At 62.9% G+C, this 57,671-nt stretch carries 45 protein-coding genes and 1 tRNA gene (2 of these 46 only partly in view); 17 read left to right on the top strand and 29 right to left on the bottom strand.

The window, feature by feature from the left end; genetic code table 11:
* Positions 1-492, top strand: partial view of a gamma-glutamyl-gamma-aminobutyrate hydrolase family protein gene (locus tag BL8807_RS07505; protein ID WP_420835635.1) — the 3' portion only. Its footprint begins 306 nt before the window's first position; the window shows 492 of its 798 coding nt (coding positions 307-798); its start codon lies off the left edge, out of view; its stop codon occupies positions 490-492.
* Positions 493-566: 74 nt separating this feature from the next.
* Here BL8807_RS07505 and gmk read toward each other — a convergent pair whose 3' ends face one another.
* From gmk to rpsL, 15 genes are all read right to left on the bottom strand, one after another.
* Positions 567-1,217: a guanylate kinase gene (gmk, locus tag BL8807_RS07500; RefSeq protein WP_083570256.1), complete on the bottom strand. Its 651-nt coding sequence runs from the start codon at positions 1,215-1,217 to the stop codon at positions 567-569.
* Positions 1,218-1,249: 32 nt separating this feature from the next.
* Positions 1,250-2,320, bottom strand: a complete 1,071-nt coding sequence (gene pyrF, locus BL8807_RS07495; RefSeq protein WP_083570257.1) for an orotidine-5'-phosphate decarboxylase — start codon at positions 2,318-2,320, stop codon at positions 1,250-1,252.
* 1 nt (position 2,321) lies between these two features.
* The gene (gene carB, locus BL8807_RS07490) at positions 2,322-5,705 is read right to left on the bottom strand and encodes a carbamoyl-phosphate synthase large subunit (RefSeq protein ID WP_072726474.1); all 3,384 of its coding nucleotides are present in this window, start codon (positions 5,703-5,705) and stop codon (positions 2,322-2,324) included.
* 1 nt (position 5,706) lies between these two features.
* Entirely contained in the window at positions 5,707-6,903 is a 1,197-nt protein-coding gene (carA, locus tag BL8807_RS07485; RefSeq protein ID WP_370737552.1) for a glutamine-hydrolyzing carbamoyl-phosphate synthase small subunit, read from the bottom strand.
* Positions 6,904-7,016: 113 nt separating this feature from the next.
* On the bottom strand, positions 7,017-7,574 hold the full coding sequence (gene nusB, locus BL8807_RS07480; RefSeq protein ID WP_072726477.1) for a transcription antitermination factor NusB: 558 nt from the start codon (positions 7,572-7,574) through the stop codon (positions 7,017-7,019).
* 93 nt (positions 7,575-7,667) lie between these two features.
* Positions 7,668-8,234, bottom strand: a complete 567-nt coding sequence (efp, locus tag BL8807_RS07475; protein WP_072726479.1) for an elongation factor P — start codon at positions 8,232-8,234, stop codon at positions 7,668-7,670.
* Positions 8,235-8,341: 107 nt separating this feature from the next.
* Positions 8,342-9,574 carry a hypothetical protein gene (locus tag BL8807_RS07470; RefSeq protein WP_193057464.1) on the bottom strand — a complete coding sequence of 411 codons (1,233 nt, stop codon included), beginning with the start codon at positions 9,572-9,574 and terminating at the stop codon, positions 8,342-8,344.
* A gap of 5 nt (positions 9,575-9,579) precedes the next feature.
* A complete protein-coding gene (locus BL8807_RS07465; protein ID WP_143249037.1) occupies positions 9,580-10,896 on the bottom strand; it encodes a hypothetical protein in 1,317 nt (438 codons plus the stop codon).
* A 125-nt stretch (positions 10,897-11,021) separates the two neighbouring features.
* Positions 11,022-11,885: an ABC transporter ATP-binding protein gene (locus BL8807_RS07460; protein WP_226847304.1), complete on the bottom strand. Its 864-nt coding sequence runs from the start codon at positions 11,883-11,885 to the stop codon at positions 11,022-11,024.
* The gene (locus tag BL8807_RS07455) at positions 11,882-12,823 is read right to left on the bottom strand and encodes a hypothetical protein (RefSeq protein WP_072726488.1); all 942 of its coding nucleotides are present in this window, start codon (positions 12,821-12,823) and stop codon (positions 11,882-11,884) included. The genes BL8807_RS07460 and BL8807_RS07455 overlap by 4 nt, the downstream gene beginning before the upstream one ends.
* 46 nt (positions 12,824-12,869) lie before the next feature.
* Positions 12,870-13,472: an RNA polymerase sigma factor gene (locus tag BL8807_RS07450; RefSeq protein ID WP_072726491.1), complete on the bottom strand. Its 603-nt coding sequence runs from the start codon at positions 13,470-13,472 to the stop codon at positions 12,870-12,872.
* Between the two features lie 228 nt (positions 13,473-13,700).
* The gene (tuf, locus tag BL8807_RS07445) at positions 13,701-14,900 is read right to left on the bottom strand and encodes an elongation factor Tu (RefSeq protein ID WP_072726493.1); all 1,200 of its coding nucleotides are present in this window, start codon (positions 14,898-14,900) and stop codon (positions 13,701-13,703) included.
* Positions 14,901-15,034: 134 nt separating this feature from the next.
* The gene (gene fusA / locus BL8807_RS07440; RefSeq protein WP_072726495.1) at positions 15,035-17,161 is read right to left on the bottom strand and encodes an elongation factor G; all 2,127 of its coding nucleotides are present in this window, start codon (positions 17,159-17,161) and stop codon (positions 15,035-15,037) included.
* Between the two features lie 30 nt (positions 17,162-17,191).
* The gene (gene rpsG / locus BL8807_RS07435) at positions 17,192-17,662 is read right to left on the bottom strand and encodes a 30S ribosomal protein S7 (protein ID WP_003813834.1); all 471 of its coding nucleotides are present in this window, start codon (positions 17,660-17,662) and stop codon (positions 17,192-17,194) included.
* Positions 17,663-17,667: 5 nt separating this feature from the next.
* Complete coding sequence (gene rpsL, locus BL8807_RS07430) at positions 17,668-18,039, bottom strand: 30S ribosomal protein S12 (protein ID WP_003808601.1); 372 nt, start codon at positions 18,037-18,039, stop codon at positions 17,668-17,670.
* 802 nt (positions 18,040-18,841) lie between these two features.
* On the opposite strand from rpsL, the gene BL8807_RS07425 reads away from it, so the two are divergent.
* Positions 18,842-20,008 (top strand): glycosyltransferase, encoded by a 1,167-nt coding sequence (locus tag BL8807_RS07425; protein WP_072726496.1) that lies wholly within the window; start codon positions 18,842-18,844, stop codon positions 20,006-20,008.
* Positions 20,009-20,253: 245 nt separating this feature from the next.
* Here BL8807_RS07425 and BL8807_RS07420 read toward each other — a convergent pair whose 3' ends face one another.
* The 4 genes from BL8807_RS07420 to BL8807_RS07405 all read right to left on the bottom strand — a co-directional run bounded on the left by BL8807_RS07420 (position 20,254) and on the right by BL8807_RS07405 (position 24,195).
* Positions 20,254-21,279: a threonine aldolase family protein gene (locus BL8807_RS07420; protein WP_072726498.1), complete on the bottom strand. Its 1,026-nt coding sequence runs from the start codon at positions 21,277-21,279 to the stop codon at positions 20,254-20,256.
* A gap of 104 nt (positions 21,280-21,383) precedes the next feature.
* Positions 21,384-23,273: an oleate hydratase gene (locus tag BL8807_RS07415; protein ID WP_072726500.1), complete on the bottom strand. Its 1,890-nt coding sequence runs from the start codon at positions 23,271-23,273 to the stop codon at positions 21,384-21,386.
* A 135-nt stretch (positions 23,274-23,408) separates the two neighbouring features.
* Complete coding sequence (locus BL8807_RS07410; RefSeq protein ID WP_072726502.1) at positions 23,409-23,963, bottom strand: TetR/AcrR family transcriptional regulator; 555 nt, start codon at positions 23,961-23,963, stop codon at positions 23,409-23,411.
* Between the two features lie 156 nt (positions 23,964-24,119).
* Positions 24,120-24,195 (bottom strand) — tRNA-His (locus tag BL8807_RS07405).
* Positions 24,196-24,396: 201 nt separating this feature from the next.
* On the opposite strand from BL8807_RS07405, the gene purT reads away from it, so the two are divergent.
* The 8 genes from purT to BL8807_RS07365 all read left to right on the top strand — a co-directional run bounded on the left by purT (position 24,397) and on the right by BL8807_RS07365 (position 33,205).
* The gene (gene purT, locus BL8807_RS07400; protein ID WP_072726504.1) at positions 24,397-25,650 is read left to right on the top strand and encodes a formate-dependent phosphoribosylglycinamide formyltransferase; all 1,254 of its coding nucleotides are present in this window, start codon (positions 24,397-24,399) and stop codon (positions 25,648-25,650) included.
* Positions 25,651-25,754: 104 nt separating this feature from the next.
* Positions 25,755-27,203, top strand: coding sequence for an NADP-dependent phosphogluconate dehydrogenase (gene gndA, locus BL8807_RS07395; protein WP_072726506.1), 1,449 nt, complete (start codon positions 25,755-25,757; stop codon positions 27,201-27,203).
* Between the two features lie 293 nt (positions 27,204-27,496).
* Entirely contained in the window at positions 27,497-28,156 is a 660-nt protein-coding gene (locus tag BL8807_RS07390; RefSeq protein ID WP_072726512.1) for a response regulator transcription factor, read from the top strand.
* Positions 28,157-28,458: 302 nt separating this feature from the next.
* On the top strand, positions 28,459-29,355 hold the full coding sequence (locus tag BL8807_RS07385; protein WP_143148002.1) for a sensor histidine kinase: 897 nt from the start codon (positions 28,459-28,461) through the stop codon (positions 29,353-29,355).
* Positions 29,356-29,574: 219 nt separating this feature from the next.
* Positions 29,575-30,744 carry an efflux RND transporter periplasmic adaptor subunit gene (locus BL8807_RS07380; RefSeq protein WP_143148003.1) on the top strand — a complete coding sequence of 390 codons (1,170 nt, stop codon included), beginning with the start codon at positions 29,575-29,577 and terminating at the stop codon, positions 30,742-30,744.
* Between the two features lie 18 nt (positions 30,745-30,762).
* Positions 30,763-31,440: an ABC transporter ATP-binding protein gene (locus tag BL8807_RS07375; protein ID WP_211278301.1), complete on the top strand. Its 678-nt coding sequence runs from the start codon at positions 30,763-30,765 to the stop codon at positions 31,438-31,440.
* On the top strand, positions 31,434-32,618 hold the full coding sequence (locus tag BL8807_RS07370) for an ABC transporter permease (RefSeq protein ID WP_083570259.1): 1,185 nt from the start codon (positions 31,434-31,436) through the stop codon (positions 32,616-32,618). Before BL8807_RS07375 ends, BL8807_RS07370 begins: the two co-directional genes overlap by 7 nt.
* A gap of 44 nt (positions 32,619-32,662) precedes the next feature.
* Positions 32,663-33,205, top strand: a complete 543-nt coding sequence (locus tag BL8807_RS07365) for a hypothetical protein (protein ID WP_143148004.1) — start codon at positions 32,663-32,665, stop codon at positions 33,203-33,205.
* A gap of 146 nt (positions 33,206-33,351) precedes the next feature.
* Here BL8807_RS07365 and pgl read toward each other — a convergent pair whose 3' ends face one another.
* Genes pgl through zwf form a run of 3 tightly spaced genes read right to left on the bottom strand, consistent with a single transcriptional unit; the run spans position 33,352 to position 36,786 of the window.
* Complete coding sequence (pgl, locus tag BL8807_RS07360) at positions 33,352-34,146, bottom strand: 6-phosphogluconolactonase (RefSeq protein ID WP_072726523.1); 795 nt, start codon at positions 34,144-34,146, stop codon at positions 33,352-33,354.
* Positions 34,147-34,165: 19 nt separating this feature from the next.
* A complete protein-coding gene (locus BL8807_RS07355; protein ID WP_072726525.1) occupies positions 34,166-35,227 on the bottom strand; it encodes a glucose-6-phosphate dehydrogenase assembly protein OpcA in 1,062 nt (353 codons plus the stop codon).
* Positions 35,224-36,786 (bottom strand): glucose-6-phosphate dehydrogenase, encoded by a 1,563-nt coding sequence (zwf, locus tag BL8807_RS07350; RefSeq protein WP_072726527.1) that lies wholly within the window; start codon positions 36,784-36,786, stop codon positions 35,224-35,226. The genes BL8807_RS07355 and zwf overlap by 4 nt, the downstream gene beginning before the upstream one ends.
* A 153-nt stretch (positions 36,787-36,939) precedes the next feature.
* Between zwf and purC the strand changes: the two genes are divergently transcribed.
* From purC to BL8807_RS07330, 4 genes are all read left to right on the top strand, one after another.
* Complete coding sequence (gene purC / locus BL8807_RS07345; RefSeq protein WP_072726529.1) at positions 36,940-37,692, top strand: phosphoribosylaminoimidazolesuccinocarboxamide synthase; 753 nt, start codon at positions 36,940-36,942, stop codon at positions 37,690-37,692.
* Between the two features lie 105 nt (positions 37,693-37,797).
* A complete protein-coding gene (locus BL8807_RS07340) occupies positions 37,798-41,535 on the top strand; it encodes a phosphoribosylformylglycinamidine synthase (protein WP_072726531.1) in 3,738 nt (1,245 codons plus the stop codon).
* A 272-nt stretch (positions 41,536-41,807) separates the two neighbouring features.
* The gene (locus BL8807_RS07335) at positions 41,808-42,077 is read left to right on the top strand and encodes a FitA-like ribbon-helix-helix domain-containing protein (protein WP_083570260.1); all 270 of its coding nucleotides are present in this window, start codon (positions 41,808-41,810) and stop codon (positions 42,075-42,077) included.
* Complete coding sequence (locus BL8807_RS07330; RefSeq protein WP_072726533.1) at positions 42,074-42,508, top strand: type II toxin-antitoxin system VapC family toxin; 435 nt, start codon at positions 42,074-42,076, stop codon at positions 42,506-42,508. The genes BL8807_RS07335 and BL8807_RS07330 overlap by 4 nt, the downstream gene beginning before the upstream one ends.
* Before the next feature lie 152 nt (positions 42,509-42,660).
* Here BL8807_RS07330 and BL8807_RS07325 read toward each other — a convergent pair whose 3' ends face one another.
* From BL8807_RS07325 to BL8807_RS07315, 3 genes are all read right to left on the bottom strand, one after another.
* Complete coding sequence (locus BL8807_RS07325; RefSeq protein ID WP_072726535.1) at positions 42,661-42,879, bottom strand: hypothetical protein; 219 nt, start codon at positions 42,877-42,879, stop codon at positions 42,661-42,663.
* The gene (locus tag BL8807_RS07320; protein WP_072726537.1) at positions 42,876-44,570 is read right to left on the bottom strand and encodes a Y-family DNA polymerase; all 1,695 of its coding nucleotides are present in this window, start codon (positions 44,568-44,570) and stop codon (positions 42,876-42,878) included. Before BL8807_RS07320 ends, BL8807_RS07325 begins: the two co-directional genes overlap by 4 nt.
* Before the next feature lie 239 nt (positions 44,571-44,809).
* Positions 44,810-45,754: an InlB B-repeat-containing protein gene (locus BL8807_RS07315; protein ID WP_072726539.1), complete on the bottom strand. Its 945-nt coding sequence runs from the start codon at positions 45,752-45,754 to the stop codon at positions 44,810-44,812.
* Positions 45,755-46,177: 423 nt separating this feature from the next.
* Between BL8807_RS07315 and purF the strand changes: the two genes are divergently transcribed.
* From purF to purD, 3 genes are read left to right on the top strand one after another with little or no spacing between them, the layout of a single operon-like run.
* On the top strand, positions 46,178-47,710 hold the full coding sequence (purF, locus tag BL8807_RS07310) for an amidophosphoribosyltransferase (RefSeq protein WP_072726541.1): 1,533 nt from the start codon (positions 46,178-46,180) through the stop codon (positions 47,708-47,710).
* A gap of 54 nt (positions 47,711-47,764) precedes the next feature.
* Complete coding sequence (gene purM / locus BL8807_RS07305) at positions 47,765-48,799, top strand: phosphoribosylformylglycinamidine cyclo-ligase (RefSeq protein ID WP_072726543.1); 1,035 nt, start codon at positions 47,765-47,767, stop codon at positions 48,797-48,799.
* Positions 48,800-48,823: 24 nt separating this feature from the next.
* The gene (gene purD / locus BL8807_RS07300; protein ID WP_072726544.1) at positions 48,824-50,086 is read left to right on the top strand and encodes a phosphoribosylamine--glycine ligase; all 1,263 of its coding nucleotides are present in this window, start codon (positions 48,824-48,826) and stop codon (positions 50,084-50,086) included.
* 193 nt (positions 50,087-50,279) lie between these two features.
* Here the strand turns inward: purD and BL8807_RS07295 are convergent, their stop codons facing one another.
* The 4 genes from BL8807_RS07295 to BL8807_RS07280 form a co-directional block, all read right to left on the bottom strand.
* Positions 50,280-51,659: an aldehyde dehydrogenase family protein gene (locus BL8807_RS07295; RefSeq protein ID WP_072726546.1), complete on the bottom strand. Its 1,380-nt coding sequence runs from the start codon at positions 51,657-51,659 to the stop codon at positions 50,280-50,282.
* A 33-nt stretch (positions 51,660-51,692) separates the two neighbouring features.
* Positions 51,693-52,541, bottom strand: a complete 849-nt coding sequence (locus BL8807_RS07290; protein ID WP_072726548.1) for an SDR family NAD(P)-dependent oxidoreductase — start codon at positions 52,539-52,541, stop codon at positions 51,693-51,695.
* 181 nt (positions 52,542-52,722) lie between these two features.
* The gene (locus BL8807_RS07285; protein ID WP_226847302.1) at positions 52,723-54,954 is read right to left on the bottom strand and encodes an LTA synthase family protein; all 2,232 of its coding nucleotides are present in this window, start codon (positions 54,952-54,954) and stop codon (positions 52,723-52,725) included.
* A gap of 142 nt (positions 54,955-55,096) precedes the next feature.
* Positions 55,097-57,671, bottom strand: partial view of an immunoglobulin-like domain-containing protein gene (locus BL8807_RS07280; protein WP_072726550.1) — the 3' portion only. It continues 674 nt past the right edge of the window; only the last 2,575 of its 3,249 coding nucleotides appear in the window; its start codon lies off the right edge, out of view — the gene reads right to left on this strand; the stop codon is at positions 55,097-55,099.

Raw genomic sequence — 57,671 nt, 5'->3', positions numbered from 1 at the left:
CATGCGACGCTCGAGCGGGACAAGCCGGTGCTGGGCATCTGCCGCGGCATCCAATTCCTCAACGCCGCTTTAGGCGGTACGCTGTGGCAGGATCTGCCCTCCGAACGCTCCTGCGAAATCGAACATCACGGCAAACCGCCTTATGACCGCCCCGTGCACACGGTGCGGGTCGTTCCGGAATCCCCCTTGGCCAGCGTTCTTTGGAAGGAACGGGATTCCGAACGGCAACAGGACGGGCAGAACCAGTGCGGTCCGTTCGATGAATTCCATCCGGCGCCTTACACCTTGGCCGTGAACAGCTACCACCACCAGGGCATCGACAGGCTCGCGCCGTCGCTCGTCGCCATGGCCCACGCTCCGGACGGACTCGTCGAAGCGGTGTACATGCCGGGGAAGCGATTCGTTTGGGCGGTCCAATGGCATCCGGAGTTCTCACATCGGGTCGACGCCAACGCCCGCGCGATCTTCTCCGCGTTCGTCGCAAGCTGCTGACCCGCGTACGTCACCTGCTTGTGCGACGCCCATTCGTGGTGCGCTACCTCGTGGTGCGACGCCTATTCGTGCGGTTATTCGCGCGGAATGCCGTATTCGTCGGCGATGACGTTCCATAAATCGGCGGCGGCCTTATCGACGGTCTCGTTGACGATGACGATGTCGAATTCCGGTTCGGCGGCGAGCTCCACCTTGGCGGTCTCCAAACGCTTGGCCTGCTGCTCCGGCGTTTCGGTGCCGCGTCCGATCAGACGACGCTTGAGCTCCTCGAAACTCGGCGGAGCGATGAACACGGTCACCACATCCAATCCAAGTTCGGCGGCACGTTCGCGCACACGTCGCGCGCCTTGCAGGTCGATTTCCAGAATCGTGGGCACGCCGGAGGCCAGATGCTCCTCGACGGGGCCCAGCGGAGTGCCGTAATGCGCCATGCCATGCACCACCGCGGTTTCCAGAAACTCCCCGGCCGCCTCTTTGTCCACGAATTCGGACTCGGTCATGAAATGGTAGTTCACGCCGTCCACCTCGCCGGGACGCGGATCGCGCGTGGTCGCGGACACCGACATCCAAATCTCAGGATGATCCTCGCGCAGTTTCGCCTCGACCGTGCCCTTGCCCACCGCGGTGGGACCGGACAGCACGATCAGACGGCCGCCCGTGCGACGCGACCCAGTGGTGGGAGAAAAACCTTCGGCGTCGAGAACTGGCTGGTTGTCGTTAGGCATGAATGGCATATCTCCTTGAGCGTCAAACGCGTTCAGTCGGCAAGATCGTCGGCTGAGGATCCCGAGGAACGGCCGTCGGCGGCCCCTTTATCGGAAAGGCCGGAAGAACCGGAACCGGAAGCGGAATCGGAAGAACCGGAAACGGCGGCGGAATCGGCGGAAGCGGAGGCGGAGGCATCAGCCTCGTCATCGTCGTCTCCATCCATGGCCTCCATCAGCGCCTGCCGCACGTCGAGCGCGATCGCTTCGGTGGCGGCGGCGAGGTCGGCGATGTCGGGCCCCTGCGAGGCGATTGACCGCGAAACGGTGACCAGCACATTGCCGCGGGTGCCTTTGAACACGGTTTTCAGATCCTCGGCCTCGGCACCCTGCCACCCGAATCCGGGGGAAAGGATGGGACCGGTGAACTTCGCCGGATCGATGCCGGTCTCCTTGATCCACTTGCCGATGGTCGCGCCCACGATCAGGCCGACCGAGCCCATGCCCTCAATGCCGACGTTATGCTTCTGCGCGGTGCTGGCGATGCCGAACGCCACCGTCTTGCCGTTGTATTCGCCACGCTGGCGGATCGCGCTTTGCAGGCTGCGCCCCTCCTCGTTCGAGGTCAGGGAGGCGATGAACACGCCGCGGCCGTTGTCGAGCGCGTCGTCGATCAGATTGGCCAGCGAACGCGCGCCGTAATACGGCAGCAGGGTGATCGCGTCGGCCAGCAGCGGCGCGCCCGGCTTGAAATAGGCGTCGGCGATGGCGGAGATGGTGGTGGACAGGCCGCCGTGCAGGCAGTCCACGATGGTGATCATGCCCATCTGGCGGGCCGCGTACAGCACCCGTTCGAGCGCGGCGAAGCCTTTGGCGCCGTAACGCTCGAACATGGGCATCTGGAATTTGACGGCGGCGGCGCGTCCGTTCGCGGCTTGCAGCATACGCATCGCGAACATCTCCGCGCCGTCGGCGTCGACGTTGTAGCCCCAATCGGTGAGAAGCTTCCTATGCGGGTCGATGCCGACGCATAGCGGCCCGTATTTGGCCATGGAATTGCTCAGGCGCAGTCCGAAATCGGAACGCAGCGCCCGGATCTCCTCACTGGTTGGTGCCGTGGTCATGTCAGTCTCCCTGCTCTTCCAATGCGAACAGCTGCTTCGAGTGTTCCTGAATGCTCATGATCTGATAATCATTATGCTTCACAGCCTCGATGGCCAGCAAGGCCGCTTGGAATTCGGTGAAGGTCGTGAACTGCGGCAGGTCGGCGGCGATGGCGGCCGCGCGGATGGCGTAGCCGTCGGAGCGCGAGCCGCGCGAGTTGGGCGTGTTGATGATCATGTCGATCTTGCCCTCCTCGATCAGCTCGACCACGTTCTTGCCGCTGGAGCCCTCGGCGCGTTCCACCTTCACCGGCGCTTCGGGATCGGAATCGATGCGCGTGGTGATCTTGTCGACGATATTCGACTCGATGCCGTAACGGCTGAGCACCGAAGCGGTGCCCTCCGTGGCCCACAGCGTGAAGCCAAGCTCGATCATGCGCACGGCCACCAACGGCAGCTGACGCTTGTCGGTGTCGTTCACGGAGACGAACACGTTGCCGCTGGTCGGCAGGCCACCGTCATAGGCGGCCAGCTGGCTTTTGGCGAAGGCGTGCGGGAAGTCGCGGTCGAAGCCCATCACCTCGCCGGTGGAGCGCATCTCGGGGCCGAGCAGCACGTCGACCGTCTTGCCCACAGGCGTGCGGAAACGCTTGAACGGCAGCACGGATTCCTTGACGGCCACCTGCTGGCCGCGGTGCATCACACCGCCGTCGCCCTTGGGCAGCAGCAGTCCGTTGGCGCGCTGGTCGGCGATGGTCTCCCCCGCCATGATGCGCGCGGCGGCCTTGGCCAACGCCACGCCGGTGGCCTTGGAGGCGAACGGCACGGTACGCGAGGCGCGCGGGTTGGCTTCGATCACATACAGCGTGTTGGCCATGAAGGCGTACTGCACGTTGATCAGGCCCTGCACGTTGCAGCCCTTGGCGATGGCGTAGGTGCCTTCGCGCAGACGGCGGATCTGGTCGTCGGACAGCGTGGAGGGCGGCAGGGTGCAGGCCGCGTCGCCGGAATGCACGCCGGCCTCCTCGACATGCTCCATAATGCCGCCGATGTACAGCTCCTCGCCGTCGAACAGCGCGTCCACGTCGATTTCGATGGCGTCCTGCAGGAACTTGTCGATCAGCAGCGGCGAGGGCAGACGGCCGGAGACGACCGTGTCGGCCTGGGCCTCGTTGAGCGCGCGCTCCACGTACTTCTCCAGCTGGGCGTCGTCGTAGACGATCTCCATGCCGCGGCCACCGAGCACGTAGCTGGGGCGCACGAGCACCGGATATCCGATGTTGTGGGCGGCGGTCTGCGCCTCCTCGAGGCTGAGCGCGGTGCCGTAGCGCGGCGCGTTCATCTTCGCCTTCTTGAGCACCTCGCCGAACAGCTCGCGGTTCTCGGCCAGGTCGATGGCCTCCGGAGTGGTGCCGAGAATCGGCACGCCCGCGGCCTTCAGGCGCGCGGCGAGCGACAACGGGGTCTGGCCGCCGAGCTGCACGATCACGCCCTTGACCGGGCCCATCTTCTTCTCGGCCTCGTAGATCTCGAGCACATCCTCGAAGGTGAGCGGCTCGAAGTAGAGGCGGTCGGAGATGTCGTAGTCGGTGGAGACGGTCTCGGGGTTGCAGTTGACCATGATCGTGTCATAGTCCTTGCCGAGTTCCTGCACCGCATGCACGCAGGTGTAGTCGAACTCGATGCCCTGGCCGATGCGGTTCGGGCCGGAGCCGAGGATGATCACGGCCTCGCGCTCGCGCTGCTTGAGCTCGGTCTCGTCCGCGTAGCAGGAGTAGTAGTACGGCGTTGCCGCGTCGAATTCGGCGGCGCAGGTGTCGACCGTTTTGTACACGGGACGCAGGCCGTAGTTCCAGCGCAGTTCGCGCACGGTGTTCTCGCCCTCGTCTCCCAGGCCGCGCAGATGCGCGATCTGCAGGTCGGACAGGCCGGCGAGCTTGGCCTTCTTCAGCAGGCGCGCGTCCAGGGTTTCGGAGGCGCGCACGGCGAGCGCCATATCGTTGATCAGCGTAAGCTGCTTCAAGAACCACGGGTCGATCTTGGTGGCGGCGAACAGCTGCTCGATGGTGGCGCCGCCCCAGATGGCGCGCATCAGGTCGAGATAGCGGTTCTCGTTCGGCACCTTGATCGCCTCGAGCAGGGCGTCGACCTCGGCCTGGGTGGGCTTCTCGCCGTCCCAGTTGAATCCCATATGGCGCTTGTCGATGGAGCGCATAGCCTTGCCGAGCGACTCCTGGAAGTTGCCGGCCAGGGCCATGGCCTCGCCCACGGACTTCATGGAAGTGGTCAGGGTGGGGTCGGCGCCGGGGAACTTCTCGAAGGCGAAGCGCGGCACCTTGGTGACCACGTAGTCGATGGTCGGCTCGAAGGAGGCCGGGGTGGACTGGGTGATGTCGTTGCGGATCTCGTCGAGCGTGTAGCCGAGAGCCAGCTTGGTGGCGATCTTCGCGATCGGGAAGCCGGTGGCCTTGGACGCCAGCGCGGAGGAGCGGCTCACGCGCGGGTTCATCTCGATGACGATGATGCGGCCGGTGTCCGGGTGGATGGCGAACTGGATGTTGCAGCCGCCGGTGTCCACGCCCACGCCGCGGATGATGGCGATGCCGATGTCGCGCAGCTTCTGGTATTCGCGGTCGGTCAGGGTGAAGCAGGGGGCCACGGTGATCGAATCGCCGGTGTGCACGCCGACCGGGTCGACGTTCTCGATCGGGCAGACGACCACGACGTTGTCGTTGCGGTCGCGCATCAGCTCGAGCTCGAATTCCTTCCAGCCTTCGATGCCCTCTTCGATCAGCACCTCGTCGGTGGGCGAATAGTGGATGCCGGCGCCGGCGATGCGGTGCAGCTCCTCCTCGTCGTGGGCGATGCCCGAGCCGAGGCCGCCCATGGTGAAGCTCGGACGCACGACCAGCGGATAGCCGAGCTCGTCGGCGATGCGGTCGCATTCCTCGAGCGAGTGGGCGATGAAGGATCGGGCGGATTCGGCGCCGGCCTCGTCCACGACCTTCTTGAACAGCTCGCGGTCCTCGCCGCGGTCGATGGCCTCCAGCGAGGCGCCAATCAGTTCGACGTCGTACTTCTTGAGCACGCCGGCCTCGCCCAGCGCCATGGCGGCGTTGAGCGCGGTCTGGCCGCCCAGGGTGGGCAGCAGCGCGTCAGGGCGTTCCTTGGCGATGATCTGCTCGAGGATGGGCGTGGCGATCGGCTCGATGTAGGTGGCGTCGGCCATCTCCGGATCGGTCATGATGGTGGCCGGGTTGGAGTTGACGAGGATGACGCGAATGCCTTCCTCACGCAACACCCGGCATGCCTGGGTTCCCGAATAGTCGAACTCGGCGGCCTGTCCGATGACGATCGGACCGGAACCGATGACCATCACGGATTTGATGTCGGTGCGCTTCGGCATATCACTTACCTTCCTTGTTGCTCTTCATAAGATCAACGAAACGGTCGAACAGATAGGCGGCATCGTGCGGGCCGGCCGCGGCCTCCGGATGGTACTGCACGGAGAACGCGGGGATGTCCACGCACTGCAGGCCCTCGACCACGTCGTCGTTCAAGTCGATATGGCTGACGAATACCTTGCCGTACTTGCCGTGTTCGTGCGGGGCGGGCACCGGGTCGCCGATCGGGGCGTCGACGGCGAAGCCGTGGTTGTGGGCGGTGACCTCGACCTTGCCGGTGGTCACGTCCTTGACGGGCTGGTTGATGCCGCGGTGGCCGAACTTGAGCTTGTAGGTGCCGAAGCCGAGCGCGCGGCCGAGCAGCTGGTTGCCGAAGCAGATGCCGAAGAACGGGTAGCCGGCGTCGAGCACGCGGCGCAGCAGCTCCACCTCCGGATCGGCCTGCTCGGGATCGCCAGGGCCGTTGGAGAAGAACACGCCGTCGGGATGCAGCTCCTCCAGCTCGTCGAAGGTGATGGTGGACGGCACGACGTGCACGCGGCAGCCGCGTTCGGCCATGCGGTGCGGGGTCATCGCCTTGATGCCCAGATCCACGGCGGCGACGGTGAACAGCGGCTCCTTGCCTTCGAATTCGCCGGCCGGCTCGATGGTGTAGGTCTCGTTGGTGCTGACCTCATCGTACAGGCTCAGCCCCTGCATCTGCGGGGTGGTCTTCACGTCGGCCAGCAGCGCGTCGATGGTTTTGGGCGCGCCAGACTCGTCGAGCAGCGCCTCGCCGGAGTAGATGCCGGCGCGCATCACGCCCGCCGAACGCAGGTGGCGCACGAGCTTGCGGGTGTCGATATGGCTGATGCCGACGATGCCCTGCGCGACGAGATCGTCGTCGAGGCTGCCGGTGGCGCGCCAGTTGCTCACATTCGGACTGGGATCGCGCACCACATAGCCGGCCACCCAGATGCGGGCGGACTCGGGGTCCTCCTGGTTGATGCCGGTGTCGCCGATATGCGGGAAGGTCTGCACGACAATCTGGCGGTCGTAGCTGGGATCGGTCAACGTCTCCTGATAACCGGTCATACCGGTCGCGAACACGATCTCACCGGTGGTCCTGCCCAACGCGCCATACGGCTCGCCGACATAGACCTGCCCATCCTCCAACACAAGAACTGCATCATCCTGCGAATAATTCGCGTTCTGGCTCACCAAAGCCCCCTTGTCGATTTCGGGTATTCGTACCAAGACTAGCGGCCGGCGCAGACGCTGCAGCCGCTCAAAAGAACGCCTCCCGTGTTGCGGGGAGGCGTTCATACAAACAATCAGTCGGCCGTCTCTTCGGACGGCTCGGACACCGGATCTGCGGATGCGGACTGGTCCGTCCGCTCATCCGAATCGGACGGTCCGGATGCGTCGGGCGCATCGTCCGCATCAGGCGAATCGGACGCGTCATCCACATTCTCCGCAGCGGCCACGGGATGATCCTTGGCGTGGCACACGGCGGACAGTAATCCGTGGATGAAGGCCGGCGAATCGTCGTCGCTCAGCGTTTTCGCCAACGACAGCGCCTCGTCGATGGCCACCTTGTCGGGAACCTCCTCGTTGAAGAGGATCTCCCACACGGCGATGCGCAGGATGTTGCGGTCCACAACCGCCATACGACGCACCTTCCAACCGGTGGAATGCTCGTCCAGAGTGGCGTCGATGTCGCGGCCGTGCTCGGCCACGCCGCGCACGATCTCGATGGCGTATTCGGGAAGCGGCGTCTGCGCGCCGGGCTCCTTGATGCGCTCCTCAAGCAGCGACGTGAAGCTCTGCGACTTCTCGTCCGCCTCATACAGCGTGTTCAGAGCCCTTTTGCGGGCGGTGGAACGTGCCATGAATGGCTTTCTCCTTGTGTAGTCGTCCGTGCGGTGGTCGTTCGCGCGTCCGCTTTCGCGGCGTGCGATGCGCGTGGGTCAGATGACCGGCGATCAGCCGTTTTCGCGGCCGGTGTAGGAACCGTCGGTGGTGTTCACCTTGACGCGGTCGCCCTCGTTGATGAACAGCGGCACCTGGATCTCGGCGCCGGTCTCCACGGTGGCGGGCTTGGTGCCGGCGTTGGAGCGGTTGCCCTGCAGGCCCGGCTCGGTGTGGGTAATGGTCAGCACCACGGAGCCCGGCAGTTCGACGGACAGCGGCACGTCGTTGTTGAACGACACGATGCAGTCGGTGCCTTCAAGCAGGAACTTGGACTGGTCGCCCACGAGGGTCTTGGGAACCATCACCTGGTCGTAGGTGGTCATGTCCATGAACACGAAGTTGTCGCCGTCCTCGTAGGAGTACTGCAGCGTGCGGTTGTCCACGGTTTCGAAGTCGATCTTCATGCCCGCGTTGAAGGTCTTGTCGACGATCTTGCCCGAGAGCACGTTCTTGAGGGTGGTGCGCACGAAGGCGGGGCCCTTGCCCGGCTTGACGTGCTGGAACTTGGTGACGGCCCACAGCTGGCCGTCAAGGTTCAGGACGGAACCGTTCTTGATGTCATTGGTAGTCTGTGCCACTTGAGTCACCTTAATCTACTGGCCGCATTGGGCCGACCTCTTAAAAAATGCCTTGCCAATTATGCCATATCCCCTAGAACTCCTTGTCACCGGCCGCCTGACTCAATTCAACTCAGGTCCCGGTGGACGCCTCGTCTCAGGGCGACGGCCAACACCGCGGCCAGATACAGCAAGGACAGCGTCATGGCGATGGTCTCCTGCCAAGGCACGAGTTCCTTCAATCCCATATCCGTGAACCATCGCGCACGAACGTCGAGCGCGTACATGGGATTCAGACTCAGCAGATGGTACGCGCCCCACCATCCGTTGTCGGCGCAGATGGTCAACACCGCGGCCAGCCCCAAACACAGGCCCGCCACCAATCCGACGGCGGCATAGGAATTGCGGCAGTATATGCCGCAGATGCCGGCGAGCAGCGCGAACGATATCACGACGGCGCACGATAACGCCATCGACAGTGCCACGTACTGGCCGACGGTGAGATCGGCCCAGGTCAGAAACGGCTGAGACTCGGCGAGTTCGGTCATCATCGTGTTGAAGCCGCTCGCCACATTCGACGCCCACAGGTCCGTCACGTCGGTGAGCGTCACATACGGAACCAAGGCCGCCGCCATAAGGACGACGAATCCTGCCACGCCAGTCGCCAATCCTACGGTCAATTTCGCGGCGAGCACCCGTCGCCGCCCCGCAAGGGACGCCATCACCATCGGTTCGGCACCGGTGGCATGTTCCATGCCGAGCAGCAGCGCCATGGCGAGCACGGCGGCCACGATCGCCTCCCACGTCACTCCCCCGATGATTGTGGAGCACAATCCGCGATGTATGGATGGCGTGTCCTCACCTGCGTAGAGACTCAGTCCAGCCTTGACGCCCGACAAACGGACCGCTTGGGTTTCAACCAACTCATATTTGCCGCGCACCAGTCGGGAGAGGGCCCCACACGCATCGGCCCCATCGGCATCGCCGTCAACCGCCGTCGCATATCGCCGTCCGACGGACCGCGCGTCATATCCCGCAAACGGATCGCGTGCGGATTCGACCGCAAATGCCAGAGCCGCCAGCGCGCGTTCTCCTGCGGCGTCTTCCCCATCGGCCTCACGCGTCGCATACCATGCCGCGAACCGTTGCCAGGCATCATCATCGACGGTTGTTCCGATGACGCGCGTCACCTCGCCAGCCGCTCGGATCGTGGGAGCCTCCGAGCCGGCATACACCGCGGCAAGCGCGACGTTCGCGAGCACGCACAATCCAAGCAATCCCCAAAGCACGCGAACACCGACCAGTTTGCGCCATTCCGCCATCAGCAGCCGACGCATGGCCGGTTTTCGTCCGCGCCGCATCCGCTTCACCGCGCCACCAGCTCGCGGGTGCGGGAGCGTATGCCGGTGACGCACCACAACACCGACGCGACGATAAGAGCGGCAGCACAGGCCAGATACTCGCAACCGGGCATCGGTACCCAGCGGTTCAACAACGCGTCCAACCGGAACACATCGATGCCCATGCCGAACATTCCAACCAGCACGCACACCGCCGCGAACGGCACCACGCGCAACAACATGGGAATCAACGAATCCACGAACCGCACCAGCCAGGCCGCCAGCATGGCGCAAGCCACGGCGAACAACACCGACAACAGGCACGCCAACACCAAAAACCATGCGAGATTCGTATCGAACCACAACATGCTCCCGGCGTCGAATATCCTCGTCGCGTCCAGCATCGGGAATGCAAGAAAATCCCGGAACACCCACAGCATAGGCAACAGCACCATCAAACCGGCGGCCAACGAAACCAGCGATGCCGCGGCAAGCAGAGCCAACGTCTGAGGCCAGACGATGCCACGCCCCACACGTGAAGCGAACTGCAATGCGACGATCCCATACCGTCGATCCCGCGTGCGAACCGGAACGATCACAATCATGGCGACGATTGGCAGGCCGACCAACAGGGCGACCACCGTATTGACGGCGGCGTTGCGGGCCTGCTCGGGCAGATACCCGAATTGGCAGTCTTCGGTATCGAACTGGGCGAACAAGACATCCACCCGTTCCACCATCGTTGGGGGAAGCGACGCGGACGTCGTCTCGTTCCCATTCTCGGACGAATCTTGTTCATTCCATGTGACGGAACCGCTGGACTGCCCACCGATCAGCGGCTGTTCGCGCGTCATGAGCAATGTGGACAACGCGCCGGTTTTTACCGCTTCAATTACCTCCGTATCACTCGCGCCAACGTCAGCACCCGTATACATAGCCAGCGGATTGACCAGCCGAGTAAGATACTCCACCCTCACGCGCGACGAGTACGCACCCACATTGATGGCTTGCAACACCGGGCCCCGATATACGTCCCCACCTTCGTCGTCGTAGCCGGAGACTGCCATACCTTCCTCGCTGCGCTGCGCTTGGTTCAGATAGGCTTGATACGATTCCCAATCCGTGACGCCCGCCGCCACAGCCGCGGGCAGTTCGGCCAAGTCGTCGGCGAAATGCCGTTTCTCCGACTCCAGCTCGTTGGACAAGCCTTCGCGCGTGGAAGGTGTGAGCCGCGCGCCATAACGTCTGGCCAGCTGAGCGGCGTATTGGTCACCTGGATCATTGGCGCCGAGCGAGTGGAAGGTCGAGGTCGCGTTGAGACTGGCGGGCACTCCGCCCAGCATCAACCCCGACCACAACGTCAGGAACACCAACGCCGCGAGTAGGGCCGGCAGACGGAATACGGTGCGCAGCTGGGCGCGGAATATGGCGAACTTCATTGTTTCCCTCCTTATTCACGGGCGGCTTGTCATTCGCCGTAGGTGACGAGGAACACATCCTCGAGATTCGGTTGGACCGTCAACACACGCCCATCGACTGCGGCATCGTCGACGGGCATCGGCGACCAGACGCGCTGCCGGGTCTGTGTGCCGTACTGCACTTCCGACAGCAGTCGTTGCCCCGGCGGCAACGGCATGGCGGCGGGCATCTCATAAATATGTCCACGCAATGCTGAGATCAGGTCCTCAGGCGTGCTGTTGGCGTGCACCGTGCCGTTTTTGAGCATGACGATGCGCCCGGCGATGGTGGAAAGGTCGGACACGATATGCGTGGAGAGGATCACCGTGCGATCGGCCGCCAACTCGTGGATGATGTTGCGGAACCGCACGCGCTCCTTGGGGTCGAGTCCGGCGGTCGGCTCGTCCAGAATGATGAGGTCCGGATCGTGGATCAACGCCTGGGCGATGCCGACGCGCTGGATCATGCCTCCGGAGAATGTGCGCATCTTCTTATCCGCCACGTCAGTGAGTCCCACCAACCGCAGCAGTTCGTCGACGCGGACGTCGATGCGTGATGGCCTGACCGCCTGCAGGGTGGCGATGTATGTGAGGAACCGACGTGGAGAATAGTTCGGATAATATCCGAAATGTTGCGGCAGGTATCCCAACAAGCCTCGATACCGGTCATCCATGGCCACGATGTCCTCGCCGTTCCATTGGATCGAACCTTCGGTCGGATAGAGCAGCGTGGCGATCATGTTCAGCAGTGTGGTTTTGCCGGCGCCGTTCGGTGCGAGCAGACCGGTCACCCCTTGGGTGAGTTCGAGGTCGATGTCATGCAGAATGGCGCGTCCGCCAAGGCGTTTAGACACATGGTGCAATGTGAGCATCATCGGCTCCTTTCCGTGCCGTATGCGAGAGTTCTGAATTCGGTGGGGCGAATGGCGCAGTATCGTCGCAAAGCGGCGAAGTAGGCGATGGCGGCGCAGAAAGCGAGTCCTATGGTAAGAACCGGCGGCAGGCCGGCAAGCCATGGTTCGACGGATGCGTGATGCCAGATCATACCGATGCTCAGCACCGCCCAAAGCGCCGGCATCAGCGCGTTCGAAGCCGGCCATCTGACATGCATGTCCACGAGCAGCTGCCCAAACGCGAACAGGAACAATGCGGCGAATGACAGTCCCAGCAGCGTCAGCAGGTCGAACCGCAACGATGACATCCAGGCGACGGTTACGGAGAACACGGTCGACCCCACCATCGAGATTCCGCCGAACACCAGCATGCGCATCGCCGCGATACGACGGAACGACCACCGGCAGGCGCGCAGCACCTGGGCGGTGCGCAGCGATCGCTCCTTGAACGAGATCAGCAGGTGGACGAATTCGTAGATCAGAGGGGAGAGAACGAAGGTGGGGACGAACAGAGCCCGCACCCGCCAATCGGATGTGGTTCCCGAGACGGTGGCATCAACGACCAAGCCGACATCCGGGGAGCCTGTCATTATGCCCGCCGTGGCGGCGGCCTGCTCTGAGCCAGCCTGTACCAGAAACGTCATGGCAAGCAGCCCCCACACCATACCGCCGCACATCACCGCGAGGAACACGCAATCCCCAACGCCGAAAAACAGGTTCCGTACGCTGAGCATGCGCACGGTGTCGGCGATAAGATCACGCAATCGCACGCGCTGCGGCAACGCGCGGTCCACTATGGCGTTCACGGACTCCGCGTCGGGCCGCGCGGGAGCATACGTCTCACCGACCGTCTCGTATGCGCTCACCAGCAGCTCTTCAAACCGAAGCGACGAGTCGGGGATCACAGGATCTTCAGCCATTCGACCGTCTGGCATGTCGTATGAATCGTTTGCATCGACGCTGTGATTATGGCTCCCGTTCATTGCCGAACTCCTTTCTCAACTTGGCAATCAATCGGTAGTACCGCGCCTTCACGGCGGGTTCGGGCATGTCCAATGCCGCTGCGATGTCTTGGAAAGACCGTTGTCCGTATAGCCGCATGCGATAGACTGTCTGCGACCGTTCATCCTCCGATGTGATGAACCGTTCGACACGATGCAATAAGTCGATGTTCGCGGTTGTGGTGTATGGGTCGGCGCGCACGTCCGGCAGCTCATCCCGCATACTGTTGCGATTGTCGTCCGTCGTGGTCGATGACGATTCCAGCGAAACGACGGGTCTGGTTCGTCGGTGGGAATCGATCACCTTATTGGAGGCGATACGCAGCAGCCATGTGGCGAACGTGCCTTTGCCCGCATCGTATGATTCCAACGCGCGCAATGCCGCGATGAACGTTTCTTGGGTCAGGTTCTCCGCTTCCTCGCGGGACATGACATGGAGGAACACGCTGCGGTAGACCATGGGATAGTAGGCGCGCACCAGTTTGTCGGCGGCGCGATGCGAACGCCTGACCACGATGGCGTCGATCAGACGCCTGATCTCGCGCTCTTGTCCGCGTTCGCTCGTCATCGCTCCAGCCCGTTCTCCCAGTCGTGTTCCTGTACTGGTATATACGCACGAGCCATGCGATTCGTTGCGGCACACTCAAAATTATTTCCCGGCGCGTTCCGTACCTGGCTATCGGTTTGGCATCTCCCATCATGTGGATATGGGTGAATACGACGAGACCCCAGCCCGAAAGGGGCTGGGGTCTCGCGAACGCTACGTTCTAGCGCGTGTCAGATCCGCCGATGGAAATCAGGCGAGGATCTTGGTGACACGGCCGGAGCCGACGGTGTGGCCACCCTCGCGCACAGCGAAGGTCAGGCCTTCCTCCATAGCGATGGGCTGGATCAGCTCAACGGTGAAGGTGGCGTGGTCGCCCGGCTGCACCATCTCGACGCCCTGCGGCAGCTCGATGACGCCGGTCACGTCGGTGGTACGGAAGTAGAACTGCGGACGGTAGTTGGAGAAGAACGGCGAGTGACGGCCGCCCTCGTCCTTGGTCAGCACGTAGACTTCGCCCTCGAACTTGGTGTGCGGGGTGACGGTGCCCGGCTTGGCCAGAACCTGACCACGCTCGACATCGGTACGGTTGATGCCGCGGAGCAGCAGACCGGTGTTGTCGCCGGCCTCGCAGGCGTCCATGGTCTTGTGGAACGTCTCGATGGAGGTCACGGTGGTGCTCTGGGTCTCGCGGATGCCGACGATCTCGACCGGGGAGTTGACGGCCAGCTGGCCACGCTCCACACGGCCGGTCACCACGGTGCCACGGCCGGAGATGGTGAAGACGTCCTCGATCGGCATCAGGAACGGCTTGTCCAGATCATGGGTCGGGGTCGGGATGTACTCGTCGACGGCGTTCATGAGTTCCTTGACGGACTCAACCCACTTGTCGTGGTTGGGCTCTTCGTCGTGCAGGGCGCCGTAGGCGGAGGTGTGGATCACCGGGCAGTCGCGGTCGAAGCCGTTCTCCTCGAGAAGGTCGCGGACCTCTTCTTCGACGAGCTCGATGAGCTCCTCATCCTCGACCATGTCGCACTTGTTCAGGGCGACGAGGATGCGCGGCACGCCCACCTGGCGGGCGAGCAGCACGTGCTCGCGGGTCTGGGCCATCGGGCCGTCGGTGGCGGCCACAACGAGGATGGCGCCATCCATCTGAGCGGCGCCGGTGATCATGTTCTTCACGAAGTCGGCGTGGCCCGGGCAGTCCACGTGGGCGTAGTGACGCTCAGCGGTCTGGTACTCGATGTGGGCGATGTTGATGGTGATACCACGCTGCTGCTCTTCCGGAGCGGCATCGATCTGGTTGAAGTCGTAAGCCGGGTTGACATCCGGGTACTCTTCGTGCAGCACCTTGGAGATGGCCGCGGTCAGGGTGGTCTTACCGTGATCGACGTGGCCGATGGTGCCGATGTTAACGTGCGGCTTAGTACGCTCGTACTTTTCCTTTGCCATTACTTTGTCCTCCTGGACGTTTCGTAGGTTTACTGGGTTTCTGGGTTTCGTGCCACATTGGTGCCAGAACCCAGTCAGCGGTACAACATACTACCGCTGACTGGGGACTGATGCCACCTTTGCGGCTACGCGTGTCACTCGCCGCGCTGGGCCTTGATGATTTCCTCGGAGACGCTCTTCGGCACCTCGTCGTAGGAATCCATCTGCATGGTGAACATGGCGCGGCCCTGGGTCTTGGAGCGCAGGTCGCCGATGTAGCCGAACATCTCGGACAGCGGCACCTTGGCGTCGATGACCTTCACACCGGTCGCGTCGGACATCTTGGTGATGTTGCCGCGGCGCTGGTTCAGATCGCCGATGACCTCGCCCATGTAGTCTTCGGGCGTACGCACTTCGACGGCCATGATGGGCTCGAGGATGACCGGCTTCGCCTTGGGAGCGGCCTCCTTGAAGCACATGGAGCCAGCGAGCTTGAAGGCCATTTCCGAGGAGTCGACCGGGTGCATCTGGCCGTCGGTGACGGTGGCCTTGACGCCCACGACCGGGAAGCCGGCGAGGATGCCGGATTCCATGGCTTCCTTGACACCGGCCTCGATCGGGCCGATGAACTCGTTGGAGATGTGGCCGCCGGTGACGGCGTTCTCGAACTCGAAGGTCTTGCCCTCGGTGGTGTCGAGCGGCTCGAAGTTCATCAGGACCTTCGCGAACTGGCCGGAACCACCGGTCTGCTTCTTGTGCGTGTAGCCCTGGTCCATGACGGCCTTGCGGATCGTCTCGCGGTAGGCGACCTGCGGCTTGCCCTGGTTGCACTCGACCTTGAACTCGCGGCGCATACGGTCGACGATGATGTCGAGCTGGAGCTCGCCCATGCCGGCGATCAGCGTCTGGCCGGACTCTTCGTCGGTGGAGACCTGGAAGGTCGGATCCTCTTCGGAGAGCTTGGCGAGGGCGATGCCCATCTTCTCCTGGTCGGCCTTGGTCTTCGGCTCGACGGCCACCTGGATCACGGGATCCGGGAAGGTCATGGAGTCGAGGGTGATCGGAGCGTCGAGGGCGCACAGGGTGTCGCCCGTGGTGACGTTCTTCAGGCCCACGAAGGTGTAGATGTTGCCGGCCGAAGCCTCGTCCACCGGGTTCTCCTTGTCGGCGTGCATCTGGAAGATCTTGCCGACGCGCTCCTTCTTGGAGCGGGTGGAGTCGAGCACGGAATCGCCCTGCTTGACGGCGCCGGAGTAGACGCGCACGAACACGAGCTTGCCGTAGAACGGGTGGGTGGAGATCTTGAAGACCAGAGCCGAGAACGGATCGGACTTGACCGGCTTGCGGTCGATCTCAACGGTCTCGTCCTTCGGATCGTAGCCCTGGATGGCGGGCACGTCCTCGGGGCTCGGCAGGTAGTCGATCACGCCGTCGAGCATGGGCTGCACGCCCTTGTCCTTGAACGCGGAGCCGCAGAAGACCGGGAAGGCGGACTTGCTGATGGTCAGCTCGCGGACGCCGGCGCGGATGTCCTCCTTGGACAGGTCGCCGTCCTCGAAGAACTTGTTCATCAGGTCGTCGTTCGCCTCGGCGGCGGCCTCGACCAGCTGCTCGTGGTATTCCTGGGCCTTGTCCTTGAGGTCGTCCGGGATCTCGGTGGTGTCGTACTTGGCGCCGAGCTCCTCGAGGCCGTTCCACACGTAGGCCTTCATCTCGACCAGGTCGACCACGCCGGTGAACTCGTTCTCGGAGCCGATCGGCAGCTGCATGACCAGCGGGGTGGCGCCCAGCTTGTCCTTGATGGTGTCGACGGAGTAGTAGAAGTTCGCGCCCAGCTTATCCATCTTGTTGATGAAGCAGATACGCGGAACGCCGTACTTGTCGGCCTGACGCCACACGGTTTCGGACTGGGGCTCCACGCCTTCCTTGCCGTCGAACACGGCCACGGCGCCATCGAGCACGCGCAGGGAGCGCTCCACCTCGGCCGTGAAGTCCACGTGGCCGGGGGTGTCGATGATGTTGATCTGGAACTTGTCCTTGGTGTCGTGGGACTGGCGGCTCCAGAAGCAGGTGGTGGCGGCGGACTGGATGGTGATGCCGCGCTCCTGCTCCTGCTCCATGAAGTCCATCGTCGAGGCGCCGTCGTGGGTCTCGCCGATCTTGTAGTTCTTACCGGTGTAGAACAGGATGCGCTCGGTGGTGGTGGTCTTACCGGCATCGATGTGCGCCATGATGCCGATGTTGCGGACGTGGTTAAGGTCCGAAAGCACCTCTTCAGCCATTGTTTTTCCTTAAACTTGTGGTTCGAGTGATTACCAGCGGTAATGGGCGAAGGCCTTGTTGGCTTCGGCCATCTTGTGGGTGTCCTCGCGACGCTTCACGGAAGCGCCGAGGCCGTTGGAGGCGTCGAGGATCTCGTTGGCGAGACGCTCGGCCATGGTCTTCTCACGACGGGCGCGGGAGAAGTCGGTCAGCCAGCGCAGCGACAGGGTGTTGGCGCGGGCGGGCTTCACCTCGACAGGCACCTGGTAGGTGGCGCCACCGACGCGGCGGGAACGCACCTCGAGGGACGGACGGATGTTGTCCAGCGCGCGCTTGAGCACGGCCACGGGCTCCTGGTCGGTCTTCTCCTTGACCATGTCGAGCGCGGAGTAGACGATGTCCTCGGCGATCGACTTCTTGCCGTCGAGCAGAATCTTGTTGATGAGCTGGGCCACCACGGTCGAGCCGTAGATCGGATCGGGCAGCAGCTGGTGCTTCTTAGCGGGTCCTTTACGTGACATATCTCTTACTTCGCCTTCTTTGCTCCGTACAGGGAACGACCCTGCTTGCGGTCCTTGACGCCCTGGGTATCGAGCGCGCCACGCACGATGTGGTAGCGCACGCCCGGCAGATCCTTGACACGGCCGCCGCGCACGAGCACGATGGAGTGCTCCTGCAGGTTGTGGCCTTCGCCCGGGATGTAGGCGGTGACTTCGACGCCAGAGCTCAGGCGCACACGGGCGACCTTACGCAGAGCCGAGTTCGGCTTCTTCGGGGTGGTGGTATACACACGGGTGCACACGCCGCGGCGCAGCGGGCTGCCCTTCAGGGCCAAAGTCTTCGACTTCTTCGGCTTGGCCTGACGTCCCTTACGGACGAGCTGTTCAATCGTAGGCAACTTGAATTCTCCGATTCAGTGGTTTCTCTTGGCTTCGTGAGGCCGCCGCACCGCAGCCACACTTCCCCTTGCCTCCGAGACCCTATAGGTCCGAATCGGAAAAGATAGCCACTGTCCACCGGCCCGATGGCCCGCCGTCCTCCAACCGCCGCATTACTGCGTGGCTCTCGCCGGACGGGCGGGATATCCCAACGCGCACGCCTGTCACATAAGGCATGCCGCTGGCACACACAAAGGTCAATCATACACGCAAGTCAGACAACGGCTCGCCGGAACGGCCCGACCGAGGATGGAGCTGCCGACCAGCATAACGCGGCCTCGAACCGGGGATAGGAGTTTGGTGTGACGGACCGTCGAGACTTGCCTATGTAAAACGATTGATTCTCAAGTTTGGTGTGAGGAATCGGTCTTGTCAGGCAGATCCGTCGTCATCCTATTAGCCCGCATGCTCTGGGCCGATAGTCAGCTGCGGAAAGTGGAGGCACGCAGCAGGTGGCCCCGGGGAGACCATGTCACCCGGGGCCACCGCTATCGGGGAAGGAGGGAGATTTTCCGTTTCGCCACATCCACTTGTTCTGTGTTATCTCTTGCTCTGTTCTTCTTGCATATCCGCTGCGGCCCGGCCTCTTTGCCGTACTGCCCTTGCCGCTTCCAGCACTTTCAGTATAGCTCGCGATCACGCGAAACGCCAATCCGCAGTAAGAAAAACAGCCTCCCCAACATGCCCCTCCCAAATGGAATCCGCTCCCCTCTCAAGGCGGCGGAAAGAGCGAAGCGGAGAGGCCGGGCGTAGTATGGAGCAATGCTTAAGAACGCGTCGGAACATGTCGAGCAGCCGCTGACCATCGCCTTGGTGGTCGATTCGATCGGCAACCAAGGCAACGGCACTTCGAACTCGGCCCTGCAATGGGCATCGGAGTTGGAACGGCAAGGCCATCATGTGCGACTGGTCGGAGTCGGAGCGCCGGAGTACCCGGCCCGTGTGAACAAAGTGCCGTTGGTCTCCTGGGTGGCGGCCAAACAGCAGATGCAGTTCGCCGAGCCGAGCGACACCCTGTTCCGCACCGCGTTCGCCGGCGCGGACGTCGTCCATATCTATATGCCGTTCAAATTCGGCCGCCGCGCCGCCAAAATCGCGCGCGACATGGGCATCCCCGTCACCGCCGGATTCCATCTGCAGCCCGAGAACGTGCTGTATTCGGCCGGGCCGCTGCGGCACATCCCCGGCATGCAGAACCTGCTCTACCGCCTGTTCCACTGGTGGCTGTATCGGCGCATCGACCACATCCACACCCCCACGGAGATGACCGCGAGCCTGCTGCGCTCCCACGGATACCGCGGCACGCTGCATGTGATCTCCAACGGGTATTCGCCGCGCTTCGAGGCGCGCGAGCCGCTCAGCGCGCAGGAGGCCGTGCGCACGCCCCTGCGCATCGTCGCCTCGGGACGGTTGGCCCATGAGAAGGACCAGATCACCCTGATCAAGGCGATTTCCATGAGCCGCTACGCCAGCGACATCCAGCTCATCATCGCCGGCACCGGGCCGTTGCGGCGCTATCTGCAGTTCCGCGCCGACCTGCTGCTGGCCCGCAAGGCGCAGATTGGCTTCCACAAGAATGCCGACATGCCGGCGCTACTGCGTTCCTGCAACCTGTTCGTGCACTGCTCCATCGCCGACATCGAATCGGTGAGCGTGATCGAAGCCATGGCCTGCGGACTGGTGCCGGTGATCGCCGCCTCCGAACTCAGCGCGGCAAGTCAGTTCGCGTTGCTGGACGAATCATTGTTCCCCGTGCGCAACGCGGCCCTGCTGGCCCGCCGCATCGACTGGTGGTTCGACCACCCCGAGGAGCTGGCGGCGTGGGGTGCCCGGTACGCCGAACACACCGAATCGCATTATTCGGTGGAGTCCTCCGTGCGCCGCTTCGTGGCCATGGAACGCGAAGCGATCGCCGACGCCGCCAAATAACGGAACGGCGACGCCTGTCAACCGGCGTCCGACAGGCTGCGATACGTCGACGAGTCGATGAGTCCCATGTACACCCCGCACGTGGATTGCGCGACTGCGGGTCTGATCGGCCATTCACCGCCCGGCATGCGCGGACAACGCGAGCGTACCGTACATTCACCACCCAGCATGCAAAGACGACGGGACGCAGGATCGGCAGTTGGACATCGTGGATCGTTCACCGCCCAGTATGCGTGGACGACGGACTAGAGCAACGCGATCAGCTGGTCGACCTGCTCGTCGGTCGTGGACCAACTGGTGCAGATGCGCATCACCGTATGCGTGTCGTCGGCCTTCTCCATGAATCCCAGCCGCACGTCGCGTTCCAAACGCTCGATGGTGGGCCGGTCGAGGGTGACGAAAATCTGGTTCGTCGGCGCGTCGAAGGTGAGCGTGTACCCCTTCTCACGCAGCGCGGCGCGGATGCAGTCGGCCGCGACGTTGGCGTTGCGGGCGATGCGAAGGTACAAATCATCGGTGAACAGCGTGTCGAACTGCAATCCCAACAGCCAGCCCTTGGCCAGCAGCGCGCCGTGCTGCTTGATCAGGGTGAGGAAATGCTTGGGCGTATTGCCGCGCGTGAACACCACGGCCTCGCCGAACATCGCCCCCACCTTGGTGCCGCCGATGTAGAACACGTCGGCGATGGCGGCCAGATCGGACAGGGTGATGTCGCAGCCGGTGGCGGTCAGGCCGTATCCCAGACGCGCGCCGTCCACGAACAGCGGCATATCGTATTTGTGGGCCACGGCGGCGAGCGCCTCCAGTTCGGCTTTGGTGTACATCGTGCCGTATTCGGTGGGCAGGGAGATATAGACGCAGCCGGGGAAGACCATATGCTCGTGGTTGGCGTCCGCATAGAACGTGGCGCAGTAGTCGTCGAGCTCGCGCGCGTCCATCAGGCCGTTGTGGTGCGGCAGGGTGAGCACCTTGTGCCCGGCGTATTCGATCGCGCCGGCCTCGTGCACGTTCGGATGGCCGGATTCGACCGCCACCACGCCCGCCCAGGCCGGGGTGATCGCGTCGATGACGACCTGGTTGGCCTGCGTGCCGCCGACCAAGAACCATACGTCCGCGTCGGGGCTGCCGCACGCCGCTTTGATCCTCTCTTTGGCGGATGCGCAGATCTCGTCCGAACCATAACCGGAGTAAAGGTTCTCCGAGGTGCGTTCCAACGCCTCAAGAATGGCGGGATGCGCCGCGCGGGAGTAGTCGTTCTCAAAAGCCAGCATGTTCACGTTCCTCTGTTTGATGGCACCTATTGAGGGCGGGTTGCCTCGACAAACCGTCAGTCTACTCCGTCGTATCCCGTCATTCCCAAGGCGTTGGGACAGAGCTAGATCACACCGTAGCGTTTGAGCAACGTCGGAATGTCGGTGCCGCCGAGTTTTTTAATCACCTTGTTCAGCACCGTCTTCTCGATGAAGTTGAGCTTCATCTCGGTGATCGGCTTGCCGTCGCGCAGTTTGACCGTGGCGTTCAGCAGGTTCCTCACGTCATACACCGAACCCCACACCTCGGGAACGCCGCGGTCCACGTCGCACAGCGTGTACACAGCCTCCATGCCGGTGCGCATCGAGTATTCCGTGGTGAAAATCGTGTCGCGCGGGGTTTCGGCGAACTGGCCGAGAAAAGCGAAGTTCACGGCACCGTCCGGCACCACGTCGGGGCGGTCGCCGGCCGATCGAGGCATGAAGAAAGCGGTGATGTACGGCATCATCACCGGCACGGTATTGGCATGGTCATGCGCAAGCCCATGAATCTGATTGACGGGCACGCCCATGTGATAAAGCCATTCCTCGCAAATCTCCTCGCCGGTGCATTCAGACATCGGCTTGTTCACGAAGTCGCCGGGCTTGTCCGGGAACAGACCGTACACCCATACGCACAGCTGGTTCTTCGGCTGATCCTTGAACTGTTGCTGACGGTTCAACGTCCAGCTCATCAGCCAACTGGAATCGGTGCAGGTCACAATGCCGCCGGTGACCACACGGCCGGTGTATGGATCGCGTTTGCAGATCTTCTGAATATATGGCGCGATCGCGCCATCCAATGTGGTCACGGTGGCGCTCATCCACTTCGACTTGTCCGGATCCGAACAGAAGGTGTCGGGATTGCCGAAACTCTTGTCCTGCGCGGCGATGCGACGCCACATATCCCAGCCGCCACCGGGTTTGATCTGTGGATCCCATCCTGCGGGCGTTGTTTGCGAGCCCATGGTGGAGTTCTCCACGCATCCGCCGTTGGTGATGAACACCAAATCGTCCTCGGTCAGATCGATGGACTGCATTTGCCCCCGCCCATCGGTGAGTATGATGCGCTTGGCCTGCTTGCGGTTCGGCGTGGAGTAGGGGTTGCGGGCATCACGCGCCTGCTCAGCCTGTTGGATGCGCAGAATCGTATCCTGGCCCGTGCCGGTGAACGAGCGCTTCGGTCCGGACGTGCGCGAGTCGGCGATATCGAACTCGATGTTGTCCACCTTTGTGTTGAAGTGGAATTGCACACCCGCACGCTCCAAATAGTGCACCATCGGCAGAATCATCGATTCGTACTGGTTGTAACGAGTGAAGCGCAGTGCCGAAAAGTCCGGCAATCCGCCGATGTGGTGGATAAATCGTTTGATGTACAGCTTCATCTCCAGCGCGGAATGCCAGTTCTCGAACGCGAACATCGTACGCCAGTACATCCAGAAGTTGGAGTTCAGCACCTCATCGTCGAAATAGTCGGTGATCGGCTTGTCATACAGTTCCTCATCCGGAGTGAAGAACAGCTTCATGATCTCCATACTGGCCTTGTCCGACAGACCGAACTTGCCATCGGTGCCGGCATCCTGTCCACGATTGTTCGTGGCGCGGCACAGTGAATAGTTCGGATCGTCCTTGTTCAGCCAGTAGTATTCGTCCAATACGGAAACGTCCGGATCGTCATCGGATGGGATTGAGCGGAACAGATCCCACATCACCTCGAAATGGTTGTCCATTTCGCGACCGCCGCGCATCACATAGCCGACGCCGGGAATATCGCGACCGTCGCATGCGCCGCCCGCCACGGCGTCCTTCTCGAAGATATGGATGTGGTCGCCGGGCATCTGCGCGTCGCGCACAAGATAGCATGCGGCGGAAAGGGCCGCCAGACCGGTGCCGATGATATACGCGCTTTTATGATCGATGCCCGAGGGCTTCTTCGGCGTGGCGAACGCCTCGTAATTGCCGTTCGAATAATACATGTCCGCCTCCTTGGGTTGTCGGATGACCCCCATTATGAATCCGGCATGCATCCAGCCGCTATAAACAAACCGGCCTGTTTGTTCAGTTTTCTGACAATGGGCGCGAATTGCTCAGCATCGTCGTCTGCCGGAACGTCAGTAGGCGAAACGTTCGAGCGCACCGCGGAAATCACCTTCGATGGCTTGGGCGAGTTTATCGACGAGCGCGGATGGTTCCTCACTCATATCGTCGGCGATCCACTCCAGCACAATGCCCACGAAAGCGTATTTGAACAGGTGCGCGATGAATTCCTGATCGTCCTCACGCACGTGCAGGCCAACGCTTTCCTCACGCACCACATCGATGAGCAGGTCATAGGTGATCTCATACAGATAACGCTCCACGCGTTCGCGGCTGACGCACTGGTACACGTTCATGATGAACGGTTTGTTGGCCCGTACGGATTCGAGGATGGACAGGAACCCCGTTTGCCAGGTGTCCGCGGTGCGATTGCCTTGGAGCGCACGCCCCGCATCCTCCTGACAGGACCATTCCACAAGATCATAGATGTCTTTGAAGTGGTAGTAGAAGGTCATGCGGCTGATGCCGCAATCCTCGGCTATGTCGCTGATGGTGATTTTGTTGAGGGGCTTGACCAGCAGCAGACGTTTGAGCGATGCCTCCATCGCGCGTTTTGTGGTTTGAGCCATGTCCGTTCCTTGTCGCTTGCCCTTATCGTACTCAATGCACAGCCCGGCGATTGTCCTGCAACTCAATATGCGACGTTTCTGGAAATCTTCAAAAGGAAAGCCCCTTCCCGAACATTTCGGAAGGGGCTTAATCGTTGGAAACACTGGGTTTCCTAGTGGGGTGGATAACGCGGCTCGAACGCGCGACCTTCTGAACCACAATCAGATGCTCTACCGACTGAGCTATATCCACCATTATTGAGTTATTCCGGTGAACCGAAATCCACACAACAGATGGATACTATACATGATTTCCCGGACGTGCACGACCACGGCGTGTTACGTGTCGAGCCGCGCCTTCTTCCGCACCACCCAATTCAGTCCCCAATCGGACATAGACCTCCTTCCAGCGCCCAAGCGCGGCCTGCACAGGGCGCATGGCACAATATTGCGTATGAGTGAAATCGACCGCCCGCTGGGCACTCCCCTTGGTTCCCGTCCGACCCGCATCCTGTTCCTCGGCTCCGGCGAGCTGGGCAAGGAGGTCACCATCGAGCTGATGCGGCTTGGCGCATGGGTGTGCGCGGCCGACTCCTATGCGGGCGCGCCCGCACAGCAGGTGGCCCACGAGTCCCGTGTGCTGGATATGGCGAACGCCGACGCGCTGCAGGCGCTGTTCGACGAGGTTCGTCCGGATATCATCGTGCCCGAGGTGGAGGCCATCGCCACCGAGGTGTTGACGGGCGCGGCGGCCCATGGCGCGCAGGTGGTGCCGAGCGCCGAGATCGCGGGGATCTGCATGGACCGCGAGCGCCTGCGCGTGCTGGCGCATGAGGAGTTGGGGTTGCCGACGACGCCGTACCGTTTCGCGGGTTCGCTCGACGAGTTGCGCGAGGGGGCGCCGGCCGTGGGCTATCCGTGCGTGGTCAAGCCGGTGATGAGTTCCTCCGGCCACGGCCAGTCCATTGTGCGCGGGACCGATGCGATCGACGCCGCGTGGACCGAGGCGCAGGAGGGCCGCCGCGCCGCCGGCGAGGGCGATGTGTCGCGTGTGATTGTGGAGGCGTTGGCGCCGCTCGACTATGAGCTGACGGTGCTGACGGTGAGTTCCAGCGCCGGCATCGCGGCCTGCGTGCCGATCGGTCAGCGTCAGGAAAGCGGGGATTACCGCGAGTCCTGGCAGCCGGCCTCTACGCCCGGTGCCGTGTTGGATGAGGCCCAGCGTATCGCCCGAGCCGCTGTGGAGGGTTTGGTTGCCAAGGCCAAGGCTTCCGGCGAGACCGGGTGGGGTGTGTTCGGCGTGGAGTTGTTCGTGCTCACCGATGGTTCGGTGCTGTTCAATGAGGTGTCGCCGCGTCCGCACGACACCGGCATGGTGACGATGGCTTCGCAGCGTTTGAGCGAGTTCGCCTTGCATGCCCGTGCGATTCTGGGCTTGCCTGTGACCGAGGGACATGTGGCGTTGGCGATTCCGTGTGACGCGGTGGCCGCGAGCCATGCGATCGTGGTAGCGGGCGACGGCGAGGCGGTGTTCGGCGATGTGGCGCAGGCGTTGGCCGAGCCGGGGACGGACTTGCGTATTTTCGCCAAGCCCGAAGTGCACGGGCATCGCCGTATGGCGGTGGCGTTGGCGGTCGGCACCGATGAGACGGACGCCCGCGCGAAGGCCGGCCGGGTGGCCGACGCACTGACCATCACCGTGGACTGACTCCTACACCGCTGTCCGCACTGTGTACGCCGTCGGCCGTGAGGTCGGGGCGGGTTATAGACTGGATATCGAAAAGTACTCTTTTTGACACGGAAGGATTCAGCATGACCGCTGAAGCAAACGTCGGAGTAGTCGGTCTGGCCGCCATGGGCGGCAGTCTCGCGCGCAATCTCGCCCATCACGGCAACACCGTGGCGGTGTACAACCGCTCCTACGGCCGTACGGAGAAGCTCATCGCCGAGCACGGCTCCGAAGGCGAGTTCCGCCCCGCCGAGACGTTGGAGGAGTTCGTCGCCAGCCTCACCAAGCCGCGCACCGCGATCATCATGGTGAAGGCCGGCGAGCCGACCGATCGGATGATCGACGCTCTGGCCGATCTGATGGAGCCGGGCGACATCATCGTCGACGCCGGCAACGCGTACTTCCCCGATACGATCCGTCGTGAGAAGGCGATTCGCGCCCGTGGATTGCATTTCGTGGGCTGCGGCGTGTCCGGCGGCGAAGAGGGCGCGTTGCGCGGTCCCTCCATGATGCCCGGCGGCACCGAGGAGTCCTGGACCACGCTGAAGCCGATTTTCGAATCCATCGCCGCCAAGGCGGAGGGCGAGCCCTGCGTGACGCATATCGGCGCGGACGGTGCCGGCCACTTCGTCAAGATGGTGCACAACGGCATCGAATACTCCGATATGCAGCTGATCGCCGAAAGCTACGACCTCATGCGCCGCGGCTTGGGGTTGGAACCGGCCGAGATCGGCGACGTGTTCGAACAGTGGAATTCCACCGAACTGGACTCCTATCTGATCGAAATCACCGCCGAGGTGCTACATCAGGTTGACAAGAAGACCGGCAAGCCGCTGGTCGATGTGATTGTGGACCATGCGGGCATGAAGGGCACCGGCACGTGGACCGTGCAGTCCGCGCTGGATCTGGCCGTGCCTGTCACCGGCATCGGCGAGGCCGTGTTCGCCCGTGGTCTCTCCTCGCAGACCGAACTGCGCGATGAGGCCGCCAAGCGTGGTTGCGCCGGCCCCGACGGCTCGCTGAACGTGGCCGAGGCCGATCGTCAGGCGTTCATCGACGACATCCGTCAAGCGCTGTACGCCTCCAAGATCGTCGCCTACGCGCAGGGCTTCAACGAGATCACGGCCGCCGCGAAGGAACATGATTGGGATATCGATCTGGCCGCGGTGGCGCGCATCTGGCGCGGCGGCTGCATCATCCGCGCGAAGTTCCTCAACCGCATCTCCGACGCCTTCGAGTCGGGCGAGGCGAATGTGTCTCTGCTGTTCGCCCCCTACTTCAAGGAGGCCATCGAGAACGCGCAGGCCGCATGGCGCCGCGTGGTGGCCCGCGCCGCCGAATACGGCGTGCCGACCCCGGTGTTCGCCTCGTCGCTCTCCTACTTCGACGGCCTGCGCTCCAAGCGCCTGCCCGCGGCCCTGATCCAAGGCCAGCGCGACTTCTTCGGCGCGCACACCTATGGCCGCGTCGACGCCCCCGGCGTGTTCCACACGCTGTGGGCCACCGAGGACCGCGAGGAGATCGAGGCCTAAATACCGGCCTCGTCATCGGATAGTTTCGCCGCCATCGTCCGCCATGTTTCACGGCACATTCTGACACCCGACGTCAGGAGGTGCCGTGAAACATGGCGGACGTTCGTGTTTCACGGCACAAACCGACGAGCCAACGTCAGAAGGTGCCGTGAAACATCGTTTGTAAGCATGTTTCACGGCACCTTCTGACGCCACCCACCGGCCCAAACGCCTGTCATGAAAAATGACCACATCGCTTTTTGCTCCGTGGACGCACGGCTATAATCATCCGCGGACATGTGAAGGGGGAATGCATGCGGGCGAACACGTTGGCCATTGTGGATAACGACGTATGGGTGCTGTCCGGTCTGATGTCTTTCTTCAGCGCACGGTTTCCGCAGCTCGACATCATATGGACGGCGACCGATGCCGATAGCGCGCTGCAAAAACTGCACGATGGGCAACGTCCGAACGTTCTGCTGACCGACATCTCAATGGGAAACGTATCAGGCATTGAACTTATCCACCGGATTCGCCAGCGAGACTCCCATCTCGGCGTCGTTGCCATAACCGCCTTTCCGATGGAACAGTACGCCCACGCCGTCGCGCAAGCCGGAGGCCAGGCGCTGGTCAGCAAACAGAACCCTCAAAAAATCGCGGAGGCGGTGTTATCCGTAGGACAAGGCGGAGTAGGCGAACCCGTTGACGAAATCGTCTTCCCGACAGCGCAACAAGCGTTTGACATTGCGGCGGCAAGCCAGCCCACAGGCATCGAAACACTCTCCCCCATGGAATCGCGAATCGTGGAATTATGCGCCCAAGGAATGACCTCCGTCGAAATCGCCCACACGCTCGGCAAAGCCGTCGCCACGGTCAACACGCATCTGCAACGCGCATTGGAAAAAACCGAAGCGCGCAACCGCACGCATCTAGTCGTCCTATGGCTCGAACGGCAGCATCATTATGGCAATTAAAAATAAACTTTCTCTGATATCGATTCGAAAAAAACTTAAGCAGGCTTATTCCTGTCATATCGCTCCCTCACGTTGAACACTCTTACATGCTATTTTTCTCAATATTGGCAATGGTCTTCGACGGGTATGCCATCATTATCGCAAGATTGACTCGGCCTATCAACACAGAGGATTGGTGCTGGTTTTGCATATACATGTTGCTTTGCTCATTACTTTCGAAATTTCCTCGTTTTTCCAGCAGTGCAATAATCTTGCTGTTATCAGTACTTTGTCTATTCCCTGATCTTGGCGATAACCAGTACATGTTTGCTGGCATCATCATTACATTTGGCATATTCGCATATACCATGTCAATTCTTGCCGTGGGAATCATTTCTGCGCTAACAGCTGCAATCCTGTTCTTTTCAGAAATATATTACGAAAAAACATTATCTGCCGCATTAGTAACAGTTCCAATTTATCTTATTGCCATTGTCGTTGGATACACTTGCAAGCTTAACCGGGAAATCTCATTGGCTAGAGAGCAGAACGCCAAAAAGGAAGCCGAGCTGCATGCTCAACTGCACATATACCAGCGCAACCTACGTTTAGCTCGAAATCTGCACGATACGGTTGCGAACAATCTCAGTTACATCATCTCCATAGCCGACGCACAGGAAGGGCCGATGTGGAGAAATATTTCCACAAAAGCCAATGAATCATTCGACACCACGCATGAGGTTATCCGACTGTTGCATGATACCAACGCCAAGCCAGCACTATTTCAGGGAACCATTCATTCGCTGATCCAACAACAACGTGCGGAGCTGGAACAACTTGACATCCATGGATACTATGAAGTGGATCAGTTCAATGAGAACATTCTCGCCGAAGAGATTCGCCATGAGATGGCGCAACTCATCGGCGAGATTTTCAAAAACGTATCCAAGCATGCCGACACCGTTCATAAGGAATTCCTTTTCATCCTTCGCTGCCGACCACTCATGGTGGAACTCATTCAGATGAATACCGTTTCCCCAACAGCACACCCACTTTCCCGCGGCCACGGGCTGGCACTGCATCGTGAAATCATTCAGGCATTAGGCGGTTCGTTGACCACGCAAACGGAAGACAACACATGGACGTTGCATGCCGTCTTCCCCATCGATGGTCATCCGTCGGAGTCAACGGCGCTAGAACACACGGCACAACAGCGATAAGGGCTCACCAATCTCTGTGGTGTGTTTACCCTACAGAGATTTCAGTACAGGCATTTCATTCTCCGCGTCATACCCATCTATCGTGTGACGGACGACCATCGTCCACGATCGGCGCGACCGCACGCATTCCGCAACGGTTCGATTGATTGAGGGACATCCCCTTTTGGTGATCGCATCGCCACCCAGAACCGCAGAATTATGAAGAATAGCAACAAGTTAGTGGCTGCAGCGTTGTCCGCGTTGCTGCTGTCGGGATGTGCGGCCTGCGGAAATCCCACTTCGGACTCCGACCAGGTCACGGACCCAACGGTGAATTCCGATTCGACGAATACAGTGACGGTGACCAGCGGCACACTGGCACCCACGATCTCCGCTCAGGCCACCGTCATATCGAATACGGCGTTCACGCTCACGGCCTCGGCGCAAGGTGTGTTCCAAGCCTCGGCGAAGGTCGGCGACGTCGTCAAAGCCCAGCAGGTGCTGGGTTGGGTGGATTCGACCCCCATCACGTCACCGGTCGAGGGCACCATCGTCTCGGTCGCGGGATCCGGCGTGACGGTTCCACGCAACTATCCCGTCGTCACACTGACATACAGCGGGTTCGCATTGCAAACCGACGCGACCCGTCTGCTGCGCATGACGGATTCATCCGACAATCTCAGCGGCAAATTCCAAATCACCAACGGCGAGGGACCGACCTCCTGCGCGGCCGTCGTCCTCTCGCGGCAGGCGGCGGAATCCTCAACGGACTCAAGCAGCGGCACCACAGACAGTAACACCACAGACGGCAGCGGCGATCAATCGACGGCCGGCAGCATCGCCTATAAACCGACGGCGGAACCGTCGCGTGTCATTCCCATCTCTGCGTATGTCAAAGACCCGGATGACGCGAACGCATCCGGTGGAACCGACGATGGCGGCGAAGCATCCTCGAACGGTGATTCGGCCTCCGATAACGACGCTGCCGCCAGTGGCGATTCCGCCTCCGCAGGCGGCACGAGCTCCGGCAGCGGCACCGCATCATCCGGAAACGCCAATTCATCAACAAACGGGGGCAATACCTCCAACGGATTCGCCTCCACAGCGCCGTCATCATCCACCACCATGGCCTGTCTGGTCGGCAAAGACATCGACGTGCGCGAAGGGGAAAGCGGCACGTTGGTGCTCACCGCGTCCGCGACCCAGCAGTCGCTCCTGCTGCCTGTGTCCGCAGTGGCGGGACGCAGCGGAAAAGGCACCGTGACCAAGGTCACCGACGACGGCCAAGAGCAGGTATCCGTCGAATTGGGTGCCAGCGACGGCGCGCGCATCGTCATCACCTCCGGCTTGTCGGAAGGCGACACGGTGCTCGCCACCGCACCGAATCTGACCGTCAAACAAACCCAGTAGCCAACCGACATGAACGATATGCTGATTTCCGCGCGCCATCTCACCGCGCATGTCGCGTCGACGGGCAAACACACGCTGCGCATTGTGAACGACGTGTCGCTCGACATCCAACGAGGCGAATCCTATGCGATCGTGGGCAAATCCGGTTCAGGCAAAACCTCGCTGATTTCGATTCTCGGCCTGCTGAACGCGCGCTATTCCGGCGATCTCATGTTCGACGGCAAGAATATGCGCTCCATACCGGACCGTGAACGCGCCGTGGTCCGCTCCACACGCATCGGATTCGTATTTCAGAACTATTCCCTGATTCCCCAGCTCAATGTGTGGCAGAACGTCGCGCTCCCCATGCAGTACGCGCGCAAAGGATCATCCTCACGCCGCAAACACCGCGCCTTGGATTGCTTGCGACAGGTGGGATTGGACGCCCGCGCCGCGGATCGGCCCCGCACGCTATCGGGAGGCGAACAGCAGCGTGTGGCCATCGCGCGGGCGATGGTATGCGCTCCCGACCTGCTGATCTGCGACGAACCGACCGGAGCGCTGGACAAGGATACGGGGGACGCCGTGATGGAGTTGCTGATGAGGCTGGTACGGACGGAAGGGCGCACGCTGGTCATGGTGACCCACGACACCGATATCGCCAAGCTTTGTCAGCATCAGCTGCGCATGGACCGGGGGATGATCACACCATGCTGATCATGATGCTGCGGGACCTGCGTCTGGCCCCTATCCGCACGGCGCTGACCGCCGTCAGCATGCTCATCGGCGTGCTCGCGGTCGTCGGCGCGTCGCTGGTGGGCACCATAGGCAGCACATTCCTTGAGGCGACGAACGCTCAGATAGCGGGACGACCGGCCTCCTACCTGGTGTCGGTCGAAGCTCCGAAAGGACTGGATGCCGACCAGATGCAGGAATTCGCCACGGCGCTGGCCGATGCGGATGGCGTGGCGATGGCACCGGTGGTCACATTGTCGGAAGGTCTGACCATCGTCCCCTCAGACGGCGGAGGAACCATCATTCCCAGCACCGTGTCCGAAACCGTGCTCACCACGTCGAGGTACCGCGACGTCTACCTGCTTCCTCTTGTCTCAGGGCGATGGTTCTCGGCGGAATCCGACGCCGCGGGATTGCAGATCGTCGTCAACGAGGCCGGGCAGAATCGGTATGGCGGAGTCGGCAGCACGCTCTCCCTCACCTCGCAGGGCACTCAAACCGTGACCTCCGCCACGGTGACCGGAGTCATCAACGACGCCGACGACTCCCCTCGCGCCTACATCAACGCCACCTCGTTCGCCATGTTCGAACCCCAATTATGGGAGCCGCAATCCGTCGACGTGTATGCGCATCCGCAATCCTCCGGCAGCACGGCCAACGACATCTCGTCGCTGGTGTCGGACATCGCGTATGACTCGTTCTCGGGATCCGCGACCGGAGTGCAGCGCATCGACAACAGCGATTCGTATACCGAAGTGCTGAGCTACCTGCAAACCGCGTTCGCGGCGTGTGCCGCGCTGTTGTTGGCCATGGCGGCGCTGGGATTGCTGAACATCGGCTTGTCCGATATCGAGCAACGCAGCCACGAGCTGCTGATCCGCCGGGCTTTGGGAGCGTCCCGAACGCATGTGATGCTGCTGGTTTCCGGCTCAAGCGTCATTCTGTCCCTTATCGTCGCGGCGGTGGCGATCACGTTGTCCATGGCGTTCGTCGCGATGATTCCTTCGATATTGCCGGCGGACAGCCCTATACCGCATCCCTCATATCCGTATGACGCCGCCGGCTATGCCCTTGCCGGCGCCGTAGTCACCGCACTGCTTGGCAGCGCCGTTCCCGCGGTCAAGGCCGCGCGTCTCGAACCCGCGATGGCATTGCGCTAGCAGCGCGTTATCTGTCGTAATAACCAATCCAATCTAAGGAGAATATGATGCGCATATCACGCACGCACGGTATCGCGGCCACAGCAATCGCTCTCTGCATGGCCCTTGGCCTCGCCGGATGCACGATCGGCGGGCAGACGAACAGCAGTGACTCGACCGCGGACCAGCAGACCACCGAGAACGGCTCGGCAGATAGCTCGACATCGAAGTTCCTCGATGCGGACGGCATACAGAAGGAATACGCTTCGACGCTGGAAAGCCTTGAATTCCCCGACGGCTATACTCCGCCGGCCACGATGGATACCTCCGGCGCAACCCAATTCGAACAGGGGTCCGGAGAATCCTCGGCCTCGTTCATATGGATGTGCGCTTGGGAGGAGGATTGGCTGAATAGCTACGCCACCAACGAGCAGGAGGCGAGCTCTGCTTTGCAGCAGTTGAACAAGGCCAAAGACATGCCGTTCATGCAGTCGGACCGGGTCGACGAGCCGACCCGCGACATGCTGCAGAGCAGGCTTGATAAGGCGGCCATGTCGGACCCCTCCGGCATACAGCAGGATGTGGATCTGAACTGCTCGGCGCAGTAGCGGTTCCTTTTTACAGCACAGCAACTGGCCTTTTCCTGTCATCCTGAGCGGAGTCCGTTAGGACGGAGTCGAAGGATCTCTTGCCCTTGCCGGTATGAGATTCTTCGACTCCGCTGCGCTCCGCTCAGAATGACGAGAAGGATTTTCTACAGCAGACTTGCGGCGGCGGTGTCGATCAGCCAGAGCAGTTCGTCGGCGGCGTCGGCATAGGAGCTGGGAGCTTCCGGGTTGCGCGGCGCGGCGAACGCTTTGGCCACGGCTTCGGCCTTGCGGCTTTCGGAGGTGAACACCCAAGTGCGGTGCGCCCTGGCGATCATCGGCACGGTGAGCGTGACGCGCAGAGGCGGCGGCTTGGGCGAATCGCGCACGCCGGCGACCAGCGTGTGCGGATCGTCGATCAGCACCTCCTGCTTGCCGGGGAACAGCGAGGCGAAATGCGCGTCCGGTCCGACGCCGAACATGATGAGGTCCAACTGCGGATCCTCCCCCAGTTCCTCAACCAGTTCTCGCTGGTAGGCGTCCGCGGCCTGGGCCAGCACGGCGTCGGTCTGATCCGCGTCGGCGGCGGCGATCTCATCCGCCGAACGCGCGTCCGCCGGCATCTCATGGATATTCGATTCCGGCAGGCGGCCCGATTCCACCAGCGCGTCGAACAGCGCCTCCCGCGCCTGCTTGGCGTTGCGGTCGCTACTGTCGGCGGCCACGAAACGCTCGTCGCCCCACCAGATATGCACGCGGGACCAGTCGACGGCCACGGCGAGGGGACTCTCCCCCATCACTTTGAGCACGTAGATGCCGTCCGTGCCGCCGGTCACGCCGATGTCGACGCGCGTGCGGCCCGGTTCGGCCAGCAGGTCGGTGATGGTGAGCAGCGTGCGCGCGGCCACGGCCTGCGCCAGCGTTTCCGGATCCGGATAGACGATGGTCTGTCGAACGCTCATTTGCGCTTCCTTTCGTTGCTTATCGCTGCGGGTGGATGAGGTCCCAGCCGCGGGTGAGCACTTCGGCGTAGACCTCGTCGGGGTCGAGACGGCGCAGTTCCTCGCTCAGGCATTCCTCCAAGGTGCGGGCCGGCACGGAGATGGTCTGCGGCGTCTGGCCGGGGGTGCTGATCGTGGCCACGCCCTCTTCGACGGAGGGGCGTTCCAGACTGAGCACGCCGTCCGCGCGGGTCAGATACACGCCGGTGACCGCGTCGGAGCCGGGCACGTCCTCGATGGTGACGGACACGCCGAGTTTCAACCGCAGCCATGCGGCGAGCATGGTCATCGAAATGAAGTCCTTCGGTCCGCTCACCTTCGCTGAAATGATCGGCAGATGCGGCGGCTGGTCCAGCATGGTGGCGATCATCGCGCGCCATACGGTCAGCCGGGTCCACGACATGTCGATGTTCTGGCTCGACCAGTTGCGGCGCAGATCCTCGATGGTGCGGGCCGGATTGCTGGAACGTTTGGCGTCGGTGATGCGGCGGCGGGCCATCGCGCCGAGCAGGTCGGTTTTCGGATTGGCCGGCGCTTCGGTCGGCCACCAGGCCACCACGGGCGCGTCGGGGACCAGCAGCGGAATCACCAATGTGTCCGGATGGTGCACAAGCCCGCCGCGCGGTCGCAGCACGATGATCTCGCCCGCACCGGCGTCCGCGCCGAAACGGATCTCCGCGTCCAGATTCGACCGCCCGGATTCGCTGGCCGCGTCGGCCGCCATACCGCCCTGCGTGTCGACGAAAACCTGGGTTTTGCCCGTCCGCGCGCCTTGTGCGGCCCGCCCGTCGGCGACGGCCTCGGATTCGGCTTTCGCCGCCGCACGGGCTTTGCCGGCATGCGGCACCACGGCGATCACACGGCAGGGATGCTCGCGGCTGGCGTTGTTCGCGAGCTCGAGCGCGTGCTCCAGCTCGCCCTCGTCGGTGGCGATGAGCAGGGTGAGCACGCGGCCCAACGCCGCTTCGCCGCGCTCCTCGTGCAGTTCGTCGATTTTCGCCGCGATCTCACGCGTGCGGGTGTTGTTGAGTTCGATAATCATGGCATCCTCCACTGGCGCCCGTCGCGGGCGAGCATCTCATCGGCTTCGGCCGGTCCCCACGTTCCGGAACGGTAGGGTTGCGGCTGGCCGAGTGTGGACCAGAACTCCTCGATCGGGTCGAGGATCTCCCAAGAGAGTTCCACCTCACGGGTGGTCGGGAACAGCGGCGGATCGCCGAGCAGCACGTCGAGGATCAGCCTCTCGTAGGCTTCGGGCGAGCTTTCGGTGAAGGAGCGGCCGTAGCTGAAGTCCATCGACACGTCGCGCACCTCCATCGAGGTGCCGCCGGGCACCTTCGCGCCGAAGCGGATGGTCACGCCCTCGTCGGGCTGCACGCGGATCACGATCGCGTTCTTGCCCAGTTCGCGTGTGGCGGTCGATTCGAACGGCAGATGCGGGGCGCGTTTGAACACCACCGCGATTTCGGTGACGCGCTTGCCCAAGCGTTTGCCGCAACGCAGGTAGAACGGCACACCGGCCCAGCGTCGGGTGTCGACGTCGAGACGGATCGCCGCATAGGTTTCGGTGGTGGAGTTCGGGTCGATGCCCTTCTCGTCGAGATAGCCCACCACCTCATGCGAGCCCTGCCAGCCGGCGGCGTACTGTCCGCGGGCCGTGTGCGCCGCGAGATCCTTGGGCAGTTTGACGGCGGACAGAACCTTGGTTTTCTCCGCGGTCAGGTCGGCGGCGGAGAAGCTCACCGGCTCCTCCATGGCGGTGAGCGCGAGCAGCTGCAGCAGATGGTTCTGGATCACGTCGCGGGCGGCGCCGATGCCGTCGTAATAGCCCGCGCGACCGGCCACGCCGATGTCCTCGGCCATGGTGATCTGCACATGGTCCACATAGTTGGCGTTCCAGATCGGCTCGTACATCGCGTTGGCGAAACGCAGGGCCAGCAGGTTCTGCACGGTCTCCTTGCCCAGATAATGGTCGATGCGGAACACGCTGGAGGGGTCGAACACCTCGGAGACGACGCGGTCGAGCTCGCGCGCGCTGTCGAGGTCATGGCCGAAGGGTTTCTCGATGATCACGCGACGCCACGCGTCGTCTTCGGACTTCGCCAGACCGCAGTCGGCCAGCTGGCGGGAGACGATGGGGAAAGCGCGCGGCGGCACCGACATGTAGAAGGCGTGGTTGCCGCGTGTGCCGCGTTCGCGGTCGAGCTGGGAGACGGTGTCGGACAGGCGCGCGAACGCCTCCGGATCGTCGAAGGTGCCCTGCACGAAGCGGATGCCCGCGGCCAGCTGCTTCCACGTGCTTTCGCGGAACGGCGTGCGGCAATGCGATTCGACGTTCTCACGCACGAAGGCGCGGAACTCGTCCTCGCTCCAGTCGCGGCGGGCGAAGCCGGTCAGGCCGAAGCTCGGCGGCAGAAGACCCCGGTTGGCCAGATCGTAGATGGCGGGCAGCAGCTTCTTGCGCGACAGATCGCCGGTCACGCCGAAGATCACGATGCCGCAGGGGCCCGCGATACGTGGCAGGCGCAGATCGCGCGGATCGCGCAACGGGTTGGACCACTCTTCGGCCATCGCGGCCGTATTGGTTGTGGATTGACTCATGAATCCAGTCTAAACCGCCGCAATCATCCCACAGCCTAATCGTTGCACGATGTTGCCGTTCATCGCATCATCAATGTAGCCGGCGCTTGCTAACCTGTTCTCCGTTAGTTCACCGTATTTCCACTCCTATTTGACGCATCAGGAAGGCGGATCATGGAGAAGTTGGAGAAGCTCTACGAGGGCAAGGCCAAGAAACTGTACGCGACGGACGACCCGGACATTCTGTGGGTCGACTACATGAACCAGGCCACCGCCGGAAACGGCGAGAAGAAGGCCCAGATCGAAGGCAAGGGCAGCCTGAACAACCACATCACCTCCGTGATCTTCGACCTGCTCAAGGCCCGCGGCGTGGACTCCCACTTCGTCGAGAAACTCTCCGACACCGAGCAGCTGGTGCGGAAGATGGACATGTTCCCGCTTGAGATCATCATGCGCAACACGGCCGCCGGCTCCTTCGCCAAGCGTTACGGCGTTGAGGAGGGCACCCCGCTCAAGAAGCCGATCCTCGAATTCTGCGTGAAGTCAGACGCGCTGGGAGACCCGTTCATCACCGAGGACGGCGTGGTGGCGCTGGGTCTGGCCTCCGAGGAGGAGATGGCCGAAATCTCCAAGCAGGCGCGCGCCGTGAACGCCGCCCTGCTCGACATCTTCTCGAAGATCGACGTCAAGCTCGTGGACTTCAAGATCGAGGAAGGCAAGACCTCCGACGGCGCGATTCTGCTCGCCGACGAGATCACCCCCGACACCTGCCGCCTGTGGGACACCAAGGACGAGTCCGGCAAGATCGAGCATCTCGACAAGGATCTGTTCCGCCGCGACCTGGGCAACATCATCCCCGCCTACGAGGAGATCTACGGCCGTCTCAAGTCCCTGGCCGAATCCGAAGGCATCGCAGTCGACGACTGATCCGTACCCAGCCCGCACCCGAAAATCGGATGCGGGCTTTTCCTCCCCTTGCGGGAGATCATAAAACACAACACCACCACTCACTTGGAACTACAGGAGCAATCAGTGGTCTATCGCGTATATGTGGAGAAGAAGCCGGGCTTTGACGTCGAAGCGCAGCAGCTCGGCACCGAATTGAAGACGATTCTCGGCATCGAGGCGCTTGAAGGCGTGCGCATCGTCAACCGTTACGATGTGGAGGGCATCTCCGCCGAACTGTTCGAGCAGACCGTGCCGGTCGTGTTCAGCGAGCCTCCGGTGGACAACGCCTCGACCGACATGCCGGACTTCGGCGATGCCAAGGTGTTCGCCACGGAGTTCCTGCCCGGCCAGTTCGACCAGCGCGCCGACTCCGCCTCCGAATGCATCCAGCTCATCTCGCAGGGCGAACGCCCCACCGTGCGTTCCGCCAAAGTGTATGCGCTGGCCGGCGCGAACCTGACCGACGAGGATGTGGCCGCCATCAAGCGCTACGTGATCAACCCGGTCGAAGCGCGCGAGGCCGGGCTCGAAACCAAGGAGACGCTGCGCACCGCCGTGCCCACGCCGTCCAAGGTGGAGACCATCGCGGGCTTCCGCGAGATGGACGAGGCCGCAGCCGCCCAGTTCATCGCCTCGCGCGGTCTGGCGATGGATCTGGCCGACCTCAAGTTCTGCCAGCGCTACTTCACCGAACAGCGGCGCGACCCCACGATCACCGAGATCAAGGTGATCGACACCTACTGGTCCGACCACTGCCGCCACACCACCTTCGGCACCGAGCTGACCGACATCGAAATCGACGAACCCGCCGTCAAGGCCGCGTTCGAGAAATATCTGGCCATGCGCCACGAGCTGGGCCGCGACGGCAAACCCGTGTGTCTGATGGATATGGGCACCATCGGCGCCAAATGGCTTAAGAAGCACGGCATTCTGACCAACCTCGACGAATCCGAGGAGATCAACGCCTGCACCGTCAAGGTGAGGGTGGACGTCAACGGCGAGGATGAGGACTGGCTGTTCCTCTTCAAGAACGAAACCCACAACCATCCCACCGAAATCGAACCCTTCGGCGGCGCAGCCACCTGCATCGGCGGCTGCATCCGCGACCCCCTGTCGGGCCGCTCCTACGTGTATCAGGCGATGCGCGTGACCAGCGCCGGCGACCCGACCGTGCCGGTGGGCGAAACCCTTAAGGGCAAGCTCCCCCAGCGCAAGCTCGTCACCACCGCGGCCGCGGGCTACAGCTCCTACGGCAACCAGATCGGTCTGGCGACCGGTCAGGTCGACGAGATCTACCATCCGGGCTATGTGGCCAAGCGTATGGAGGTGGGCGCGGTCGTGGCCGCCACCCCGGCCGACCATGTGCGCCGCGAAACCCCGGCCCCCGGCGACAAGCTCATCCTGCTGGGCGGACGCACCGGCCGCGACGGCATCGGCGGCGCCACCGGCTCGTCCAAGGCGCATAACGTGGAGTCGCTGGAACTCGACGGCGCGGAAGTGCAGAAGGGCAACGCGCCCGTGGAGCGCAAGCTGCAGCGTCTGTTCCGCCGCGGCGACGCCTGCCGTCTGATCAAGCGCTGCAACGACTTCGGCGCGGGCGGCGTGTCCGTGGCATGCGGCGAGATCGCAGATGGCCTGACCATCGACCTGAACACCGTGCCCAAGAAGTACGAGGGTCTGGACGGCACCGAACTGGCGATCTCCGAATCGCAGGAGCGCATGGCCGTGGACGTGGCCGCCGAGGATGTGGACGAGTTCCTCGCCTACGCCCGCGAGGAGAATCTCGAGGCCGTGGTGGTGGGCACCGTCACCGAGGATCCGCGCATGGTGATGACGTGGGACGGCGACGAGATCGTGAACCTCACCCGCGAGTTCCTCGCCTCCAACGGCGCGCCGAAGACGCAGGCCGCGCACGTCGAGGCGCAGGGCACGTATGAGACGCCGTGGACCGACGGCTCGCTGGCCGAGCGCATGAACGCCATGGTCACCGACATCAACGTGGCCTCCAACAAGGGCCTGTCCGAGCGTTTCGATTCCACCATCGGCGCGGGCACCGTGCTTATGCCTTTCGGCGGGCGCAAGCAGCTCACCCCGAATATGGCCATGGTCGCGAAATTGCCGGTGTTCGGCGAAACCACCACCGCCTCGGCCATGGCGTGGGGCTTCAACCCGTACATCATGGAGAGGAACCAGTTCACCGGCGCGTACCTGTCGGTGGTCGAGTCGCTCTCCAAGCTGGTCGCGGCCGGTTTCGAGCATGAGAAGGCGTACCTGAGCTTCCAGGAGTATTTCGAGAAGCTGCGCGACGAGCCGACCCGTTGGGGCAAGCCGATGGCCGCCGTGCTCGGCGCGCTGATGGCGCAGGTCGACCTCGGCGCGGGCGCGATCGGCGGCAAGGATTCCATGTCCGGCTCGTTCGAGGACCTCGACGTGCCGCCGACGCTGGTCTCCTTCGCCGTGGCTGTGGGCAATATGAAGCGCGCCACCTCTCCTGAGTTCAAGGGTGCCGGCCATCGCGTGGTGCGTATCGCGCCACGATACCAGGCCGACGGGCTCACTCCGGACAAGGATGGTCTGCTCGAGGCGTTCTCCGTGGTCGAGGAGCTCACCGACTTCGGCGACGCGCTGGCCGTGTCCACCTGCGGGTATGGCGCCGCGGCCGAGGCGCTGTTCAAGATGACGCTCGGCAACCAGATCGGCGTCGCGCTTGTCACGTCCGTGACCGTGGATGATCTGTTCGCCCCGGCGTACGGTTCGTTCTTCGTAGAGCTGGCCGACGACGCGAAGGTGCCGGCCGCCTCGAATCTCGTCGAGATCGGCGAGGTCGGCGTGACGACCGAGGCCTACGAGTTCGCGGCCGCCGGCGAGACGCTGGACCTGGCCCAAGTGCAGGAGGCGTGGGAGTCCGGCATCGAATCCGTGTTCCCCTACCGTTCGCATGGCGCGGACAAGGACGCCGTGGTGGAGGCCGTCTCGTTCGAGGCGGAGAAGAAAACCGTGTACACGGGGGCGGGCGTGGCCAAGCCTCGCGTGATCATCCCCGTGTTCCCCGGCAACAACTGCGAATACGACACGGCGGCCGCGTTCGAGCGCGCGGGTGCCGAGGCGAGCACGCTGGTGATCAACAACCTCTCCCCTGCTGACGTCGTCGAGTCCACGCATGCGCTGGCCGAGGCGATCCGCTCCAGCCAGATCGTCATGATCCCCGGCGGCTTCTCCGGCGGCGACGAGCCTGACGGCTCCGCGAAGTTCATCACCGCGTTCTTCCGCGCCCCCGAGGTGACCGAGGCCGTGCGTGATCTTCTGCGCAACCGCGACGGTCTGATGCTCGGTATCTGCAACGGCTTCCAGGCGTTGATCAAGCTGGGTCTCGTGCCGTATGGCGACATCGTGCCGATGACCGACGAATGCCCGACGCTGACGTTCAACACCATCGGCCGTCACCAGTCCCGTCTGGTGCGCACCCGCGTGGCGTCGAACCTGTCGCCGTGGCTGGCGAAAACCGCTGTGGGCGATGTGCACACGGTGGCGATTTCCCATGGCGAGGGCCGTTTCGTGGCCTCCGACGATGTGCTTGCCGATCTGAAGGCCAACGGCCAGATCGCCACGCAGTACGTGGACGAGGCGGGCGTGCCCGGCATGGATCTCGACGTGAATCCGAACGGCTCGCTGCTCGCCATCGAGGGCATCACCAGCCCCGACGGCCGCGTGTTCGGCAAGATGGGCCATTCGGAGCGTTCCGGCAACGGCCTGTACGTGAACGTGCCCGGCAACAAGTACCAGCCGCTGTTCGAGGCCGGCGTGGAGTATTTCGCCGCCTGACGCGTCGCGTCAACCACCTATGTCAAGTGTCCGGCATCACCCACGATGCCGGACATTTTCATATCGCGCCGTCACATCGCGGCGTTGCTCATTCGGCACGCCAAGCGCCTCACCTGTCATGCCGTGCGCCACATCTGTCATGCCGAGCGTAGTCGAGGCATCTCAAGTCCGAGATTCTTCGACTCCGGCCTCGCCTCCGCTCAGAATGACGTTGATGTCGAAGAATCCCACCTTTTGATATCATTGTGATATCAAACCTAAGGAGGGGCATTATGACCACATCACTGTTGATTCGCAAGCTTCCCGAAGACGTTAAAGAGACTCTGGCCAAGGCGGCAAAGGCCAACGGCCGTTCCACCGAGGCGCAGGCGCGCTCCGTGCTTGAGGAGTTCGCCGCCTCATGGGTGGCCCACAAGGCTTCGGATTGGGAATTCTTCGAACGCATCCGCACTGAACTACTTGATGGCGGCATCGACGAGGACGAATTCCAACCCATGCCTCGAGACAAGAACGAACAACCAAGACCGGTGGATTTCGAATGAACAACAAATCACGACCTATTCTGGTCGACACGAACGTTATCTCGGAGTTCTACAAGCCAACCCCCAACCCAACGGTGATCGCCTGGTTGAAGCAGAACGATGGGGCCTACATATCATCCATCACCATTATGGAAATGATGTACGGACTATGGCGCATGCCGCAAGGCGCAAGACGTTCCGTCATGGCCGAAACCATTAAAAGAACCATGCGAAACTATGAGAACCGTATTCTGACTTTTGACCGCGACGCCGGCATACGATGCTCCCTTATCCGAGCCGACCTTGATGCGCACGGACACCCCGTTGGCTTGGCCGATGCGCAGATCGCCGCCATCGCCCAAGCCAACGACTGCACCTTGGCCACACGCAACACCAAGGATTTCCAGCACACCGGCGTTCCCCTCGTCAACCCATGGGAGACCGCCGCATAGCCAAACAACTCAATCAGCTTGTCGCGGCAATGGCGAAACCGTCGCCAAAGTTTTCGAAGTATAGTTGGCAAACTCTGGTTCCAACGCGAAGTTTTCCAACTATACTTTGAAAACTTCGCGTACAACCCTTACGTCTGCCGCGCCAAAAGCCGTTATGCTCCGTCGATGAGGTCGGCGGGGGCGTCAGCTTGGGCGACGGCTTCGGCGTTGCGGCGGCCGGCTTCGGCGATGACGTCCTCATAGCCGGCGAGCGCGGCGAAGGGCATGAATTGGGCGGCGCGGTTTTGCCGCGGCATCCGCGGACGGCGCGGCGAAACGTGGTGCGGCAGGTCGATGATGTCGTCGTAGCGGTGGGTTTCCTTCAAGCTCATGCGGCATGGCCTCCTATCTGGCGGTTGCGTTGCAGCCCGGTCGCGCCGGGCTCGAGATTCATGCCTTTGATGACGGAGCCGCGCCCGAATTTGTGCGTGATATCAACGATGGCGCGCTGCACCTCCGCTTCGGCTTCATTGCGCTCGGTCGCGTCATATATCCGACGCGACGAGTCGCTTCCCGCCTGCGCCATACGCCGACTTGACTCCGGCTCCAGACCAAACTTCGATGCGACACCATCGGATACCATACCGCTCACCGCACGACCATATTCGGAATTCACAGCCGTATCATCACTCGCGTCGAAAAGATCCGGCTGTTCGTAGGAACTTGCCGCGGCGGCTTCCGCCTCGGCCCGCGTCGCCAATCCGGCGGCCACCACGGTGACGCGCCGCACCAGCAGCGATGGGTCGACGATGCGGTCGTAGAGCGCCATCATCGCCTCGCGGATGCGCGTGGACGAGGCTGTGTGCTCTCCCAGATCGCACGAGCTGTTCGCCGGTTTGGGCACGCGCCGCCCGTAATGGTCCACGGCGACCGGCCCGCGGTATTCGCTGGCCGGCGCTTTCGGTTTGACCGGCCCGCATTCGGCTTTGGCCGGATCGAGACTGCTGATGTCGTACCCCACCATCAATCCCAGATGACGGGCCAGCAATCCTTTGTCAACCAGATCCAACGAAACAGCATCGGCCATCTCGCGCACGATCAGCCGCGCCGTATCGAAATCCGCCGGCCCCTGCAGCACCTGTCCGGAGCTGATGGAGTGCCCCTCGGGCTTGTATGCCTTGATATCGGCCATCGTGCACGGCTCCCAGCCCCACGCGTGGTCGATCAGCAGCTCCGCGTTCACGCCGAACAGCCGGTACAGCAGATCCTCGTTGTGATAGTCGGAGGCGCGGCCGAGCGAACATCGTGCGATATCGCCCATGGTGTCGAGTCCGTGCGCGGCGAGTTTTTTCGCGTATCCACGCCCAACCCGCCAAAAGTCGGTGATCGGGCGGTGCTCCCACAGCAGCCGCCGGTACGACATCTCGTCGAGTTCGGCCACGCGCACACCCTGCTCGTCGGCCGCCACATGCTTGGCCACGATATCCATGGCGACCTTCGCCAAGTACAGATTCGTGCCGATGCCCGCGGTGGCGGTGATGCCGGTGGTTTCGGCGATGTCGCGCACGATCACGGTGGCCAGCTCATGCGGGGTCATCCCCAATGCGTGTAGATACGGCGTCGCGTCGATGAACACCTCGTCGATCGAATACACATGGATATGTTCGGGCGCCGCGTATTTGAGATACACACCGTAGATACGCGCGCTGTGGTCGAGATAACGCGCCATACGTGGCTTGGCGGCGATGAACTCCACCGCAAGTTCGGGATGTGAGGCCAGTTCGCCGGCATCGGTGGACGAGCCCACAAAGTGACGCCCCGGCGCGCGCAACCGACGCTCCGCGTTGACCTCGCGGATCCTCTGCTCGACCTCGAACAGCCGCGCGCGTCCCGGCAGACCATACTCCTTCAGCGACGGCGAGACGGCCAGACAGATGGTTTTCGATGTGCGCTCCCGATCCGCCACCACCAGATGCGTGGTCAGCGGGTCACGTCCAAGATCCTGGCACTCCACAGAGGCATAGAAGGATTTGAGGTCGACGGCGATATAGACGCGGCCACAGGGCCCTCCCCGCCCGCGCAAAGCCGCTCCGCCTGTGGTGTTCGTCCGCTCCTCCACACTCCCCTCCGATCATCCGCACGACCATCGGTACACCGTCCATACTACCCAACCCATCGAACAAATGTTCGATTTCACATGTCGGGTGTTCGCGCTCCGGCCAACGCCTCCCCGCCTCACGAAAAATCCGTCCCATGCAAAGACCCGCGTCATATGGCGCGGGTCTGGTTCGCGATGCGATATCGCACGTTATGGCAGCGGCATCATCGGTTGCGGCGACGACGCGCCACCAACGCCGCTCCGACGAGGACGCCGAGCGCCACAACGGCACCCGCGACGGCGACCGCGATGACGCCCGCATCGGGGATATCCACGTCGGCGACGTCCGCCGCCGTACCGTCGGAAGCGTCGTCGGAGTCGGACTGGGAGGTCTCCACGGTCTCGAATTCGCAAGTGGCGGAGACCTGAAGCACACCCAACTCGATGTCGGTCGCGGGCCAGTATGCGTACCCGACATAGCTGTCGGGATACAGATCGTCGAAACGTCCGGTTTCCTCCGATTCACGGATGAACCCCAACGTCTCGTCGTAGACGCGATAGACCACGGGGGCCTCGCCGTCCGCCGACTCGGCGGAGAACTCCACCGAGGTTCCCGACACCTCGGCCGTCAGCCAATCCTCGTAATCCGCAGGAGTCCACGTGACCAAGGTGTGCTCGGGGCCGGAGCCGCGGCGCACGACCAGAGTGCGCTCATCGCCGTTCGTCGGAGCTATCCATATGCCATCCTCTCCGATGTCGAACCATTCGTGCGTGGAACAACCGTCACCGGCGCAGATCACCTGCGCATCCTCATTGTCGGTCCATACCCACACCCAGCCGTCTTCGATGTTCACCACGAAGTCGGTCTCCAGCCAACGCGCGGTCAACGTCATCGAATCGGATGCGGTATCGGCATCGAAATCCCACAGACGCCCATCGTCGCCGGCGGACGTCCACCATCCGTCGAACACATAGCCGTCCCGCGTGGGATCGTCCGGGGCCGCGACAAGCCCGCCGGCGGCGACCCTCTGCGATTCGACGGCGGAACCGCCGTCGGCGTCGAAGTCAACCGTCACTTCGGCGGAAGCGGCCGGCTCATCGGCCGAGGCGGCCGGAACGGCCCAACCGGCCAGCGCCGCCAGCATCACGACGGAAAGAACCCATGCCATCGTTTTCATCCACAACCGACCAGCGACACGGCCGCAACAACCGCCACGCGGACCGGACGCGCGCGCGGAATCGTCATATCGTCTCTGTGGGCATACCCCCATAGCAATCACACCTCTCTCAAAGAAAACCCGACCGAAGGATTCGGGCGCGCCCGTTCCCGCAACCATTGTGGACGGACCGCCAGCGACATATCGCCTCCTTTGCGCGAGGATACCATACGGAGCCTGATGTCGCTTGGCGCTATGTCAACGCCGGACCACCCCATCTCCTCACCCCACACCCCCGTCGCACCGCCGCCGACAGCGCCCTCAGACGTGACCCGCACGGCAAAGGCCGTTGTTAGCCCCGATTGGTAAGGTGATGGGGTATCGAACAGGCGGTACTTCTTACAACTTTCACCACACGGAAGGAAGTCGCTGGGCATGTCTGCTGAGCTCGAAGATATCCACGAGGAATGCGGCATTTTCGGCGTCTGGGGGCACCCGGACGCGTCCCGTCTCACCTATTTCGGCCTGCACGCGCTGCAGCACCGCGGCCAGGAGGGCGCGGGCATCGTCTCCAACGACAACGGCACGCTGATCGGCCACCGCGGCCTGGGACTGCTGACCCAGGTGTTCGCCGATGAACGCCAGATCCAGCGTCTCAAAGGCGACAAGGCCATCGGCCATGTGCGCTACGCCACCGCCGGCTCCGGCACCACCGACAACATCCAGCCGTTCATCTTCCGCTTCCATGACGGCGATGTGGCCCTGTGCCACAACGGCAACCTCACCAACTGCCCGTCGCTGCGCCGCAAGCTGGAGGATGAGGGCGCGATCTTCCACTCGAATTCCGACACCGAGGTGCTGATGCATCTCATCCGCCGCTCCGACAAGCCGACCTTCATGGACAAGCTCAAGGAGGCGCTCAACACCGTGCACGGCGGCTTCGCCTACCTGCTGATGACCAACGACGCGATGATCGGCGCGCTCGACCCGAACGGCTTCCGCCCATTGAGCCTGGGCAAGATGAAGAACGGCGCCTACGTGCTCGCCTCCGAGACCTGCGCGCTCGACGTGGTCGGCGCCGAGCTCGTGCGAGACATCCGCCCCGGCGAGATCGTGGTGGTCAACGAGCACGGATACAAGATCGTGCAGTACACGAACGAGACCCAGCTGGCGATCTGCTCGATGGAGTTCATCTACTTCGCCCGCCCCGACTCGAACATCTACGGCGTCAACGTGCATTCCGCCCGCAAGCGCATGGGCGCCCGCCTCGCCGCCGAGTCGCCGGTCGAAGCCGATATGGTGGTCGGCGTGCCGAACTCCTCCCTCTCCGCCGCATCCGGCTATTCGGAGGCGTCCGGCCTGCCCAATGAGATGGGCCTGATCAAGAACCAATATGTGGCCCGCACCTTCATCCAGCCCACGCAGGAGCTGCGCGAGCAGGGCGTGCGCATGAAGCTCTCCGCCGTGCGCGGCGTGGTCAAAGGCAAGCGCGTGATCGTGATCGACGATTCCATCGTGCGCGGCACCACCTCACGCCGCATCGTGCAGCTGCTCAAGGAGGCGGGCGCGGCCGAGGTGCATATGCGCATCAGCTCCCCGCCGCTCAAATACCCCTGCTTCTACGGCATCGACATCTCCACCACCAAGGAGCTGATCGCCAGCAAGCAGAGCGTGGAGGAGATCCGCGACTTCATCGGCGCCGACTCGCTCGCCTTCCTCTCGCTCGACGGACTGGTCGAATCGATCGGTCTGAACGCGGCCGCCCCCTACGGCGGATTGTGCGTCGCCTACTTCAACGGCGACTACCCCACCGCGCTGGACGACTACGAACAGGATTTCCTCGCCTCGATCACCCCGGAGGACCGCGTGCGACTGCCCCGATTCGCGCTCGACGACAGCGAGTACGAAGGCAACGAATACTCCTGCCAGAAGGGTCTCAAGCCCGGCGAATGGCAGCCGAAACTCTAACCGACATCACATCCGTCCAAATCCATATGAAGAAGCACCAAGAAAGGTCCGCCAATGCCCAAAGCATATGAGAACGCTGGAGTCAGCGTCGAAGCCGGTTACGAAGTCGTCAAACGAATCAAGTCGCATGTGGCCCGCACCGACCGCCCGGGCGTGGTGGGCGGCATCGGCGGCTTCGGCGGCCTGTTCGACCTCGCCTCGCTCGGCTATAAGGAGCCGGTGCTGATCTCCGGCACCGACGGCGTGGGCACCAAACTGATGGTGGCCAAGATGGCGGGCAAGCACGACACCATCGGCATCGACTGCGTGGCCATGTGCGTCAACGACATCGCCGCGCAGGGCGCGGAACCGCTGTTCTTCCTCGATTACATCGCCTGCGGCAAGAACGATCCGGCGCTGCTGGAGCAGGTGGTGGCCGGTGTGGCCGACGGCTGCGTTCAGGCCGGCTCCGGTCTGATCGGCGGCGAGACCGCCGAAATGCCGGGCATGTACGACGAGGACGAATACGATCTGGCCGGCTTCGCGGTCGGCGTGGCCGAGAAATCCGCCATCGTGGACGGATCGGCCATCGCCCAGGGCGATGTGCTGATCGGGCTGCCCTCATCCGGCGTGCATTCCAACGGATTCTCCTTGGTGCGCAAGGCCCTGTTCGAGCAGGCCGGCTACACCGTGGACACCGAGCTGGAGGCGCTTGGCGGCGCCAAGCTCGGCGACGTGCTGCTCACCCCCACCACGATCTATGTCAAGGCGTTGAAGCCCCTGTTCGCCGCGGGTGTGGTCAAGGGCGTCGCGCATATCACCGGCGGCGGTTTCATCGAGAACATCCCGCGTATGATCCCCGATGGTCTCACCGCGCGCATCCAGCTCGGCTCGTGGCCCGTGCTGCCGATTTTCGACGTGCTGGAACAGGCCGGCGAAATCGACCATATGGAGATGTTCAATATCTTCAATATGGGTGTGGGCATGGTGCTGGCCGTGGACGCGGCCCGCGCCGACGAGACGCTCGCCCTGCTTGAGGCCAACGGCGAGGCGGCCTATAGGATCGGCGAGATCGTCGCCAAAGCCAACGACGACGTGGAACTCGTCTGATATCCCCTGAAAGGAAACACAGCTATGAAGGTTCTGGTCATTGGTTCCGGCGCGCGTGAGCACGCCATCGCCCACACGCTGCTGCGCGGCGGATCCGTCGACGAGGTGACCGTCGCCCCCGGCAATCCGGGCATGGAACTCGACGGCATCAACACCACCTCGCTGAGCGCCTCCAACCATGCGGCGCTGATCGACTTCGTACAGAAGAACGATTACGACTGGGTGTTCGTCGGCCCTGAGGTGCCGCTGATCGAGGGCATCGTCGACGCGTTCGCCGAAGCCGGCATCAGGGCGTTCGGTCCGAGCAAGGCCGCCGCCCAGATCGAAGGGTCGAAGGACTTCGCCAAAAAGCTGATGGCCCGGCACAACATTCCGACCGCGCAGTACCGCACCTTCGACGAGTTGGAGCCCGCCAAGCGCTACGTGGCCGAGCAGGGCGCGCCGATCGTGATCAAGGCCGACGGTCTGGCCGCCGGCAAGGGCGTGACCGTGGCCATGGATATCGACACCGCGAACGCCGCGTTGGAGGATATCTTCGTGGACCACCGCTTCGGCGCCGCTGGGGCGAAGGTGGTGATCGAGGAGTTCCTGGAGGGTCAGGAATTCTCGCTGATGAGCTTTGTGAACGGCACCGACTTCTGGCCCATGCCGATCTCGCAGGACCACAAGCGCGCCTACGACAATGACGAGGGCCCGAACACGGGCGGCATGGGCGCGTACAGCCCGGTGCCGCAGATCGGACAGGATGTGGTCGACGCGGCAATCGAGACCATCGTGCGCCCCACCGTCCAGGCCATGGCCGACGAGGGCACGCCGTTCACCGGCATCCTCTACGCCGGTCTGATCGCCACCGCCGACGGCCCGAAGGTGATCGAGTTCAACGCCCGCTTCGGCGACCCCGAAACCGAGGTCGTGCTGCCGAAGCTCACCTCAGATCTGGGCGCGGGCATCTGGACGCTGCTCAACGGAGGCACCCCCGAATTCACGTGGGACGACCAGCGTGCGACGTTGGGCGTGGTGCTCGCCGCCGAGGGCTATCCGGTGAATGTGGTCAAGGGCGCGTCCATCCCCGAAATCGCCGTGGACGAGGATTCCCACGTGTACTACGCGGGCGTGGCCAACAGTCCGGACGGCCTGGTCGCCTCTTCCGGCCGCGTGCTGCTGGTGGAGACCACCGCCGACGACATCAAGGCGGCGCAGGACAAGGTCTACGCGATCATCGATCCGCTGGTCACCGACGGCATGTTCTACCGCCACGACATCGGAGCCAAAGCGCTGAGCGCCTGACGTCCTGCCTACTGGCCTATCCCCCGTTGTCCGCAAGCGTGCGCGTGCGGACAACGGGGGATTTTCGATGCCGACGGTTTTCTCTCCCCTCACTCCCCCATCCTCGCCATGCGTCGCAGTCACGATGGTCGTGACGGCCGCAGCGGTTGGTTCCCAAGTATGGTCCGAACGCGTCGGCGGAGAGGACCGGCCGCTAGCTGAGCTTGGCGACGATGCGGATCAACGCCTGACGCAGCGTGGTGAACGGCGGATAGACCACCTGCAGGGTGTCGGGGAACTGCGGCTTGTCGACCACGGTTTTGACGTGGCTGAACACCTTGAATCCCTCCTTGCCGTGATAGGCGCCTATGCCGGAGCCGCCCACGCCGCCGAAGGGCAGACGACTGGAGATGAGATGGCCGAGCGGAATCGCGTATCCCAACGCGCCCGAGCTGGTGTCGCGTTCGAACCGCTTCCGCGTCTCGGCGTCACGGGAGAACACGTAGGCCGCCAGAGGACGGCTGCGCTCGTTGATGAAATCGATGGCGGCGTCGGCGTCGCGCACCACAAGAATCGGCAGAATCGGACCGAAGATCTCCTCACGCATCACCGGCGCGTCGGGCGAGGTGCCGAACAGCACCGTGGGCGCGATATACCGGTCGGCGCGGTCGGTCTGGCCTCCGCAGACCAGTCGTCCGCCATCCGCCAGCAGTCCGGTCAGACGGTCGAAGTGACGCTCGTTGACGATGCGCGCGAAATCGGAGGATTGGCGCGGGTCGTCGCCGTAGAACTCCGTGACGGCGAGGGCGATGCGGTCGGCGAGCATCTGGGCGATGTCCGGCGTGGCCAGCACATAGTCCGGGGCCACGCAGGTCTGCCCCGCATTGGTGAACTTGCCCCAGGCGATGCGGCGCGCGGCGGTGTTGAGATTCACCGTATGGTCCACGAAACACGGCGACTTGCCGCCCAACTCCAGTGTGACCGGCGTCAGATGCTTCGCCGCGGCCTCCATGACGATCCTGCCGACGCGGCCGCCGCCGGTGTAGAAGATATGGTCGAAGGGCTTCTCCAGCAGCGCGGTCGTCTCCTCCGGACTGCCCTCCACCACGGCGAAGGCGTCGGGATCGAGATAGCGGGCGACCAGCTCCGCCAACAGATGCGAGATGGTGGGTGAGAGTTCCGAAGGCTTGAGGCATACGGCGTTGCCGGCCGCGATCGCGTCGACCATCGGCTCCAGGCTCAGCAGCACCGGATAGTTCCACGGGGAGATGACCAGCGCCACGCCTTTCGGTTCGGCGAGCGTCCAACCGAACGCCGGCTGCAGCAGCCAATGTATGGGCTTGGGATGGCGGGAGGACCACATGCCCATGCGGCGGCGCACGAAACGCGCCTCATCCATCACCAGATCGATCTCCATCAGCAGCGTTTCGGACGCCGGTTTGCCGAGGTCGGCACGCACCGCCTCGATGATCGCCTGCTTGTTCTCGGCGAGCATGCGGCGCATCGCGTCGAGCTGGGACCGCCGCCACGACAACGGCTTGGTGCGGCCGGACCGGAACGTGCGCTGGAGACGGGAGAAGATGTCGCTGGTCATGATGCTCCTTTGCTGGCTGGCCGATTGCGCGTTCTAACGACGGCCGGTGAAGTGGTCCATACCTTCGTTGAGTCCGAAGAACCCGTAGATCGGATCAGCGATTTTCGGCGGCAGCGCGGCCACCACGCCGGCCACGGCGGCGAACGGCGGCATGATGAGGCGTTCGCGTCCCTTGGCCACGGCCTCGACGATGCGGTCGGACACCGCCTGTTCCTTGAGGATCGGCAGCAGCAGCGGGAATTTGGTGGTCACGCCGTCGAACATGCCGGTGTCGATGTAATACGGGCAGACGGTAAGCGTTTTGATATGCGAACCGGCCTTTTTCAGTTCGCTGCGCAGCGAGTTGGTGAAGCCGACCGCGGCGAACTTGCTGGCCGCGTAGTCGGTCTGCTTCGCCACCGCGACGATGCCGGCGGCGGAGGCCACGGTGACGACCGCGGCGCGGCGGTGGCGTTTGAGCTCGGGAAGGAAGGCCTTGGTCGTCCAGAACAGGCTCAGCGTGTTGACCTCGAAGGTGCGTCGGACCTGCGCTTCGGAAAGCTCCTCGAACGGCGCGCCGGACACGATGCCGGCGTTGTTGATCAGCACGTTCACCTTGCCGAGCGTGTCGATGGTCGCGGCGGCGGCGCGACGCACGGCCGCCGAATCGGTGACGTCCACGGCGAACGCCGCGGCGCGCGGCCACGCGCCCGTTTTCGGCCCGAGCGCCGACGCGCGCTCCTCCGCCAAGCGCACGGTCTCCTCAGCCGCGGCGGCGTTGATGTCCCACACCGCGACGCGACCGCCCTCCTGAACGATTTTCAGCGCCATCAGACGGCCGATGCCTGAACCGGCCCCGGTGACCACCACACTTGCGCCTTCGTAATACTGATGCGTGGACATGGAACGCTCCTTTCGCCGTGCGTTCCAGTGTAATGCCGCCACACGAGAATATTGACGGGTGTGTTTGCTTCGTCAACCATATCGGCGCGCAGCGTACGATACGGAACGCACGCGACGCATATGGCGGGACCCGCGAACCATTCGGCCGCGGGTCCCGCCATGTCCGCGCGATCGCGCCGCGCTATCTGGGCAGCGTCATGAAATCGGTGTCCTCCAGATAGCCCGCGCCGGCGGTGATGTCGTATTGGATGAGTCGGTAGTCCTCCAGCAGCTGCTGCGTCTCCTCGTCGAAGTCGCTTTCCGCCATCGGATTGCCGTCGGCGTCCAGATAGATGTTCTGGCCTTCGGGAATGCGGTCCCAGCCTTGAATGCTGTTGACCACCGGCGGCTCCATCGCGGAGATCTTCTCGTGCATCAACGTCAGGAACGCCAGATACGGCGAGACCTTCGCATCCATGTGTTCGGCGGCCTGAGCCACGAAGTAGTTCGGCGACGAGTACTCGTCGTTGTCGATGTCGTTGCCTTGGGTGCCGGACGCCTTGTTCGACCAGATGAAGTAGTCGGTCAGATGCAGGGCGAGCGAATTGTTCTCGTCCTCGCTGGCCGTGGAGTAGATGCCCGGCAGGTGGTCGCCGTAGAACACGACCGTCACCGGCTTGTCGAGCTCGTCGAGCTGGTCGAGGAACTCCTGCGTGGCCTCGTCGGTGATCGACGCGCCCTTCTGGTACGTCTCGATGGACTCCTGCTCGTCCTCGTCCAACGGCTGGGAGGGGTCGGTGGATTCGGCCGTGAAGTCGTTGTCCGCATACCAATCGTGGTAGGGCATGTGGTTCTGCATGGTGATGATCTGGATGAACTGGTCGCCGTCGTTCTCGGCGATCTTCTCCAGCGCGCTTTTGTAGGTCGCCTCGTCGGAGACGTACGGCGAATCGTCGATCGTGTCCTGATACTTGATCTGGTCGTCGCCGGTCAACGTGTAGAAATGCGAGAAGCCGAACTTCTCATAGTTCGTGGCGCGCGAGTACATGGACGACTCGTATGGATGGAAGCCCAACGAATTGGCGGGCGCGCCCCACATCTGGTTGATGGTCGGAGTCCAATGCTGGGTCGGCACGAGCTGCTGGTACGGGCTGGTCAGCGACGAGTCGAAATTCGCCATCGACAGACCGGTCAGTCCCATGTATTCGAGGTTCGCGGTGCCGCCGCCATAGCCGGACGAAAGCATCAGGCCGGAGGTGGTGTTCGCCTTGATTTCGCGGATGTTCGGCATCGAGTCCTTGTTCACCTTCAGTCCGGGCACGCGCTCGGGGTCGGAGAAGGATTCGGAGAGGATGTAGACCACGGTGCTGTCGGTCATATTCGCGGAGCGGGTCTCGTTGATCTCCTCGGCGGCCTGCGTGTAGCGCGCGAGCACCTCCTGCATGGTCTCCTCGGAGTATTCCTCCGGTTCCTCCATCACCTTGGGGTTGAGCTGGCGGACGAAGGCGACCAGCGGGCCGTTGCGCTGCGCGTCGTAGACGGAATCCCACATCGAGGGCTTGTCGCCCATCGCCGAGGAGAAGTTCTTGGCCCACGAGCCGACCGTGCTCACCTGCATGGCGTACAAACCGAAGAACAGACCCGGCACGAGGATGAGCAGCAGACGGGCGACGGCGTTGAACGAGCGGCTTTTCGCATCCGACCCGCGGAACAGACGGCCGTGACGTCCGTCGATGCGGTTGAGCGCGACGCACATCGCCACGAAGACCGCGAACACGCCGATCGCGATGAGGACGGTCACATGCGCGCCGGAGGGCATGAAGCTCATGAGATTGCCGGTGTTGGACCCGAGGAAGCTCAGGTCGGAGGGCAGGATCGCCTCGTAACGAATCGAGATCTTGAAATACTCGATAACCGCGACGATGATCGCCAACGCGAGGAACACCGGGGTCGCGATCCAGAAGCGGTTGAAGAGCATCAGCAGGATGAGGTAGATGACGCCGGCCAGGATGAGGTTGAGCACGGCCACGAAGTTGAGGTCGGTCCACATCTTGGTCACGAAGCCCCAGCCGGTGACGTTCATGTTGTTCGACAGTTGGACGCGCGCCGAGGTCTGGCTCACGCCGATCTCCAGCGCGGCCACGCCGACGGCGTCGAACACGAGGAACAGCACGGCGTACAGCCATCCGGGGAAGGGCTTGCGCGCGGTTTCGCCACGGTCGGACCGGTCGCGTCCGGCACGGCCTTTGCCGAATCTCCCGAACACACCCGACTTTCGGGGGCGTGATCCATCGCCGGCGTCGCCGGCACGGACGATGGTCAGCTCCTCGATATCGTCCGGCTGTTGCGTCTGTTCGGAGGTGTTCTCGTTGTTCATGGCCTGCACTTCACGGCTCGCGTTTCGTTGGTTGGTTCGTTCGTTCTGTTCAGACATACAAATCTTCATTCTCGCCGCCATCACTGACAAACGCAATGAGAATCCGTGTATCGTCACGCTTCCCTGACGATTGCCAGCCTATCCGCACGATATGCTCGACGCTTCCCTGACTTTCCCTGAACGTTCCCTGTCTTTCCCCTTACCGTCGCCTCAGGCGCAGCGCCGCCGCCGTCACGGCGCATAGTCCCGCCATCAATGCGATGACGGCCGGCCACCACACGGAGACGCCGCTGCTGGCCAGGGCGCGGCCCTCGTCCTGGCTCGCGTCGTCTTGTCCGCCATTCTCATCGTCCTGTCCGCCATTCCCATCGTCAGAGGAACCGCCGGCACCGTCGTCCGGGGTTTCGGGCTCCGGTTCCGGATCGGGGTCGGGTGTTGGATCCGGATCGGGAGCGGGATCCGGATCGGGAGCGGGATCCGGGTCGGGTGTTGGATCCGGATCGGGATCCTCCCCGGCCTCCACAGTGACGTCCAGCCGAACCGCGGTGGCATTGCCGTCGCTGTCGGTCACCGCGTAGGTGACGGTATGCTCACCGACCTCGCCGATATCGTGCGGCACATCCGCCATCACCCGACCGGAGATATCTCCATCCTCCACATCGGTGGCGGAGGCCAGATACTCGCTCGGATCGAACGCGTCGCCTTCGCTGACGGTCACTTCGGCGTCCGTCAGCTGAATCACCGGCTTGGAACCGTGCAGTACCATATCCATGAACTGCGCGTACTCATCCCGCTCGCTTTCGGGCAGTAAGGCGTACCATAAGGCGACGCTGGCTCGGCGACCGACGTCGTACCGGCGATTGGCCAGTCGGGACTCGTCCCAGTCATCGCGTGCCTCATCCAGCCGACGCTTCGCCATGTCGCCGATCATCGCGTCGCGCTCGGCGTCATCCATGCCGGCGCGAACGAGTCCGGCCGCCGTCACCTCATAGGTCTCCTCCATGGCCGTCATACGGTTGGCGGTCTGTTCGGCGCCGTTCTCATCGGTGAATTGGGTGCGGTCGTTACGGTTCCACAAATGCCAACGGACAACGATTCTGTCGCCGATGGCGAGCGGCACGTTCGGATTGTCGTCACCACCGCTGATATCGGAGAAATGCGCCGTGCCGCCGGGCAGCACCCATTGCGCGACTTTGCCCGCCGTGGTGGTTTTGACGGTGCCCGCATCGTCGGTGACGGTGACGGCCGCGCAGTCGCCCGCGCCCGTGTAGCCGCCGCATCCGGTGTTGCTCTGTCCCAACGTGACCTTCAGCACATGGTCGTCGACATCCAATGTCGCTTGGAAGGCGAGCGTGCCATACCACTGGCCGAGCAGACGGAATCCGCCGCCGGTCAGCAGGCCGTCGGACCGGTAGCGCGCGGTCGCCCGCGTGGTCGCTCCCGGAAGAACCGTGATATCGGAGAGAATCGGCTGCGAATATCCGTCGGCCAGCGGAGCCTGCAGCTGGTAGGAGCCGGTCGGCAGCGTTCCGCTCGCCTTGCCGTCCGCGATCGGCAGCACGGCGACGGTCGTTCCGTTGTTGACGACGTGGATGTTGCGTCCGTCCAAATCGGCGCCGGAGACGGAGACTTCCACGGTGCCGGAGGGATTCGCGCCCGCCTCATGCAAACTTTGCGCAAGCAGACTGGTTTTGACGACCTGGAACCGGTATGTCGTGCCCAACGAGGCCATCACCGCGGACTCCAAATCCGGATCCGCGCTGACGCCGAACTCGTCGACGCCGATCGCGTCCGCGAGAATCACCATCCGATCGAGATCGGGACGCTCCTGCAACTGGCGTCGGGTGTCGGACGGGATCTCGACGCCCCACGCGTCGAGGAACGGCGCGAAATCCACACCATAGTTGTCCGCAAGCGCCAACAGCCACGCGGATTCGTTGGTGATCGATCCGCCGGCGTTCAGGTAGGCGCGATACCAGTGGTTGACCACGCCGAGCGGTTCGCGGCCGTTGGCGTCTTTGGCGGACTGGTCTCGGTAAGCCGACTGGCCCACGGCGTCCAGCATGCTGACGTAGGCATTGAGCAGCGGATGGTTCCATTCGAAGTTTGGCGAGTCCGGCGTCAGCCGGTAGTCGCGGTTCACTGAGAGCTCCCCGCTTTGCCGGTCCCACCAGTAGTCCCAGCCGACGGCTTTCACATCAAGGATGTCGGTATTGTGCTGAACATAGTAGGCCAGCACGTTGTTGCTCGTCTCGCCGCCGTCGAAGCTGCCGCTGTTGCGCCCCAGCGTTCCTTGGTAGCCGTGCGCGATCTCATGCAGCAGTCCCCATCCTTTATCGAAGAGGGACCATACGTATTCCGCGTTCACGCCGACGTGGTCGCCGCTGTAGTAGGCGCCGCCGGCTCCGTGGATGTTGGCGCGGAAGAACTCCTTGCTGCGCACCTGCTGGTCGAGGGGGTCGATGGCGCGGGCGTCGAGACCGATGAGCTCGTCGTCCCGCTGGATGATGTCGTCGAAGTAGGTAAGCGCTTTGTCAAGCGTCGGGAAGAGACGGAACAGATTGGCTTTGTCGATGTCGTTGCGCATCAGCGTCATCGACCGGCCGCTTTCGACCAGCGCGTACGGGTCGCCGTCTTCGGCGTAGGCCTCGTCCCATCGGGAGAAGAATTCGCCTTGGTCGTCGCCCAGATAGTAGTAGGGGGTCAGGCGGGCATCGTCGCCGTAGGTGAAGCGCACGGTGATGTCTTTGTCGGTGGAGCCTTCGCCGCGCGAG

This window comes from Bifidobacterium lemurum, assembly GCF_014898175.1.
Taxonomy (GTDB): Bacteria; Actinomycetota; Actinomycetes; order Actinomycetales; family Bifidobacteriaceae; genus Bifidobacterium; species Bifidobacterium lemurum.
This window is presented reverse-complemented; position numbering and strand designations above follow the sequence as displayed.

Coding starts and splice junctions, on each gene's coding strand:
- gmk (WP_083570256.1), bottom strand. CDS start 1,217: ATGCCTAACGACAACCAGCCAGTTCTCGACGCCGAAGGTTTTTCTCCC.
- BL8807_RS07410 (WP_072726502.1), bottom strand. CDS start 23,963: ATGGCTCAAACCACAAAACGCGCGATGGAGGCATCGCTCAAACGTCTG.
- BL8807_RS07450 (WP_072726491.1), bottom strand. CDS start 13,472: ATGACGAGCGAACGCGGACAAGAGCGCGAGATCAGGCGTCTGATCGAC.
- BL8807_RS07455 (WP_072726488.1), bottom strand. CDS start 12,823: ATGGCTGAAGATCCTGTGATCCCCGACTCGTCGCTTCGGTTTGAAGAG.
- BL8807_RS07325 (WP_072726535.1), bottom strand. CDS start 42,879: ATGAGCTTGAAGGAAACCCACCGCTACGACGACATCATCGACCTGCCG.
- BL8807_RS07375 (WP_211278301.1), top strand. CDS start 30,763: ATGCTGATTTCCGCGCGCCATCTCACCGCGCATGTCGCGTCGACGGGC.
- zwf (WP_072726527.1), bottom strand. CDS start 36,786: ATGAGTCAATCCACAACCAATACGGCCGCGATGGCCGAAGAGTGGTCC.
- BL8807_RS07355 (WP_072726525.1), bottom strand. CDS start 35,227: ATGATTATCGAACTCAACAACACCCGCACGCGTGAGATCGCGGCGAAA.
- BL8807_RS07290 (WP_072726548.1), bottom strand. CDS start 52,541: ATGTCCACGCATCAGTATTACGAAGGCGCAAGTGTGGTGGTCACCGGG.
- pgl (WP_072726523.1), bottom strand. CDS start 34,146: ATGAGCGTTCGACAGACCATCGTCTATCCGGATCCGGAAACGCTGGCG.
- nusB (WP_072726477.1), bottom strand. CDS start 7,574: ATGGCACGTTCCACCGCCCGCAAAAGGGCTCTGAACACGCTGTATGAG.
- BL8807_RS07390 (WP_072726512.1), top strand. CDS start 27,497: ATGCGGGCGAACACGTTGGCCATTGTGGATAACGACGTATGGGTGCTG.
- BL8807_RS07460 (WP_226847304.1), bottom strand. CDS start 11,885: ATGATGCTCACATTGCACCATGTGTCTAAACGCCTTGGCGGACGCGCC.
- purT (WP_072726504.1), top strand. CDS start 24,397: ATGAGTGAAATCGACCGCCCGCTGGGCACTCCCCTTGGTTCCCGTCCG.
- BL8807_RS07385 (WP_143148002.1), top strand. CDS start 28,459: ATGTTTGCTGGCATCATCATTACATTTGGCATATTCGCATATACCATG.
- BL8807_RS07465 (WP_143249037.1), bottom strand. CDS start 10,896: ATGCTGGGCGGAGTGCCCGCCAGTCTCAACGCGACCTCGACCTTCCAC.
- BL8807_RS07295 (WP_072726546.1), bottom strand. CDS start 51,659: ATGACCAGCGACATCTTCTCCCGTCTCCAGCGCACGTTCCGGTCCGGC.
- carB (WP_072726474.1), bottom strand. CDS start 5,705: ATGCCGAAGCGCACCGACATCAAATCCGTGATGGTCATCGGTTCCGGT.
- BL8807_RS07420 (WP_072726498.1), bottom strand. CDS start 21,279: ATGCTGGCTTTTGAGAACGACTACTCCCGCGCGGCGCATCCCGCCATT.
- BL8807_RS07415 (WP_072726500.1), bottom strand. CDS start 23,273: ATGTATTATTCGAACGGCAATTACGAGGCGTTCGCCACGCCGAAGAAG.
- BL8807_RS07335 (WP_083570260.1), top strand. CDS start 41,808: ATGACCACATCACTGTTGATTCGCAAGCTTCCCGAAGACGTTAAAGAG.
- purD (WP_072726544.1), top strand. CDS start 48,824: ATGAAGGTTCTGGTCATTGGTTCCGGCGCGCGTGAGCACGCCATCGCC.
- BL8807_RS07315 (WP_072726539.1), bottom strand. CDS start 45,754: ATGGCATGGGTTCTTTCCGTCGTGATGCTGGCGGCGCTGGCCGGTTGG.
- BL8807_RS07470 (WP_193057464.1), bottom strand. CDS start 9,574: ATGCGGCGCGGACGAAAACCGGCCATGCGTCGGCTGCTGATGGCGGAA.
- fusA (WP_072726495.1), bottom strand. CDS start 17,161: ATGGCTGAAGAGGTGCTTTCGGACCTTAACCACGTCCGCAACATCGGC.
- BL8807_RS07365 (WP_143148004.1), top strand. CDS start 32,663: ATGATGCGCATATCACGCACGCACGGTATCGCGGCCACAGCAATCGCT.
- purM (WP_072726543.1), top strand. CDS start 47,765: ATGCCCAAAGCATATGAGAACGCTGGAGTCAGCGTCGAAGCCGGTTAC.
- BL8807_RS07370 (WP_083570259.1), top strand. CDS start 31,434: ATGCTGATCATGATGCTGCGGGACCTGCGTCTGGCCCCTATCCGCACG.
- BL8807_RS07330 (WP_072726533.1), top strand. CDS start 42,074: ATGAACAACAAATCACGACCTATTCTGGTCGACACGAACGTTATCTCG.
- BL8807_RS07425 (WP_072726496.1), top strand. CDS start 18,842: ATGCTTAAGAACGCGTCGGAACATGTCGAGCAGCCGCTGACCATCGCC.
- gndA (WP_072726506.1), top strand. CDS start 25,755: ATGACCGCTGAAGCAAACGTCGGAGTAGTCGGTCTGGCCGCCATGGGC.
- rpsG (WP_003813834.1), bottom strand. CDS start 17,662: ATGTCACGTAAAGGACCCGCTAAGAAGCACCAGCTGCTGCCCGATCCG.
- BL8807_RS07285 (WP_226847302.1), bottom strand. CDS start 54,954: ATGTCTGAACAGAACGAACGAACCAACCAACGAAACGCGAGCCGTGAA.
- pyrF (WP_083570257.1), bottom strand. CDS start 2,320: ATGACCACGGCACCAACCAGTGAGGAGATCCGGGCGCTGCGTTCCGAT.
- tuf (WP_072726493.1), bottom strand. CDS start 14,900: ATGGCAAAGGAAAAGTACGAGCGTACTAAGCCGCACGTTAACATCGGC.
- purF (WP_072726541.1), top strand. CDS start 46,178: ATGTCTGCTGAGCTCGAAGATATCCACGAGGAATGCGGCATTTTCGGC.
- purC (WP_072726529.1), top strand. CDS start 36,940: ATGGAGAAGTTGGAGAAGCTCTACGAGGGCAAGGCCAAGAAACTGTAC.